At 69.0% G+C, this 44749-nt stretch carries 48 protein-coding genes and 1 pseudogene; 25 read left to right on the forward strand and 24 right to left on the reverse strand.

The window, feature by feature from the left end; all coding sequences use genetic code 11:
* Positions 1 to 56 precede the first annotated feature (56 nt).
* The 3 genes from VM306_RS13590 to VM306_RS13600 all read left to right on the forward strand — a co-directional run bounded on the left by VM306_RS13590 (position 57) and on the right by VM306_RS13600 (position 6168).
* On the forward strand, positions 57 to 644 hold the full coding sequence (locus VM306_RS13590) for a nitroreductase family protein (RefSeq protein ID WP_325514851.1): 588 nt from the start codon (positions 57 to 59) through the stop codon (positions 642 to 644).
* The gene (locus tag VM306_RS13595) at positions 641 to 3568 is read left to right on the forward strand and encodes an AfsR/SARP family transcriptional regulator (protein WP_325514853.1); all 2928 of its coding nucleotides are present in this window, start codon (positions 641 to 643) and stop codon (positions 3566 to 3568) included. Before VM306_RS13590 ends, VM306_RS13595 begins: the two co-directional genes overlap by 4 nt.
* A gap of 452 nt (positions 3569 to 4020) precedes the next feature.
* Complete coding sequence (locus VM306_RS13600) at positions 4021 to 6168, forward strand: terpene synthase family protein (protein ID WP_325514855.1); 2148 nt, start codon at positions 4021 to 4023, stop codon at positions 6166 to 6168.
* Here VM306_RS13600 and VM306_RS13605 read toward each other — a convergent pair.
* Positions 6146 to 7132 carry an alpha/beta hydrolase gene (locus VM306_RS13605; RefSeq protein ID WP_325514957.1) on the reverse strand — a complete coding sequence of 329 codons (987 nt, stop codon included), beginning with the start codon at positions 7130 to 7132 and terminating at the stop codon, positions 6146 to 6148. The two genes, VM306_RS13600 and VM306_RS13605, sit on opposite strands and share 23 nt — an antisense overlap.
* A gap of 32 nt (positions 7133 to 7164) precedes the next feature.
* A complete protein-coding gene (locus VM306_RS13610) occupies positions 7165 to 8496 on the reverse strand; it encodes a cytochrome P450 (protein ID WP_325514857.1) in 1332 nt (443 codons plus the stop codon).
* 122 nt (positions 8497 to 8618) lie between these two features.
* Between VM306_RS13610 and VM306_RS13615 the strand changes: the two genes are divergently transcribed.
* Entirely contained in the window at positions 8619 to 9437 is an 819-nt protein-coding gene (locus VM306_RS13615; protein WP_325514859.1) for an SAM-dependent methyltransferase, read from the forward strand.
* Positions 9438 to 9509: 72 nt separating this feature from the next.
* The gene (locus VM306_RS13620) at positions 9510 to 10598 is read left to right on the forward strand and encodes an FAD-dependent monooxygenase (protein WP_325514862.1); all 1089 of its coding nucleotides are present in this window, start codon (positions 9510 to 9512) and stop codon (positions 10596 to 10598) included.
* Here the strand turns inward: VM306_RS13620 and VM306_RS13625 are convergent.
* Entirely contained in the window at positions 10592 to 10843 is a 252-nt protein-coding gene (locus VM306_RS13625; protein ID WP_325514864.1) for a hypothetical protein, read from the reverse strand. The two genes, VM306_RS13620 and VM306_RS13625, sit on opposite strands and share 7 nt — an antisense overlap.
* Here VM306_RS13625 and VM306_RS41370 point away from each other — a divergent pair.
* The 7 genes and pseudogenes from VM306_RS41370 to surE form a co-directional block, all read left to right on the forward strand.
* Positions 10816 to 11076 (forward strand): annotated as a pseudogene (locus VM306_RS41370) (hypothetical protein); the annotation flags it as partial. The gene VM306_RS13625 and the pseudogene VM306_RS41370 overlap by 28 nt on opposite strands.
* Positions 11077 to 11079: 3 nt before the next feature.
* Positions 11080 to 11232, forward strand: a complete 153-nt coding sequence (locus tag VM306_RS13630; RefSeq protein ID WP_325514866.1) for a hypothetical protein — start codon at positions 11080 to 11082, stop codon at positions 11230 to 11232.
* A gap of 221 nt (positions 11233 to 11453) precedes the next feature.
* On the forward strand, positions 11454 to 11705 hold the full coding sequence (locus tag VM306_RS13635) for a hypothetical protein (protein ID WP_325514868.1): 252 nt from the start codon (positions 11454 to 11456) through the stop codon (positions 11703 to 11705).
* Positions 11706 to 11715: 10 nt separating this feature from the next.
* Positions 11716 to 13443, forward strand: coding sequence for a family 20 glycosylhydrolase (locus VM306_RS13640; protein ID WP_325514870.1), 1728 nt, complete (start codon positions 11716 to 11718; stop codon positions 13441 to 13443).
* Positions 13444 to 13468: 25 nt separating this feature from the next.
* Positions 13469 to 13654 (forward strand): hypothetical protein, encoded by a 186-nt coding sequence (locus VM306_RS13645; RefSeq protein WP_325514872.1) that lies wholly within the window; start codon positions 13469 to 13471, stop codon positions 13652 to 13654.
* Positions 13655 to 13751: 97 nt separating this feature from the next.
* A complete protein-coding gene (locus VM306_RS13650; protein WP_325514874.1) occupies positions 13752 to 14612 on the forward strand; it encodes a 1-phosphofructokinase family hexose kinase in 861 nt (286 codons plus the stop codon).
* A gap of 4 nt (positions 14613 to 14616) precedes the next feature.
* The gene (surE, locus tag VM306_RS13655) at positions 14617 to 15372 is read left to right on the forward strand and encodes a 5'/3'-nucleotidase SurE (RefSeq protein ID WP_325514876.1); all 756 of its coding nucleotides are present in this window, start codon (positions 14617 to 14619) and stop codon (positions 15370 to 15372) included.
* On the opposite strand, the gene VM306_RS13660 is transcribed toward surE, so the two are convergent.
* From VM306_RS13660 to VM306_RS13685, 6 genes are read right to left on the reverse strand one after another with little or no spacing between them, the layout of a single operon-like run.
* The gene (locus tag VM306_RS13660) at positions 15335 to 15655 is read right to left on the reverse strand and encodes a hypothetical protein (RefSeq protein ID WP_325514878.1); all 321 of its coding nucleotides are present in this window, start codon (positions 15653 to 15655) and stop codon (positions 15335 to 15337) included. The genes surE and VM306_RS13660 overlap by 38 nt on opposite strands.
* 16 nt (positions 15656 to 15671) lie before the next feature.
* Positions 15672 to 16067, reverse strand: a complete 396-nt coding sequence (locus VM306_RS13665) for a DUF5313 family protein (RefSeq protein WP_325514880.1) — start codon at positions 16065 to 16067, stop codon at positions 15672 to 15674.
* Positions 16064 to 16513, reverse strand: a complete 450-nt coding sequence (locus VM306_RS13670; protein ID WP_325514882.1) for a MarR family transcriptional regulator — start codon at positions 16511 to 16513, stop codon at positions 16064 to 16066. The genes VM306_RS13665 and VM306_RS13670 overlap by 4 nt, the downstream gene beginning before the upstream one ends.
* Positions 16514 to 16568: 55 nt before the next feature.
* Positions 16569 to 17387 carry an alpha/beta hydrolase gene (locus VM306_RS13675; protein WP_325514884.1) on the reverse strand — a complete coding sequence of 273 codons (819 nt, stop codon included), beginning with the start codon at positions 17385 to 17387 and terminating at the stop codon, positions 16569 to 16571.
* Between the two features lie 11 nt (positions 17388 to 17398).
* Positions 17399 to 18730, reverse strand: a complete 1332-nt coding sequence (locus VM306_RS13680) for an FAD-binding oxidoreductase (protein WP_325514887.1) — start codon at positions 18728 to 18730, stop codon at positions 17399 to 17401.
* Positions 18727 to 19305 carry a helix-turn-helix domain-containing protein gene (locus VM306_RS13685; RefSeq protein ID WP_325514890.1) on the reverse strand — a complete coding sequence of 193 codons (579 nt, stop codon included), beginning with the start codon at positions 19303 to 19305 and terminating at the stop codon, positions 18727 to 18729. Before VM306_RS13685 ends, VM306_RS13680 begins: the two co-directional genes overlap by 4 nt.
* A gap of 93 nt (positions 19306 to 19398) precedes the next feature.
* On the opposite strand from VM306_RS13685, the gene VM306_RS13690 reads away from it, so the two are divergent.
* Positions 19399 to 20226, forward strand: a complete 828-nt coding sequence (locus VM306_RS13690) for a glycosyltransferase family 2 protein (protein ID WP_325514893.1) — start codon at positions 19399 to 19401, stop codon at positions 20224 to 20226.
* On the opposite strand, the gene VM306_RS13695 is transcribed toward VM306_RS13690, so the two are convergent.
* Together VM306_RS13695 and VM306_RS13700 are read right to left on the reverse strand one after the other, a co-directional pair.
* Complete coding sequence (locus tag VM306_RS13695) at positions 20189 to 21268, reverse strand: PLP-dependent aminotransferase family protein (RefSeq protein ID WP_325514897.1); 1080 nt, start codon at positions 21266 to 21268, stop codon at positions 20189 to 20191. The two genes, VM306_RS13690 and VM306_RS13695, sit on opposite strands and share 38 nt — an antisense overlap.
* A 30-nt stretch (positions 21269 to 21298) precedes the next feature.
* On the reverse strand, positions 21299 to 22495 hold the full coding sequence (locus tag VM306_RS13700; protein ID WP_325514899.1) for a PI-PLC domain-containing protein: 1197 nt from the start codon (positions 22493 to 22495) through the stop codon (positions 21299 to 21301).
* A 390-nt stretch (positions 22496 to 22885) separates the two neighbouring features.
* Between VM306_RS13700 and VM306_RS13705 the strand changes: the two genes are divergently transcribed.
* Positions 22886 to 23674, forward strand: coding sequence for a hypothetical protein (locus VM306_RS13705; RefSeq protein WP_325514903.1), 789 nt, complete (start codon positions 22886 to 22888; stop codon positions 23672 to 23674).
* A 354-nt stretch (positions 23675 to 24028) separates the two neighbouring features.
* On the opposite strand, the gene VM306_RS13710 is transcribed toward VM306_RS13705, so the two are convergent.
* Positions 24029 to 24232 carry a cold-shock protein gene (locus tag VM306_RS13710; RefSeq protein ID WP_325514905.1) on the reverse strand — a complete coding sequence of 68 codons (204 nt, stop codon included), beginning with the start codon at positions 24230 to 24232 and terminating at the stop codon, positions 24029 to 24031.
* A gap of 142 nt (positions 24233 to 24374) precedes the next feature.
* Here VM306_RS13710 and VM306_RS13715 point away from each other — a divergent pair, with 142 nt between their 5' ends.
* The 11 genes from VM306_RS13715 (at position 24375) to VM306_RS13765 (ending at position 33009) form a co-directional block, all read left to right on the forward strand.
* Positions 24375 to 25478 carry an acyl-CoA dehydrogenase family protein gene (locus VM306_RS13715; RefSeq protein ID WP_325514907.1) on the forward strand — a complete coding sequence of 368 codons (1104 nt, stop codon included), beginning with the start codon at positions 24375 to 24377 and terminating at the stop codon, positions 25476 to 25478.
* Positions 25478 to 26479: a s-methyl-5-thioribose-1-phosphate isomerase gene (locus VM306_RS13720; protein ID WP_325514909.1), complete on the forward strand. Its 1002-nt coding sequence runs from the start codon at positions 25478 to 25480 to the stop codon at positions 26477 to 26479. The genes VM306_RS13715 and VM306_RS13720 overlap by 1 nt, the downstream gene beginning before the upstream one ends.
* Entirely contained in the window at positions 26476 to 27132 is a 657-nt protein-coding gene (gene mtnC, locus VM306_RS13725; protein WP_325514911.1) for an acireductone synthase, read from the forward strand. The genes VM306_RS13720 and mtnC overlap by 4 nt, the downstream gene beginning before the upstream one ends.
* Positions 27129 to 27725: a methylthioribulose 1-phosphate dehydratase gene (mtnB, locus tag VM306_RS13730; RefSeq protein WP_325514913.1), complete on the forward strand. Its 597-nt coding sequence runs from the start codon at positions 27129 to 27131 to the stop codon at positions 27723 to 27725. The genes mtnC and mtnB overlap by 4 nt, the downstream gene beginning before the upstream one ends.
* Complete coding sequence (locus VM306_RS13735) at positions 27722 to 28285, forward strand: cupin (protein WP_325514916.1); 564 nt, start codon at positions 27722 to 27724, stop codon at positions 28283 to 28285. The genes mtnB and VM306_RS13735 overlap by 4 nt, the downstream gene beginning before the upstream one ends.
* A gap of 65 nt (positions 28286 to 28350) precedes the next feature.
* Positions 28351 to 28914, forward strand: a complete 564-nt coding sequence (locus tag VM306_RS13740) for a dihydrofolate reductase family protein (RefSeq protein ID WP_325514918.1) — start codon at positions 28351 to 28353, stop codon at positions 28912 to 28914.
* A 140-nt stretch (positions 28915 to 29054) separates the two neighbouring features.
* A complete protein-coding gene (locus tag VM306_RS13745) occupies positions 29055 to 29732 on the forward strand; it encodes a polysaccharide lyase family 7 protein (RefSeq protein WP_325514920.1) in 678 nt (225 codons plus the stop codon).
* A gap of 15 nt (positions 29733 to 29747) precedes the next feature.
* On the forward strand, positions 29748 to 30683 hold the full coding sequence (locus VM306_RS13750) for an asparaginase (protein ID WP_325514922.1): 936 nt from the start codon (positions 29748 to 29750) through the stop codon (positions 30681 to 30683).
* 60 nt (positions 30684 to 30743) lie between these two features.
* On the forward strand, positions 30744 to 31595 hold the full coding sequence (locus VM306_RS13755) for a helix-turn-helix transcriptional regulator (protein ID WP_325514924.1): 852 nt from the start codon (positions 30744 to 30746) through the stop codon (positions 31593 to 31595).
* Positions 31570 to 31743: a DUF397 domain-containing protein gene (locus tag VM306_RS13760; RefSeq protein WP_325514926.1), complete on the forward strand. Its 174-nt coding sequence runs from the start codon at positions 31570 to 31572 to the stop codon at positions 31741 to 31743. Before VM306_RS13755 ends, VM306_RS13760 begins: the two co-directional genes overlap by 26 nt.
* Before the next feature lie 81 nt (positions 31744 to 31824).
* Positions 31825 to 33009, forward strand: a complete 1185-nt coding sequence (locus VM306_RS13765; RefSeq protein WP_325514928.1) for an MFS transporter — start codon at positions 31825 to 31827, stop codon at positions 33007 to 33009.
* On the opposite strand, the gene VM306_RS13770 is transcribed toward VM306_RS13765, so the two are convergent.
* The 12 genes from VM306_RS13770 to VM306_RS13825 all read right to left on the reverse strand — a co-directional run.
* A complete protein-coding gene (locus VM306_RS13770) occupies positions 32996 to 33541 on the reverse strand; it encodes a radical SAM protein (protein WP_325514931.1) in 546 nt (181 codons plus the stop codon). The two genes, VM306_RS13765 and VM306_RS13770, sit on opposite strands and share 14 nt — an antisense overlap.
* Before the next feature lie 73 nt (positions 33542 to 33614).
* Positions 33615 to 34259: a response regulator transcription factor gene (locus tag VM306_RS13775; RefSeq protein ID WP_325514933.1), complete on the reverse strand. Its 645-nt coding sequence runs from the start codon at positions 34257 to 34259 to the stop codon at positions 33615 to 33617.
* Positions 34256 to 36130: an ATP-binding protein gene (locus VM306_RS13780; RefSeq protein ID WP_325514935.1), complete on the reverse strand. Its 1875-nt coding sequence runs from the start codon at positions 36128 to 36130 to the stop codon at positions 34256 to 34258. The genes VM306_RS13775 and VM306_RS13780 overlap by 4 nt, the downstream gene beginning before the upstream one ends.
* Positions 36109 to 36333: a hypothetical protein gene (locus VM306_RS13785; RefSeq protein WP_325514937.1), complete on the reverse strand. Its 225-nt coding sequence runs from the start codon at positions 36331 to 36333 to the stop codon at positions 36109 to 36111. The genes VM306_RS13780 and VM306_RS13785 overlap by 22 nt, the downstream gene beginning before the upstream one ends.
* A gap of 109 nt (positions 36334 to 36442) precedes the next feature.
* Positions 36443 to 37432 (reverse strand): zinc-dependent alcohol dehydrogenase family protein, encoded by a 990-nt coding sequence (locus VM306_RS13790; RefSeq protein ID WP_325514940.1) that lies wholly within the window; start codon positions 37430 to 37432, stop codon positions 36443 to 36445.
* A complete protein-coding gene (locus VM306_RS13795; RefSeq protein ID WP_325514942.1) occupies positions 37429 to 38229 on the reverse strand; it encodes a carbohydrate ABC transporter permease in 801 nt (266 codons plus the stop codon). The genes VM306_RS13790 and VM306_RS13795 overlap by 4 nt, the downstream gene beginning before the upstream one ends.
* Complete coding sequence (locus VM306_RS13800; protein WP_325514945.1) at positions 38226 to 39155, reverse strand: sugar ABC transporter permease; 930 nt, start codon at positions 39153 to 39155, stop codon at positions 38226 to 38228. Before VM306_RS13800 ends, VM306_RS13795 begins: the two co-directional genes overlap by 4 nt.
* Position 39156: 1 nt before the next feature.
* The gene (locus tag VM306_RS13805) at positions 39157 to 40395 is read right to left on the reverse strand and encodes a sugar ABC transporter substrate-binding protein (RefSeq protein ID WP_325514947.1); all 1239 of its coding nucleotides are present in this window, start codon (positions 40393 to 40395) and stop codon (positions 39157 to 39159) included.
* A 176-nt stretch (positions 40396 to 40571) separates the two neighbouring features.
* Complete coding sequence (locus VM306_RS13810; protein WP_325514949.1) at positions 40572 to 41333, reverse strand: DeoR/GlpR family DNA-binding transcription regulator; 762 nt, start codon at positions 41331 to 41333, stop codon at positions 40572 to 40574.
* Between the two features lie 271 nt (positions 41334 to 41604).
* Positions 41605 to 43086 (reverse strand): glycoside hydrolase family 13 protein, encoded by a 1482-nt coding sequence (locus VM306_RS13815; protein WP_325514951.1) that lies wholly within the window; start codon positions 43084 to 43086, stop codon positions 41605 to 41607.
* An 11-nt stretch (positions 43087 to 43097) separates the two neighbouring features.
* Positions 43098 to 43931: a carbohydrate ABC transporter permease gene (locus VM306_RS13820; RefSeq protein WP_325514953.1), complete on the reverse strand. Its 834-nt coding sequence runs from the start codon at positions 43929 to 43931 to the stop codon at positions 43098 to 43100.
* Positions 43928 to 44749: sugar ABC transporter permease (locus VM306_RS13825; protein WP_325514955.1), on the reverse strand; the 822-nt coding region annotated here is incomplete at its 5' end. The genes VM306_RS13825 and VM306_RS13820, both read right to left, overlap by 4 nt.

The following is a 44749-nucleotide window of genomic DNA, read 5'->3' on the forward strand; positions in this document are numbered from 1 at the left end:
CCCGGTGGAAGGTCTTCGGCGCTGCTACGGTCGGGATCACATCTGGGGAGGTTGACGTGGAGTTCCAGGACGTCGTTCGCCGTCGGCGCATGGTGCGCAAGTTCACCGACGAGCCGGTCAGCGACGAGAGTGTTCAGCGGATCATGCGCAACGCTGTGCGGGGGCCGTCCGCCGGGTTTTCGCAGGGGCAGGGTTTTCTGGTGTTGCAGGGGGAGGCGTTGCGGCGGCTCACCGAGAAGTTCGAGTGGTGGGGCGGGGAGGACGCCAAGAAGGCGCCGGTCGTCGTCATCCCGTTCTCGGCCAAGGACGTGTACCTCGACCGGTACGCGCAGGCCGACAAGGGGTGGACGGATCGCAGTGAGGACCACTGGCCCGTGCCTTACTGGGACATCGACACCGGGATGGCCTCGTTGTTGATCCTGCAGACGGTGGTGGACGAGGGGCTCGGCGCGGTCTTCTTCGGGACCAACAGGGACGAGTGGCCCGCGTTGCGCGCGGAGTTCGGGGTGCCGGACATCTACTCGCCCATCGGGATCATCGCGATCGGGCATCCGGACGAGAGTGGCATCTCCGAAGGGGCGTCGCCGCGGACTCGCAAGCGGGTGCCGTTCGACGAGGTCGTGCACTGGAACCAGTGGGCGTGAGGTCGTTCGGCCTGCTCGGGCCGTTGGACGTGGTGCTCGACGGGCGCCGCGTCCACGTCCCGCCCGGCAAGCGGCGGGTGGTGCTCGCCGCGTTGTTGTTGCGGCCTGGGCAGGTGGTCGGAGTTGACGAGCTCGTCGAGTTGGCCGGTGGGTCGCGCAACGCGCTGCAGACCGCGGTCGGGCGGTTGCGGGAGGATCTCGGTCTGCCGGATCTGGTGCTGACCAAGCCTGGTGGGTACGTGTTGGACGTGCGGGCCGATGAGGTTGACGTCCACCGGTTCGACCAGTTGCCGCCGCGTGAGGCGTTGCGGTTGTGGCGTGGGCGGCCGTTCGCGGACATCGGGAGCGACGCGCTCGAACGGGATCACGTGCCCGCGTTGACCGAGAAGTACCTTGTCGCGCTGGAAGCGCGGATCGACGGTGATCTGCGGGAGGGCGGGCACGAGCAGCTCGTCCCGGAGCTGCGGTCGCTCACCCGCCGGCACCCCACCAGGGAACGGATGTGGGCGCAGCTGGTCGTGGCGCTGCACCGGTGCGACCGCCAGACCGAGGCGCTGCAGGCCTACGACGACATCCGCCGCAGGCTCGCCGACGAGCTCGGCCTCGACCCCGGCAAGGACCTGCAGAAGGCCCACCAGCAGGTGCTCACGGCCGACAACAGACCGAAGGCCCGCAACGACCTGCCCGGCGACATCGCCGACTTCGCCGGCCGCATCGAGGATCTGGACGAGATCCTCGCCGCCGTGCCGTCCGGGTGCGTGGCGATCACCGCGATCGACGGCATGGCGGGCATCGGCAAGACGACCCTCGCCGTCCGGGCCGCTCATCGGCTGGCCTCTCGCTTCCCGGACGCCCAGCTCTTCGTCGACCTGCACTCCTACACCGCCGGCGTCGAGCCGCGCACCCCGTCGGACGCCCTGCTGGCGTTGCTGACCGCGCTCGGCGTGCCGGCTCAGGACATCCCGGACGGCCTGGACGCCCGCGCCGCGCGGTGGCGGGCGGAGATGGCCCACCGCAAGGCGCTCGTGGTGCTCGACAACGCGGGCAGCGCCGCGCAGGTCCGGCCGTTGCTGCCCGGCACCGGTCTGGTGCTCGTCACGTCCCGGCGCAGGCTCGTGGATTTGGACGCCGCGCACACGGTGTCGCTCGACGTCCTGTCCGAAGAGGACTCGCTGGACCTGCTCGCGAGCATCGTCCGCCGCGACGAGGACGTCGAGGACCGCCGGGAGATCGTCCGGCTCTGCGGGTACCTGCCGCTGGCCGTGCGGATCGTCGGCGCCCGGTGGCGCACGAGACCGGCGTGGTCCGCGCAGGACGTCATCCGCCGGCTCACCGAACACCGGCTCACCGAGCTGATCGCGGGCGAACGCAGCGTCGTGGGGGCGTTCGCGTTGTCCTACCGGCAGCTCACGGCCGCCCAGCAGAAGCTGTTCCGGCGGCTCGGGCTGCACACCGGTGAGGACTGGGACGCCCACCTCGCCGCGGCGGTGATCGGCTCGACGCGTGCGGTGGCCGAACGCCTGCTGGACGAGCTGCTCGACGTGCACCTGGTGCAGCAGAAGGAGAACGGTCGCTACCGCTTCCACGACCTGCTGGCCGACCACGCGAAGGCCAGCGTCGAGCCGGAGGAGCGGGAGGAGGCGGTGCTGCGCATCCTCGACTTCTACCTGCACGTGGCGAGCACGGCGGAGTTCCGGATGGCGCCGGGAGGTCCGCGGCTCGTCTCGGCCGTGCGGTACCTGCCGTTCGACCCGCCGCCGCTCACGAACTCACGGCAGGCTTTGGCGTGGATGGACGCCGAACGCCTGAACCTCAAGGCGGCGGTCTACCTCGCCGCCTACAACCGCCACTACCAGCACGCCTGGCAACTACCGCACAGCATGTCCCACTTCCTGCGACAGCGCGGGCACGGTCGCGACCGGATCGAGCTGCAGAACGTCGCGCTCGCCGCCACTCACCAGCTCGGGGACCTGAAGGCGCGTGCGGAGGCGTTGAAGGGACTGGGATCGGCCTACATGTTCCGCTCCGACACGACGCCGGCCAAGCACCTGCACGAGGCGCTGGAGCTGATGCGGCAGATCCGGGACGTGCGCGGGGAGGCGTCCGTGCTCGGGCTGCTCGGCATCATCGCGCGCAAGCGCAACGAGATGGACAAGGCGGAGACCTACTTCCGGCGCGGCCTGACCCTGATGCGCAGCGCGGGGGCGGCGACGGGGGAGGCGGACGCCCTGCACCACCTCGGCGTCGTGCACGCGTTGCGGGGCGAGAACGACCAAGCCATGGCGCACATCGAGGAGGCCCTGTCCCTGTACGAGACCCACGACGACGTGGCGCGAGCGGCGGCGACGTTGCAGGACATCAGTTTCGTGCACTACAACCTGTTCGACGACGACGAATGCCTCGCCGACCTCGAACGGGCGATCCGGAACTACCACGAGTCGGGCGACTGGCGCGGGGAGTCGTTCGCGCGGACGGACTTCGCGCACACCGCACTCGAGCTCGGCATGCCGGACAAGGCCCTGGAGATGGCACGCACGGCGGTCGAGCTGTACCGGGCCGGTGCGGGTGCCGCCGACGACGACGAGATCCTCCAGACCATGAAAGCCGTCGAGGACGAGTACGGCGAGCTGGGCTTCTCGTCCGCGCTGGCCGTCCGCGCCGAGATCGAGGGCGATCTGGCCGAGGCCGTCCGGTACGGCGAGTGGTGCCTGGACTCGGTCACCCGCTGGCAGCGGCGGTGGGCGGGCGACCGGGTGCTGGGCATGCTGTGCCGCCTGTACTCGGCGCTCGGCGACCGCGGCACCGCCGTCCGCTACGGCGAGGAGGCGGTCGAGGCCGCCGAGCGCCTGCGTCAGCCCAGGGCGGTGGCCGTGGCGAAGCGGATCCTGGCTAGAGCCACAACGCCAGCAGCACCAGCGCCGTGAAGGCCGCCGCGACCAACGCGAAGGCCCCGAACTGGACGAGTCTGTCCCTGGTCGTGCGCATCCCCGGCTCCCCTCGGTGGTGGTGCCACCGAGGGTGGGACAGGCCGTCCCCACGTCGTCCCCACCGCGATCACACGGGGTGACGGAGAACTCGCCCGGCCACCGGTTCGGGGTGCTGGAACTCCTTTCGCGAGCCCGGTGCGAGCAGTGCGCGAAACAGGCGCTCGTGGGACCGCCCGCGCCGGCGGCGAGGAGATCGTCGAACCGCGGTTCCCGTTGCGGTGAAGCTGAGCGCGCGGCCACTCGTGCGCTGAGTGCTCGTCGGGCGGGACGGGACGGGCTGAACGGGTGACACTCGTCCACCCCCGTGTGGATCACGGTCCCACCCCTGGCGTCTCCGAGCGCCGGGCTGGTTGCGTTCACCGCGTCACGCCCAACGCTCGGAGGTCCCATTGCAGCCGTTCCAGCTGCCGGAGTTCTACACGCCCCACCCGGCCAGGCTGAACCCCAACCTCGAACGCGCACGCGTCCACACGCGGGCGTGGGCGCGTGAGATGGACATGGTGGACGTGCCGCAGCACGGGACCGTGATCTGGACGGGCGAGGACCTCGAGTCGCACGACTACGCGTTGCTCTGCGCCTACACCCACCCCGACTGCGACGGGGAGACGCTCGACCTGATCACCGACTGGTACGTCTGGGTCTTCTACTTCGACGACCACTTCGTCGAGCTCTACAAGCGCAGCCCCGACATCTCGGGCGCACAGGCCTACCTCGACCGGTTGCCGCTGTTCATGCCGGTCAACGGCGTCATCACCGCGACGCCGGAGAACCCCGTCGAGAAGGGCCTCGCCGACCTCTGGAGCCGCACGGTCGGGAGCCACTCGCGCGACTGGCGCGAACGGTTCGCCGCCAACACCGAGCACCTGCTCGAAGAGTCGATGTGGGAACTGCACAACATCAGCAGCAAGCGGCTCTCCAACCCGATCGAGTACGTCGAGATGCGGCGCAAGGTCGGTGGCGCGCCGTGGAGCGCGAACCTGGTCGAGCACGCCGTCGGGCTCGAGGTGCCCGCGCACATCGCCCACACGCGGCCCGTCAAGGTGCTGCGCGACACCTTCAGCGACGCCGTGCACCTGCGCAACGACCTGTTCTCCTACGAGCGGGAGGTCCTCGACGAGGGCGAGCTGTCCAACGGCGTGCTCGTGTTCGAGAAGTTCCTCGGCCTGCCCACCCAGGAGGCCGCCGAGGCCGTCAACGACCTGCTGACGTCCCGCCTGCACCAGTTCGAGCACACGGCCCTCACCGAGGTCCCGGTCCTGCTCGACGAGCACGCCGTCGACCTCGCGGGCCGCGCGGCCGTCCTGGGGTACGTGAAGGGCCTGCAGGACTGGCAGGCGGGCGGCCACGAGTGGCACCTGCGGTCGTCGCGGTACATGAACAAGGGCGTGCCGCTCGGCATGTCCGCCGCGAGCATCCTCGGCTCGTACGCCAGGACGATGCCGCAGCGGCTGAGCCAGTTCACCAGCACGCCGAAGGTCGTCCAGCCGTACGTGCTCCCGTCGTTCGACGTCCCGTTCCCGCTGGCGCTGAGCCCGCACCTCGACCAGGCCAGGGACGAGGTCGCCCACTGGGCCGTCGAGCAGGGGTTCACCGGCGAGGGCGTGTGGGACGAGCACAAGCTCCGCGGCTTCGACTTCCCGCTGTGCTCGGCGGGCATCGACCCGGACGCGACGTCGCAGGAGCTGTTCCTGTCCGGCTGCTGGCTCACCTGGGGCACGTACGGTGACGACGTCTACCCGCTCTTGTACGGCAGGACGCGCGACCTCGCCGGCGTGAAGGCCCAGACCGCGCGGCTCAAGGCCTGCATGCCGCTCGACCTCGTGCAGACCGTCGTCCCCGCCAACGCGACCGAGCGCTCGCTGGCCGACCTGTGGCAGCGGACCGCGGCGCCGATGACGCCCTCGTTCCGCTCGACGTTCCGGGAGACCGTCGACGCGATGCTCGACAGCTGGGTGTGGGAGGTGGTCAACATGCACCACAACCGCATTCCGGACCCGGTCGACTACGTGGAGATGCGCCGCAGCACGTTCGGTTCCGAGATGACGACGTCACTCAGCCGGCTTTCGCATTCCGCGACGGTGCCGCCCCAACTGTGGCAGACGCGGGTCGTGCAGAGCATGGAACGCTCGGCCATGGACTACTGCACGATGCTCAACGACGTCTTCTCATACCTGAAGGAGATCCAGTACGAAGGCGAAGTGCACAACATCGTGCGCGTCGTCGAGAACTTCCTCGGGGTGCCCCAGGCGCGCGCGTTCGAGATCGCCTACGCGTTGATGAACGCGCGCCTGGACCAGTTCGTCAGGTCGGTGGAGATCGACCTGCCGAGGATGTTCGACGACCTCTCGCTGAACGCCGGCGCCCGCGCGGGGCTGACGAGGTACGCCGACGAGCTGAAGGACTGGATCGCCGGGATCATCCACTGGCACGAGCAGACGAGCCGCTACGACGAGATCGGAGCGTTCCCGGTCTTCCACCGGGGCCCCTCCGGCCTCGGCACGTCCGCCTCCCGGCTCACATCCCGAGCTTCGAGCTGAGCCACGAGCGGGTGGCGTCGCGGTAGTCCTCCGCGTTGCGGTGCAGGGCGAGGGAGTGCCCTGCACCGGGCAGCACGTACGTCTGCAGCTGCGCTTCCGGCCGGTAGTACAGGGCTTCCTGGGCCCGCAGGCTCGAAGCGCTCGAACAGTCGCGCAACGCCAGCAGCCCGCAGAACAGCGCGTCCTGGGAGCCCACGGCCTGGAACACCGGCACGTCGATGCCGTACGTCGTGGGCAGCACGATGCCGAACACCGCCACGGTTCCCATGCCCGGCACGGAGACCTGGTCCTTGGTCAGCTCGTCGGCGTTCACCACGAGCTGCTCGGCGTCGTCCAGGGCGTAGAACAACCCGGCCCGCGCACCCGGCCGCGTCGTGAAGTAGAGCGGGTCGCTGCCGAGCTTCGCGAGCAGGTTGTCGAGGAACACCGGCTGAAGTCCCAGCGCCGCACCGAGTGCGAGCACCGGGACGGCCGGCATGTGCGTCATGCCGGACAGCACCACGCCGTCGACGTCGTGGTAGGTCGCGGCCTCGGCGGCCACGATGCCCGACCCGACGGAGTGCCCGACGATGACGACCTTCTCGTACGCGGTGCCGCCGACACGTCCGGCGCGCAGGTGCTGCACGACCTCGTGCATCGACCGGGCCTCGGCGGAGATCAGCAGCGGCAGGCTCGGCGGACGCGTCGAGGCGCCGGCGCCGAGCCTGTCGACGGCGAACGTGGCGCGGCCCTCGCGAGCCATGTTCCGCTGGTAGGAGTAGGACTCCGGCACGCCCGGCAGGTCCCAGTAGGCCCGGTTGTACGTGCCGCCGTGCACCAGCAGCTGGACCGACCGCGGGTTCGTGCCCGCCGGCTTGCAGAGCTGGCCGGAGATCGTCGCGGCACCGCTGGGGCCGGACACCGGCACCGTCGTGACCGAACAGTCGGCGCCGGCGGCGTGGGCAGCGGGCGTCAGGGACGTCATCGCCAGCACAGCGGCGAGAACGGGGAACAGTTTCACGCTGAGCGCTTTCTGCTCTGGGCGGTCATCGGCAGCTGGTTCGGCTGCATGGTCGCCTTCACCTGGGCGTGGACGCGTTGTCCCGCAACGGGGACGAGGTCCCACCGGGTGGCGATCGTCGCGGCGGCGATCGCGATCTCCGTGTGGGCGAGGAGGTGTCCCGGGCAGAACCGCGAACCGGCGCCGAACGGGATGAACGCGCCCTTGGGCAGGTCCGCCGCCTTCGAGGGCTCCCACCGGTCGGGGTCGAACCCGTCGGGATCGGGGAACCACCGCGGGTCGCGGTGCAGGGTGTGCTGGGACACCGCGATCTCGGAGCCCTTCTTCACGAGCACGCCGCCGATCTCGACGTCCTCGCGGGCCCGGCGCATCAGGATGATCGGCGGGGTGCGCCGCAGCACCTCGTTGATGACCCGGCCGGTGTACTCGAGCTTCGCCACGTCCCCGAACGTCGCGGGCCGGTCGCCCAGCACGGCGTCGACCTCGTCGTGGAACCGTTGGCGCACAGCGGGTCGTGTGCCGACTTCGTGGAAGAACCACGCCAGCGCCACCGCCGTCGTCTCGGCGCCGGTGGTGAGGATCGTGACCACCTCGTCGTGGACCTGCTCGTCGGTCATCGCCTCGCCGGTGTCCGCGTCACGCGCGGCGAGCAGTGCCGAGAGCAGGTCGCCGTGGTCGGCGCCCTCCTTGCGAGCCCCGACGACGACTTCCGGGATGATCGCGCGCAGCCGGGCGGCGGCCTCGTCGAACTCGCGGTTCGCCCTGAGCGGCAGCTTCTCCACGAACGACGGCGAGAACGCGCGCACCAGCACGCGCTCGAGCATGATCGGGACGGAGCGCTTGATCTCGGCCAGCACCTCGGGTCCGAGCTCGGCGGAGAACAGCGTGCGACCGGCGACGGTCATCACGAAGTCCTGCATCACCGCGTCGAACCGCAAGCGCCGGCCGTCGTGCCACGAGTCGCGCAGTTCGGTGGCGAGCGACGTGATCACGGCCTCCGCGTAGGCCGCGACCCTGGTGCGGTGGAAGGCGGGCAGCACCATCCGCCGTTGCCGCTGGTTGAACGCGCCGTTCGACGTGGCGAGCCCGTTGCCGAACAGCGGGCGCATCTTGTCGAACACGATGCCCTTGTCGAACTTGTCCGACGCCAGCAGCTTGAGCGCGAGCTCCGGTGTCGTGACCAGGTGCACCGGCAGAGGCCCGAGGAAGACCTTCACCACGTCACCCCTGGTGGACAACGACGACAGGAACTCGACAGGATTCCTGAGCATGGTCACGGTGTGTCCGATGAGAGGCCATCGGCCCGGCACCGTCGTGACGCTCGGCATCACATCACCCTCTCGTGCGACCCCGCACAACCTAGGACCTCGCGCCAGTGGTGGCGAGCAGATACACACGATCGGATGCTCGACCGTTCGGTCGGACTGGTGCACACGGATACGCTCAGCCGGTGAGCAGCGACCTCGGTTGGGTTCCGCCCGGTGTGGACACGACGGTGCCGTCACCGGCACGGGTGTACGACTACTGGCTCGGTGGCGGTCACAACTTCGCCTCCGACCGCGCGCTGGGCGAGAAGATCCTGCGGATCATGCCCGGCGTCCGCGACGCCGCGCGGCTGAACCGGTCGTTCCTGCGCAGGGCCGCGCTGCACATGGTCGAGCAGGGCGTGCGGCAGTTCCTCGACATCGGCTCCGGCATCCCGACGGTGGGCAACCTGCACGAGATCGTGCAGGCCGAGGTGCCCGGCTGCCGGGTCGTCTACGTCGACAAGGACGACGTGGCGGTCGCGCACAGCGAGATGATCCTCGCCGGCAACGGCGACACGGCCGTGGTGCAGGCGGACCTGCGCGACCTGGACGCGATCTTCAACGCCGGCCGGACGCGCGAGCTCCTCGATTTCGACCAGCCGGTCGGCCTGTTCATGTTGCTGGTGCTGCACTTCGTGCCGGACGAGTGGGACCCGGCCGCCATCGTCGGCCGGTACCGCGACCGCCTGGCACCGGGCAGCTTCCTGGCGCTGTCGCACGCGTCGGCCGAGGCCAAGCCCGAGGGCATGGACGAGGCCGTGCAGGCCTACAACGTCAAGAGCACCGCCAACCAGGCGTTCCCGCGCACGCACGACGAGGTGATGGCGTTCTTCGACGGGTTCGACCTGGTGGAGCCCGGTCTCGTCGGCTGCCCGTCGTGGCGGCCCGACGGCGAGGGCGACTTCGCGGCCAACCCGGAGATCAACGAGGTCCCGTTCGCGGGGGTCGCTGTCAGACCCTGACCGCCGACGGTCAGTGGACGGTCAGCGCCGGTCGGCACCTTGTGGGCAACACCGGCCCACAGGGGGAGCACCATGAAGAACGTCCTGATCTCCGGCGCCAGCATCGGCGGCCCCGCACTCGCGTACTGGCTGCGCCATTACGGTTTCGCCGTCACGGTGGTGGAGCGGGCACGCGGTCTGCGGCCCGGCGGCCAGGCCATCGACGTGCGCGGCCCGGCCCTGGAGGTCGTCGAGCGCATGGGCCTCGGCGAGAGGCTGAGGTCGTTCAGCACGAACATGCGCGGCATGAACGTGGTCGACGCCGACGGCAACGAGCTGTTCAGGTCCACCACGCACACCATCAGCGGCGGCGACCTGGCCAGCCCCGACGTGGAGCTGCTGCGCGACGACCTCGCCCAGATGCTCTTCGACGCCGCCGAGGGCGTGGAGTACCTGTTCGACGACACCATCACGTCGATCGACGGCACGCGGGTCACCTTCGAGAAGGCCGCGCCGCGCGACTTCGACGTGGTCGTCGGCGCGGACGGCCTGCACTCCAACGTCCGCAGGCTGGTGTTCGGGCCGGAGGAGGAGTTCATCCAGCACCTCGGCACGAACCTCGCCGTCTTCACCGCCCCGAACTTCCTGGGCCTGGACCACTGGCAGACGTTCCAGCAGGGCGAGGTCGTCGGCGGCGGCATCATGAGCGCCCGCGCGAACGCGGAATGCCGTGTGTACATGGGCTTCAACGGCGTGACCTCGTTCGACCACCGCGACGTCGAGGCGCAGCGCCGCCTGCTGGCCGAGAGGTTCGAGGGCGCCGGCTGGGTGTGGCCGACCGCGCTGAAGCACATGTGGGAGGCGCCGGACTTCCACTTCGACTCGATGAGCCAGATCCGCATGGACAGCTGGTCGCGCGGCAACGTCGTGCTGCTCGGCGACGCGGGCTACTGCGGATCCCCGTTGTCCGGCCAGGGAACCAGCATGGCGCTGGTCGGCGCGTACGTGCTCGCCGGCGAGCTGGCGAAGGACCCGACGACCGCGTTCGAGCGCTACGAGGAAGTCCTGCGGCCGTACGTGACGGCCAACCAGGACATGGCGCTGCGCAACCAGGAGAGCGGTGGCGCGCCGATCCCGGAGTTCGCCGAGATCGTGAACTCCCTGGAACTGCCCGTCTACTGACGCAGCTCCTCGATCGCGTCGAGGACGTCGTCCTCGGGGATCACGGCACCGGTGAACCGCGCCACCGCCGCGATCCCCTTGGCGTCGAGGTTGCGCCGATCGGTGAAGCTCAGTCCCTCCAGGGCTTCCGCGACCTCGGGGTCGTCGACGCCGTGCCACGCCCGAAGGCGAGCTGTGCCTGGTCGTCGGCCGTACCGGGTCCGGCAAGTCGACGTTCCTGCGCGGTCAACGGTCTCGTCCCGCACTTCAGCGGCGGCACGCTCGCCGGACGCGTGCTGGTCGACGGCCGCGACACGGCGGAGTTCCCGCCCCGCGAACTGGCCGACGTGGTGGGGTTCGTCGGCCAGGACCCGGTCGCGGGCTTCGTCGCCGACAACGTCGAGGACGAGCTCGAACGTGCCGGAAGCTGCTGGACGGCCTGGCGACCGTTCCCCAGGACGCGCACCCGCGTGACCTGGCCGAAGGGCAGCGGCTCGCGCTCGTGCTCGCGGTCATGCTCACCGGCGCCCCGGACGTGCTGCTGCTCGACGAGCCGACGCGCGAGGTCGTGACGTCGTCGCCGATCTTCGCGCCGCAGGTCGGCAAGGTCCTCGGCCCGTGGCTGACGGTCGCCGACGTCGAGGCGGCCCTGTGATCGCGATCCGGCGCAGGTCCGCGGTCGTCCTGGCGGTCTCCGGGGTGATCGGGCTGGCGACGCGCCGTGGACGTTCGCGTTGTTGTTGCCGCTGGTGCTGTCGGAGCTGAGCGACAAGGCATGGACTCCAAGGCGATCGCGATGCTCGGCGTGCTCTCCGCGCTCGGCGCCGCGATCCGGCCGGCCGGTCGGTCGGTCGGTCGGTCGGTGAGGGTACGTCGGTGAGCTTCGACCCGGACGCCTCGGCGGGCGCGAACCTCGTGAAGCTGGCAGCGTTCACCCTCGCGACGTCGCTCGGCTGGGACCTCGGACGCGCGGTGACCACGGCGCTCCTCGTCGCGGTGACCGGGCCCGTGCTGCTCAGGACGCTGCGCCGCGCCGCACGGAAAGCCGCGTTCGAATTGGCCCAGACCATTGACGGCACACGGGGAGGTGGCCACGCTGGTCCTCGGGTCGCCGCCCCCGACTCGTGAAGGAGGAGCCGTGAGAACTCGGGTTCTCGCCGTGGTCGTCTCCGTGACCGCCGCGCTCTCCGTGAGCGCGCAGTCGCAGGCCGCGGAACCGCTGCGGAGCCTGGTCCCGGTACCGGTCTCGGTCCAGGCCAGATCCGGCGTCACGCACACCCTGACGACCGGCACCAAGATCTACACCGCCCCGGCCGCACGGGACGTCGGGAACTTCCTGGCGGGCGTGCTGAGGCCGTCGACGGGGTACGCGCTGCCGGTGTCCGACGCCGGCGCGGCACCGGCCGACGGCATCTCGCTGCTGCTCTCGGGGGCGCCGGCCCAGGTCGGTCAGCAGGGTTACCAGCTCGACGTGGCCCCGAACGCCGTCGTGCTGCGCGCCACCACCTCGGAAGGCCTGTTCGCGGGCGTGCAGACGTTGCGGCAGCTGCTGCCCGCGGCCGTCGAGAGCACGACCGTGCAACCGGGCCCGTGGAAGGTGCCGGGCGCGGTGATCGTCGACCACCCGCGGTTCTCCTACCGCGCGTCGATGCTCGACGTGGCACGCCACTTCCACCCGGTCGCGTCGGTGAAGCGCTACATCGACCAGCTGGCGCTGTACAAGATCAACTACTTCCACCTGCACCTGAGCGACGACCAGGGGTGGCGGATCGCGGTCGACAGCTGGCCGCGCCTCACGACGTACGGCGGCAGCACGCAGGTCGGCGGCGGTCCCGGCGGCTACTTCACCAAGGCGCAGTACAGCGAGATCGTGCGGTACGCGGCCGCTCGCAAGATCACGGTGATCCCCGAGATCGACCTGCCCGGCCACACCAACGCCGCGCTCGCCTCGTACGCGGAGCTGAACTGCGACGGCCAGGCCCCGCCGCTGCGCACGGACATCGAGGTCGGCTACTCCTCGCTGTGCGTGAGCAAGGAGATCACCTACCAGTTCGTCGACGACGTGGTGCGCGAGATCGCGGCGCTCACGCCCGGCCCGTACTTCCACATCGGCGGCGACGAGGCGCACTCGACCTCCGAGGCCGACTACCAGACGTTCATGAGCCGCGTGCTGCCGATCGTGAAGAAGTACGGCAAGACGGCGCTCGGCTGGCACGAGTTCGTGAAGACCACGACCGACACCACGACCGTCCCGCAGTACTGGGGCACCACGACGTCGAACGCGGTGGTGCAGGCAGCGGCGGCGCGTGGCAACAAGGTCATCATGTCGCCCGCGAACAAGGCGTACCTCGACCAGAAGTACAACGCGAGCACCCCGCTGGGCCTGTCGTGGGCCGGTCTCATCGAGGTGCAGGACGCCTACGACTGGAACCCCGGCACGCACCTGAGCGGTGTCGCGGAGTCGTCGGTGCTCGGCGTCGAGGCTCCACTGTGGACGGAAACGCTGGTCACCTCGCGCGACGTCGAGTACATGGCGTTCCCGAGGCTCGCCGGGCACGCCGAGCTCGGCTGGTCGCCGTGGTCGACGCACAACTGGGACCAGTTCAAGGTGCGCCTGGGCAACCAGGCCCCGCGCTGGACGACCATGGGCATCAACTTCTACCGGTCCCCGCAGGTCCCGTGGGACACGGGCGGCCAGCAGCCGGTTCCGTGCGCGCAGCCGGCCTGGGAGCGCTCGAAGGTCTACAACGGCGGCACCGCGGTCTCGCACAACGGCCACAGGTGGACCGCGAAGTGGTGGACGCAGGGTGAGGAGCCCGGAACCACCGGTCAGTGGGGCGTCTGGCGCGACGACGGCGTCTGCTGAGCGTTTTCGCGGGTACTCGCCCGGCATGACTGATCCAGAGGTTGCCGAGGAGTTCGCAGAAGAGGCGGGCGTGGACCCCACGCCGCAGGAAGTGGACGAGTACCGCGACCTGACGGAACCGGGTGAGTGGCGTGCCGACGAGAAGATGGGTCCCGGCGACGCGCCACCACCGCAGGACGGGGAGGACCCGACCGGAGGTTCCGGCGCATGACCTCGGAGGAGGCGGGCGAATATCGCCCGCCCCCTTTGGGTACCAGGATGTCGTGGATGCCCGAGTTGCCGTATTTGCCCCGTCCCCCCAGCTGACCGTGACCGTCGAGGACCTCGATGGAGAACCCGACGTGCACCTGCACGCCGGAGGCCAGGGTTTCTGGCAGTCCAGGATGATCGCCGCGTTGGGCGTCGAAGCCGTTGTGTGCGCGACGTTCGGCGGCGAGACAGGCCATGTGCTCAAGACGCTGTTAGGAGGCGAAAACGTCGACCTGCGCGCACGGGATGTCGCCGCGCGCAACGGCGCCTACGTGCACGATCGCCGTGACGGCAGCCGTTCCGAGATGGTCGAGATGCTGCCGGACGCGTTGTCCCGGCACGAGCTCGACGACGTGTACGAATCGGCGTTGCTGGAAGGCATCCGCGCGGGCACGGCCGTGCTCAGCGGTCCTTCCGACGACCGCGTGCTGCCGCACGACACGTACTTCCGCCTCACGTCGGACCTGACCAACAACGGCTGCCGCGTGATCGTGGACCTGGCCGGCGAGCGTCTCGCCGAGGCCGTGCGCGGCGGTCCGCACGTCGTGAAGGTCTCGCACGAGGAACTGGGCGAGGAAGACCTGTCCAAGCTCATCCAGAAGGCCAGGGAACTCGCCGAGTCGTGCGTGCACGGCGTGGTCGTGTCACGCGCCGATGATCCGGCGTTGGCGCTGCTGGAAGACCAGCTCTACCTCGTGCGGATGCCCAGGCTGGAGCCCGTCGACACGCGTGGCGCCGGCGACTCCATGACCGCGGGGATTTCAGCGGGCCTCGCGCTGGGTATGTCGTTGGAGGACGCGGTGAAGCTCGGCGCGGCGGCGGGCGCGGTGAACGTGACGCGGCACGGCCTCGGCAGTGGTGGAGGAGAAGCCGTGCGCGAGCTGAGCACACGCGTGGAACTGGAGCCGATCGAGGAATGAGCGGATGCGCGCGCTGATCACGAACGACGACGGAATCGACTCTCCCGGCCTGCTGACCCTGGCCATGGCCGCCGTGGACCACGGACTCGACGTGGTCGTCGCGGCGCCTTCGGTGCAGGCCAGCGGCACGAGCGCGTCGGTGGCGGCGGTCGGCGACACCGGTCGCGTGGTCAGCGAACGCCGCTCGTTGCCCGGCCTGGACGCCGAGGCCTACGCCGTCGCGGCACATCCGGGCCTGATCTCGCTGATCGCCTGCCGCGGAGGCTTCGGCGGCAAGCCGGACCTCGTGCTGTCCGGGGTGAACCTGGGCGCGAACGTGGGCCGCGCTGTCCTGCACTCCGGCACCGTCGGCGCGGCGCTGACGGCCCACCTCAACGACGTCACGTCGATGGCGGTGTCGCTCGACGTGGGCCTCGACGAGCCCGAACCGGTGTGGGACAAGGCAGGCGAGGCCGTGCGCGCCGTCCTGCCGATGCTGCTCGACATGCCCGCCGCGACCGTGCTCTCGTTGAACGTGCCGAACACCGCCGACGTGCGAGGCCTGCGCTGGGCGGAGCTGGCGCGGTTCGGCGCGGTGCAGAGCCGCGTGGACGACGTGGGCGAGAACGAGGTCGAGCTGGTCCACGTCTACTCGGAGGACAAGCCGGCCCCCGGCACCGACGCGGCGTTGCTGGGGGAGGGCTACGCGACGCTGACCTCGCTGCTCTCGGTCGCCGCCGCGCCTACTTCCGATCTGCCTTTGCCGCCTTGGCCAGCGTGATGACGAGCCCGATCAACGCCGTGCGGACCTCGAGGAAACCCTCGGTGGTGATGTCGTCGATCGTCAGGGCCAGCGTGCCGAACGCCAGGAACAGGAACAGCCCGTACATCCGCGCGTGACGGAGCTGCCACGCCATCACGATGCCCAGCACCCCGATGGTGATCTGGATGACGCGGTAGTTCGGATCCAGCCCGAACAGGTCGAGCCACCCGAACGCGAGCTGCAGCACGCCTGCCGTGAGGGTGAGCACCTGCGGCCTCGTGAACTGGAACTGCCTGCTCACCAAGGCCATGAGATGCCTACCCTTCGGGCTGCCGCCAGACGGAGTCGTACTTCGCTTGTCGTTCGCGGTCCCGCACGGCGTTTCGTTCGCGGCGACCTTCCGTCGCGGAACCTCTTGGATACCCGTATTTCGTCAGTCGATAGTCCACACTTTCGGGTGCGTAGGACAGCGCGAAGTACAGCCCCACGATAAAACCGAGCCCACCGCACGCGATCGCCAGCGGCCACGGCGATCCGAGCCCGAACACGAGAGCCAGCGTGATGGCGGTGGTGAGCGGCGTGACCTGCACCAGACTGCGGACGGTGAACCGCAGCAACCACTTCGGCCCGGTCACGTCGGCGTAGACGAACTCCCCGTACTTCTGCGGGAGCCGGCCGCCCGCGTAGTACCAGACCTTCAGCGCGGGGTTCACCGCGTCGCCTTCGCGATCACCTTGTGCAGCACCTGGTTCAGCTGTGCGAGTTCCTCGAACGTCATGTCCAGCTGCTCCACGACCTTGAAGGGGATCTTCAACGCTTCCCGCCTGAGCTCCTGACCCTTCTCGGTCAGCGTCAGCGCCAACGCGCGTTCGTCCGCCTTGTCCCGCTGACGCTCGACGTACCCGACCGCCTCCAGCCGCTTGAGCAGCGGGCTGAGCGTGCCGGGGTCGAGCTGCAGGACGGCGCTCAGGTCCTTCACCGTGCGCGGCGACCGTTCCCAGAGAGCCAGCATCACCAGGTACTGCGGGTGGGTGAGGTTGAGCGGCTCCAGGATGGGCCGGTAGACCGCGATGACCGTGCGGGAGGCCACGGCCAGGGCGAAGCAGACCTGCCGCTCGAGTTCGAGCGGGTTCTCCGGAATGCTTGGTGTACTAATCATTGGTGTACACATTATCTCGCGGGTGCGCTGAGGTCCACGAGGTGTGGTGCAGTGCTCAGGCCTCGGCCAGCACCTCCGCCGTCACGGCCGCGCCCGCCGCGGTCATCACGGTGCCGCCGTGGTCGACCCCGTTGATCAGCACCGGCTCGTGCAGCACGGGGAGCTCCGCCGCGAAGGCCCGCGCCTGGCCGGCCGTGTAGGCGGGAGGCGAGTCGGGGCCGGTGCTCCACTCGGCGTGCAGGAACCACGTCGGCACGGTCAGCTCCTGCCAGCGCGAGGTGCCGAAGATGACGTCACGGGTGTCGGCCACCAGGGTCTCGGCCGGCAGTCTCAGGTGGCCGTCCGGCGTCAGGTCGTGGGCGTAGTACTCGCGGGTCAGCGGGTCCGTGATGTCGACCAGCGGGTTCAGTGTGGCGTGCACGGTGAGGTACTCGTCGACGGTCCACGTGCGTTGGCGGGCCGCCAGCTGCGGGGCGATCGCTGCTGTGAGGGTTTCCTCGGACAGTTGAGCGTGGGCGGGCATGGGGAGGCCGCCGTCCACCAGTACGAGCGCGCGCACTCGGTCCGGATAGCGCACGGCCAGGTCCACGGCTACGTAACCGCCCATGGACATGCCGGTCACCGTCGCCGAAGGCAGTTCGAGCGCGTCCAGTACGCGCAGCATGTCGTCGGCGTGTTGCCTGATGGAGCCGCCGGGCAGCTCGTGGCTGTCGCCGCGGCCGCGCAGGTCCGGCGTGACGAGGGTGATGTCGTGCGCCGCCACCCAGTTCCACAGCTTGCGGCTGCCGCTGACGCCGTGGATGGCCAGCACGGGTGCGGTGCCGCCTTCGTGGACCTCGACGGCCAGGTCGCCGCCGTCTACCGGTACGCGCATGCGCGGACTCCTTAAGCCTTGCCCGGGTTGAACAGGTTGAGGGGGTCGAGGGTGTGCTTGATCGACTGCTGCACGGCGTGCGCGTCGGGGCCGAGTTCGCGGATCATGCCGTCCTGCTTGAGCAGGCCCACGCCGTGTTCGCCGGTGACGGTGCCGCCCAGCTCCAGGGCCTGGTCGATGATGTCGTCGAACGCCGCCTGGGCGGCGATGCGCGCGTTGTCGTCGCCGGGCGGGGTGATCAGCAACGGGTGCAAGTTGCCGTCGCCCGCGTGGGCGATGGTGGCAATTTGCACTCCGTGACGTGCACCGGTCTCCTCGATGCGGGCGAGCATCGCGGGGACGGCGGAGCGCGGGACGCACACGTCCTCGGTGAGCAGCGGGCCCAGGCGTTCCAGGGCGGGGTAGGTCAGGCGGCGGGCCGCGAAGAGGGCTTCGGCCTCGGTCGAGTCCGTCGAGCGTTCGGTCCAGGCGGCGCCCGCGTCGGTGAAGGCCGCGGCCAGGCCGTCGGCGTCCTCGGACGTCTCGGCGCGGGCCAGCAGCATCGCCTCGGTGTCCGGCTCGATTCCCAGGTGCTTCCAGTCCTCGACGGCCTGCAGGCACGCGCGGTCGATCAGCTCCAGCGCGGCGGGCTGCAGACCGCGGCTGGTGCTCAGCGCGACGGCCTGACCTGCGGCGACGAGGCTGGAGAAGGCGCCGACGACGGTGGTGGAGGGACGCGGGGCCGGCCGCAGGCGCAGGGTGATCTCCGTGACGACGCCGAGCGTGCCCTCGGACCCGACGAGCAGGCTCGTCAGGTCGTAGCCCGCGACGCCCTTGGTGGTGCGCCTGCCGAGCCTGACCGCGGTGCCGTACTCGACGGGACCGCCCATCACGACTTCCAGGCCCAGCACGTAGTCGCGCGTCACCCCGTACTTGAGGCAGCAGAGGCCGCCCGCGTTCGTGGAGACGTTGCCGCCGATCGTCGACCACGGCGAGCTCGCGGGATCCGGCGGGTACCACAGCCCAAGCGCGGCAACGGCTTTCTTCAGGTCGTCGTTCACGACGCCCGGCTGCACGACGGCGAGCAGGTTCTCCTCGTCGATCTCGATGATCCGGTTCATCCTGCTGAGGTCGAGGACCAGGCAGCCGTCGACGGCGTTCGCGCCGCCGGACAGCCCGGTGCCCGCGCCCCTCGGCACGATCGGGACGTTGTTCTCGGCACAGACCTTCACGGCCCGCTGAACGTCCTCGGTGGACTGCGGGCGGAACGCGGCGAACGGCGTGCCCGCCGGCGCCCACTCCGCCTCGTCGTGGCTGAGCCCCGCCAGCGTGTTCGGGTCGGTGATCAGGTTCGGGAGCTTCATGACCGTTCCAACGCGCCGTGGGCGGCTTTGTGCACCACCCGTTCCAGTTGTGCACCCCAGTCGGCGGGGGTGGTGTCCGCGTGGATCGGGACGACGCCGAAGCCCGCCACCGCGAACCGCGCGAAGAGCACCAGGTCGAAGGCCTGCGCGGGGGAGGCGAGCGGTGGCGTGAGGATCGCGGCGATCCGTGCCGCGCCGGTGTTCAGCTCCTGGGTGCCGGTGGCGATGAGGTCCGGCTCCCGGACGATCACGGCACGACGGCCCAGCTCCAGCGCCCACTGCTCCGGCGTGATCGTGTCGATGGCCGTGCGGACGGCTTTCACCAGCGCCGCGACGGGGTCCGGGTCCGGGGCGAGTGCGCGGACGATCCGGCTGAGGAACGCGTCGTACCAGAAGATCGCGGCCTTGGTCCCGAACGTGCGGAAGAGCGTGCGTTCGGAGACGCCCGCGCGGTCGGCGATCGCCTTCGTCGACGTGGCGGCGAAGCCCTGGTCCAGGCACAGCGCGATGGCCGCCTCCTGGATGGCGAGGCGGGTGCGCAGGTCCTTCGCGGCACGTGTGGTGAGTGTTTCCACGTCGTCAACGTACCGCACGATGACAGTTACTGCCAGATTTTTCGTCATCTACTGACAGAGTGTCGATGGCTCAGGGCGGGGTAGACGACTGACATGGCCCGGACCACCGTCGTCATCGCCACGCAGAACCGCGCGGACAGCCTGATGCGCACGCTGACGCACCTCAGCGAGCTCGCGGTGCCCGTGATCCTGGTCGACAACGCGTCCACTGACGACACGGTTTCCCGTGTGCGCAAGGAGTTCCCGTACGTCTTGCTGCTGGAGTCGGCGGTGAACCGAGGTGCGGTGGGACGCAACCTCGGCGTGCAGGCGGCGCGGACACCGTTCGTGGCCTTCAGCGACGACGACTCGTGGTGGGCGCCCGACGCGCTCGAACGAGCGGAGCCGATCTTCGACGAACACCCGGACCTGGCGCTGATCGCCGCACGCACGCTGGTGGGGCCGTCGGAGACACCGGATCCGATCACGCCGCTGCTGCGCCACAGCCCGTTGGGCGAGGGAGTCGCCGGGCCGGCGGTGCTCGGGTTCATGGCCTGCTCGGCGATCGCGCGGCGGCAGGCGTTCCTGGAGGTGGGCGGGTTCAGCCCGGTGCTGTTCTTCCGCGGCGAGGAGACGTTGCTGTCGTGGGACCTCGCGGCGGCGGGGTGGGCGCTCTGCTACGTCGAGGACGTGGTGGCGCACCACCACCCGGCGGCCTCGCGGGCACCGGACGGGGAGATCGTCGAGCGGCGCAACGCCGTGCTGGCGTCGTGGATGCGACGGCCGGTGGGCAGCGCCCTGGCGGCGTCGCTGAAGGACCCGCGGGCGTTCCGCGCGGCGCTACCCCGGCTGCGCCAAGCGCTCCGGCAGCGTCGTGAGCTGCCGGAACACCTGGAAGCGCAGATCAGGAAAGTGAGCGGACGGCCGCCGCGAGGCGGGTGACGCCCTCGTCGATCTGCTCCGGCGTGACGCCCGAGAACGCGAGGCGCAGCTCGTTGTCGCCGCCCTCCAGCAGGAAGTCGGAGCCCTTCACGAACTCGACGCCGTGCTCCTTGGCGGCCGGGGCGAGCTTCTCGATCGACACGCCCGGCAGCTCGACCCACATGAAGTAGCCGCCCTGCGGCGCCGTGAAGACGGCCTCGGGCAGTTCACGCTGCAACGCCGCGACGAGAGCGTCCCTGCGCGCGCGCAACGCCTTCTGGACGTTCACGACCGACTCGTCGATACGGCCCGAACGGCAGTACGAGTTCACGATCGACTGCGCCACCATGTTCGGCGAGATGTACGTGGTGGTCGCGATGTCCTGGATCTTCTTGATGATCGCCTTCGGACCGACCAGGTAGCCGCAGCGGATGCCGGGCGCCATGGTCTTCGAGAACGACGACGCGTAGACGACCTTCTCGTTCGAGTCCTGCGAGAGCATCGTCGGCAGCGCCTCGCCCTCGAAGCGCACCTTGATGTACGGGTCGTCCTCGAAGAGCACGAAGTCGGACTTGGCCGCGAGGTCGAGCAGCCGCGCGCGCTTCGCCTCGGACAGCGTGTAGCCGGCCGGGTTCTGGAAGTTCGGGATGATGTGCGCGAGCGACGGCCGCACACCGCTCTCCAGCAGTTCCTCCAGCGCGTCGACGTTGATGCCGTCGGTCTCCAGCTCGATCGCGTGGATCTTCGCGCCGCGCTGGCGCAGGTTCAGCAGCGTGCGGTCGTAGGTCGGCGCCTCGACCACCACGTCGTCGCCCGGCTGCACGAGCAGTTCGAACAGGAACGCGTCGGCCTGCATCGACCCGTTGGTGACGAGCACCTGCTCCGGCTCGACGCCGTGCTGTTCCGCGATCCACGCGCGCAACGGCACGTAACCGACGCTCGTGCCGTACGCGAACGTGCCGCCGGGGTCGTCCGTGAAGGCTTTCTGCGCCGCTTCGCGCAGACCCTCCTGGTCGATGATGTCGAGAGAGGGCGCTCCGCGCGTGAACAGGATCGAGGCCATGCGCGGAGCGTACAACTCCCACCATTTGGGCTACGGCCTATATACGTACGAGTTCAGCTGACCGACTGCTTGCGCGGCGTTGCCCAAGTGGTAGAGATCAACCGCCAGGAAGTTCGGCTTCTTCCTCGCCGCGGGCTGGCAGAACTGCTGGGCCCTGTTCGCGAGCTTGCCGTTGTCCGACGTGGCCGTGCCGGTGATCGGGACGTCCCGGAAGTGGTTCATGACGAACAAAGGCTGGAAGCTGCCCGTCGCCGTGAGTGGTTTTTCATCCCATCGGCTGTAGCAGGACCAGTCCGAACTGCCCAGGCCCGATCCCATCGACCAGTAGTTCTCGACGGTCCAGTCCTTCTGGTGCAGCACGCCGCTGTCCTCGCGCCCGTCCTTGCCGTGGTCGGTGAAGATGATCAGACGCTTGTTGCCGCTCTGCAACTGGCTGCGCGTCGGCCACCCATTCTGCTGCACGCCCTCTGCGCGGTAGAGCACGTCGTTCAGGCCTCGCACCTTGCGCAACTCGGCGCGCAGTGTGTTCGCGTCGACGTAGTCCTCCAGGAACACCGTGACGATCTCGCCGCGGTTGTTCGCGAGGAAGTCCACGATCCGCTGGACGTCGACGTTGAGCGCCACGGGCTTGCTCACGAGCGTGCAGCTGTTGTGGCAGAGGATCGCGCCGTCCGCGGTCTGGTGGATGTCCAGCATGAACCCGCGCACGCCATCGTTCAGCTGCTGCACGATGCCGCGCGTCTGGTTCTTGGCGAGGTTGACGAACGGCGGCGCGAACCCGCCGTCCACCCCGTTCGCATAGGCGTTGTGGGCGGTCAGGAACGTCATCTGGTCGAGCCGGGGATCGGCCGGCATCGGCTCGGTCCGGTTGACGACCGGCGTCAGGTACCAGCGCGTCTCACCGCCGAGGCTGAAGAACTCCCACTGATCACCGAACTGGACGGGACTGTGAACCGCATCCCCTTGTGAGCACGAACCCATGGTGAGCTGGCGGGTGATGCACTGGCCCGGCGAGTCGGTGTTCTCGAACTTCCCGTCGCTCAGCCGCCATTGCTGGTGGTCCTCGTTGCCTTGGGGTCGGTGCAGCGCCAGTCCGCCGCCGCTCTGGGCGACGTTGAGGCCGGTGCCGGCACCGGTGATGTAGTACGTGCCCGACGGAGCCGCGTTCGCGGTGGCGGGCACCAGGGGAAGGAGCAGCAGGGCTGCGAGGGCAGGGAGACGTCGCATGTGACCAGCGTCATCCATCCGAGTGAAACATGACACAGTTTCAAGCGAGTGGTCGTTTAACAGTGCTGGTATCCCGCGTGTCGCGAGCCGCTCCATCTGGGTAGACGGGAAAACTCCACGGCAGCCGTCGCCCAGCCGAAGGGTTCGGGCCGGTTCTGAGCGCCGCCTTCACAAGCCGCGCAGGGTTCGACTCCCTCGGTTGCCACTCACTCCAGCCGTCGTTCCTGCGGGCCCCTCTGAGCTCGTCTGCGAATGCTGTTGTTCGGCCTTGCGGGTGAAGTTCACGGCTCCGTGCCGAGGTGCGATAACGCTCTCCTTCCCTTTCACGACTGCTCAGTACCGAACGACGGACATGTCCGGTCGCTTGCACATGTCGATCGAGGAGGACAAGTGGCCGGCAGGGGAAGCAGGCCTCGGTGGTTCGGCTACGTCATCTCCAGCGCTGCGATCGCCGCGGCGACCGTGCACGTTGCATGGCCGTCCGCCAAGATCGACTCCACCACCGTTCTGTTGCTGGGGCTTGCGCTGGTGCCGTGGTTGGGCAGCCTGTTGGAAAGCCTCGAACTACCCGGCGGGCTCAAGTTGAAGTACCGCGAGCTTGAGGAGCGGGTGGAGCAGGTCGCGACGGAAGGCAAGGCGGGCGTCGACGACGCCTCCAGCGTCGCTCAAGCCGCTCTGGGCGCCGCCCAGTCGAGCAGTTCGGTGCACGATGGCCAGCCGACCGGACATGCTCCAGATTTGGACGAACTGGTTCGTGAAATGCGACGTCTGCGACAGTTGCCGCGCTCGGACAGTCGAACGGACTTCATGGATCAGCTGTTCGGCTCGATGATCGTCGCTGTCGGGCGAGCACCGGCGTTCGACGTGGGCATCGCGTTGCGGGACGAGGATCCTGACCGCCGGCTGACCGGCTACGCGGGACTCCACAGGAAGCCCGATGCCGGACAGGTCGACACCGTGATCGACGTGCTCGCTCGTGAACAAAGCGCGTTCAACCAGTACTGGGCGATCAAGACCTTGCGAGTGCTGACGGCTTTCACCGGCCCCTCGGAGGTCACGCCGAAGCTCGAAGCGAGCCTGAGCAGGCTCCGCGAGGTGGTGCCGACGCGAAGCTCCCGCGCTCATGAGATCGACCTGTTGCTCAGGTCACTCGGCTTCCCTCGTGGAGCAGGCAGCTGAGTGAACGCGGTCGCATTCGAGGCGGCTCCTTCGGTTGCCACTCACTCCGGGAAGATCTCTCCCGGACGGCGCGCGGCCTGGCTCCGGCGAGGACGCCGGTCCGGCGGGGTGCTCCGGACCTCACCACCTGTCGTGGGCATCACGGCGCGAACAGAGCGACCCGAGCGTTCAACGCCGAACGATGCGACAACGCGCACGGCAGTCCCAGCCTTTCGATCATCGTGGTCTCCGGTGGAGCGATGTGATCACGATGGCAGACGGGTCTGACAATTTCGGGAAGCCCAGCTCAGAGCCGGTCTTGGACATGAGAAGAGCCCGTCCGGGACGACACCGGACGGGCTCGTGGAAGATCAATCAGATGGCGCGAACGGCCTGCGCCTGCGGTCCCTTCTGACCCTGGCCGATCTCGAACTCCACTCGCTGCTGCTCCTCGAGCGACTTGAAGCCGTTGCCCTGGATCTGCGAGTAGTGCACGAAGACGTCCGGGCCACCGCCGTCCTGCGCGATGAATCCGAAGCCCTTCTCGCCGTTGAACCACTTGACGATGCCTTGCGCCATACCGATTGCTCCCTAGATGTCGCTCCCCCGCCAGAGCGGGGCACGCGGGAAAGTCTGCCAGCGGACGGTCTCTCCCACATCGTGGTTAGCCCGGTGGTGTGACGAAGTAAGTTGGACCGGGTACCGCTGAGAGGAGCAGGGGATGACGAACTGGCTGGACGTCGCGCACGACGTGGCGGCGACGCTCAGGTCCGACGCGGCCGACAGGGACCGGGCCAACCAGCCGCCCGTCAAAGAGGTGGAACTGCTCCGGCAGAGCGGTCTGCTCAACGTCGACGACTGGGCGGCCCAGCAGCGCGTGGGCCGGATCGTCGGTGCCGCCGACGCCAACGCCGGGCACCTCCTCGGGTACCACTACCTGCAGATCTGGCGCAGCGGCCTGTTCGACGTCCCGTTCGGCAGGGCGCGCGACCAGTTCTGGGCCGGCGTGAGCAACCCCCTCGACGCCGCGCTCGAGCTCAGCCCCACCGGCAGCGGCGGCTACGTGCTCAACGGCCGCAAGACCTTCGCCACCGGCGCCGCCGTGGCCGACCGGCTCGTCGTCAGCGCCACGCGCACGGACGACGGCGAGAAGCTCACGTTCCTGCTCGACGGCAAGGCCCCGGGAATCACCTACCTGGACGACTGGGACAACATCGGTCAGCGCCTCACGGCGTCCGGTGGCGTCAGCTTCGAGAACGTCGAGGTGTCCGAGATCCTCGGCGTGCAGCCCGCCAACGAGGACCCGCGCCTCAGCCTCGCCGCGATCGGCTTCCAGCTCGTGCTCGCCCAGCTCTACGTGGCCATCGCCGAAGGCGCGCTCGCGGAAGCCGCCGACTACACCCGCACCAAGACCCGGCCGTGGTTCGTCAGCGGCGTCGAAGCGGCCACCGACGATCCGTACATCGTCGTCGCGTACGGCGAGATGGTGTCGCAGACCAGGGCCGCCGGGCTGCTCGCGGACGAGGCCGCCCGGCAGCTCCACGAGGCCACCGAGCTCGGCCGCCAGCTGACCCCCGCCCAGCGCGCCGAGGTCGCGGTCACCATCTCCGAGGCCAAGGTCGTGAGCACCAAGCTCGTCAACGAGGTCACCAGCCGCATCTTCGAGCAGGTCGGTGCGCGCGGAACGGCCGCCAAGTACGGCGTGGACCGCTTCTGGCGCAACGCCCGCACGCTCACGTTGCACGACCCGGTCGTCTACAAGGCGCGCGAGGTCGGCGAGAACTTCCTGACCGGCGCCCGCCCCGCCCACACCGGGTACAGCTGATGCAGCCGGTCCTCGCCGACTCGGTCAGGCTCACCGACGACGGAGTGCTGATCCTCGACCGCCGCCGGTTCCCGTTCGAACGCGACTGGGTGCTGTGCCGGACGGCCGAGGACGTCGCGCGGGCCATCGAGGACATGGTCACCCAGTCCTCCGGCCCGTACTTCGCGGTGCTGTACGGCATGGTGCTCAAGGCCCGCACCCTCGAACACCTCCCGTTCGAGGAGGCCCGCGCGGAACTGGCGGGAACCGCCAGGCTGCTCGAGAACACCAGGCGCACCAACAACGCCCTGCGCAAGGCCACCGAGGTCGTCCTCGACCACGTGGACGCGGCGCGGGACGTCACGCACGCCCTGAACGGCGCCGAAGAGGGCGACCGCCGCTACCGCGCCAAGAGCCGGGCGCTGGGCGAGCACACGGCGAGCCTGCTCGACGACAACGCCACGATCATGACCCACTGCTGGGCCGACCTCTACCTGACCGAGACGGTCAGGGCGGCCCAGCGCCAGAACAAGACGCTGAAGTTCTTCTGCACCGAGACCCGCCCCTACCTGCAGGGAGCCCGGCTCACCGCCGAGACGTTGATCGAGATGGGCATCGACACCACGCTCATCACCGACGGCATGGGCGCGGCAGTGCTGCAAAGCGGGGCGGTGGACGCGTTGGTCACGGCGGCCGATCGCGTCACCATGGACGGGCACGTCATCAACAAGGTCGGCACACTGGGACTGGCCGTGGCCGCGCACGCGTTCGGCGTACCGTTCCACGCCCAGGTGCAGGCACCCGACCACGCGGCGCCCACGACGGACCACGTGGAGATCGAGTACCGCGACGGCGCCGAGGTGCTGCAGGTCCTCGGCACGCCCAGTGCCACGCCGAGGGTGAAAGGGCTGTACCCGGCGTTCGACGTGACGCCACCGAGGTTCGTCACGGACGTCGTGACGGACCGAGGGGTGTTCCGCGCCGGGGAGCTGGACAAGTACTACGAGGGAGAACAGCGGTGAGCAAGTGGGTCGTGCTCGACATCGAGGGCACGCTGAGCGCGACGGACCAGGTGCTGGTCGTCCTCTACGACTACGCCCGCCCGCGGCTCGGGCCGTGGATCGAGCAGCACGGTGACGACCCGGTGGTCGCCGACGCCGTGAGGCAGATCAAGGAGCTGTCGGGCCACGACGACGTCGTCAAAGCACTGCACGACTGGATGGACGCCGACCAGAAGGTCACGCCCCTCAAGACGTTGCAGGGCCTCATCTGGCAGCAGGGCTACGCGCAGGGCGACCTGGTGGCGGAGTTCTTCCCGGACGTCGTCTCCGCGCTGCGCAAGTGGCACGACGACGGCGTGAGGCTCGCGATCTTCTCCAGCGGTTCGGTCGCGGGTCAGATCGCGTTCTTCCGGCACACCACCGACGGAGACCTGACCCCGTTGCTGGAGCACCACTTCGACACGGTCAACGCGGGCCCGAAGCGCGAGGCCGCGTCGTACCACAAGATCGCCTCGGTGCTGCAGGGCGACGACATCACGTTCTACAGCGACGTTCCCGCCGAGCTGCACGCGGCGCAGGAGGCGGGCTGGAAGACGGTCGGCGTCGCGCGCCCCGGTGAGCCGTACGCCAACGCCGACTTCACGCCCCACCCGACGGTCTGGGAGCTCTCGTGACGGCGGAGCTCGCCCGCGAGTGCGTCCGCTACGCGCAGATGGGCTGGATGCGCGGCACGAGCGGTAATCTCTCCGTTGTCCTGCAACGGGATCCGCTCCGCCTCGCGGTCACGGTCAGCGGAGTCGACAAGGGCGAGATCACCGCTGAGGACAGCGTCGTCATCGACGCCGACGGCAACGCCGTGGACAGCGACAAGGTCCCGTCCGCCGAAGCCGGTCTGCACGCCAGGATCGCGCGCGTCGCCGGAGCAGGCGCCGTCGTGCACGTCCACGCGCTGGCACCGGTCGTGGCGGCCGAGCACTGGCCGAACGGCGTGGTGTTGCAGGACCTCGAAATGCTCAAGGGGTTCGGCCGCTACGACCACGAAGAGGTCGTCGTCCCGGTCGTGCGCAACTCGCAGGACATGGTCGAGCTGGGCGACGCCTTCGAGAAGGGCTTCGATCCCCGGACGCCCGCGCTGATCGTGGCGCGGCACGGCGTGTACGTGTGGGGCGACGACCTGGTGCAGGCGAGGCACCGCCTGGAATGCCTGGAGTGGCTGCTGCGCTTCAAGGTGGAGACGCGAGACATCTTTACGGGGAGGCACGCATGACGCTGCTGACGGTGTGGCCGGACTCCGGCCCCGACGAGGTCCTCGTCCGCACGACGGACCCGGACGAGATCGCCACCGAGCTCAAGGAGCACGGCGTGCGCTTCCACCGGTGGTCCGTCGTGGACGGTGTGACCGCCGAGAACGCCTTGCAGGTCTACGAGAAGGACGTCGCCCGCGTCAGCGAGACGGAGGGCTACACCTACGTCGACGCGATGGAGATGGCCCCGGCCGACACCGACGAGTACCGCGCGAAGGCCGTCGAGTTCCGCACCAAGTTCCTCGCCGAGCACACGCACGACGACGACGAGGACCGCTACTTCGCCCGTGGCGCGGGCGTTTTCTACCTGCACATCGGCGACAAGGTCTACGCGGTGTTCTGCACGGCGGGCGACCTGCTGAGCGTCCCGGCGAACACCACGCACTGGTTCGACATGGGCACCGAACCCGACTACGTGTCGATCCGGTTCTTCCACGACGACGACGGCTGGATCGGCAACTTCACCGGCAGCGACATCGCCACGAAGTTCCCGACCTTCGACGAGCTGCGTGCCGGAATCTGACCGATGATTTTCCCGTGCCGCGCCGGTCTTCACGCCGAACACCGACTACACGGGAGGCTGACGCGATGCGGACACTGTCCTACGCCATGAACACGAGCTTGGACGGCTACGTCGCCGCGCCGGGCGACGACCTCGGCTGGAGCGTGCCGAGCGACGAGCTGTTCCAGTGGTGGTCCGACCGGGTCGGGGCGACGAGCCTCGCGCTGTACGGCCGCAGGGTGTGGGAGGGCATGAGCTCCCACTGGCCGACCGCCGACCAGCGGCCCGGTGTCACACCGGCGCACGCCGAGTACGCCCGCCGCTGGCGTGAGATGCCGAAGGTGGTGTTCTCGTCGACGACCAGGACGGTCGACTGGAACACCCGCCTGGTCACCGGAGACGCGGTCACCGAGATCGCCCGGCTCAAAGCCGGGGACGGCGGCCCCATGGACGTCGTCGGCGCCACGCTCGCCGCGGCGGCCATGCGGGCCGGGTTGATCGACGAGTACGTGCTGGTCACCGCCCCCGTCCTGGTGGGCGGCGGCAAGCCGTTCTTCACGGCCCTGGACAACTGGGTGAACCTGGACCTGGTGGAGACCAGGACGTTTTCCGGTGGAATCGTCCTGACCAGGTACCAGACGAGGCGTTGAGCCGTTGTCGAAGGGGTTCAAGAATGTGAAAAGTTCGCCCTTCTGAACATCGTCCCGGTATTTCCGGAAAGTGTTGATCCCTCCGCCTCCGTGCCCCCAAAGTGGTACAGACCACTAATCGAAGGTCGGAGGGATTCACCGTGGAAACCCCTGCTCTCCACACACGACGCTCCGTGCTCGCCCTCGCGCTGACCGCACCCCTGATCGTGGCCCCGGCGGCTCATGCCCTCGCTCAGCCGCCGTCCGCGCAGTGGACGTCAGCGCCGTACACCTACACCGTCCAGAAGCCGTACAACCTCGCCCTCAGCAGCCGCTACAAGTTCGAGGGCGGCGTGCACACGATGTGGGTCTACGACTACGACCAGCCCCACACCGAAGGCAGCCCGACGGATCCGCGCACCGAAATGCGCTTCAACCACGAGTACTCGAGCGGCCAGCGCGCCTGGGAGGGCGAGATCTACATCCCGTCCGGCGTGAGCGGTCCGACGGTCGTGCAGATCCTGCGCGGCAGCCGCCCGGACGGCACCCGAGCCACCGACGTCATGCTCAACGTCGCCAACGTCAACGGCGGCTCGTTGCGCAAGGACAGCAACCAGGTCATCGCGACCGGCATTTACAACAAATGGTTCAAGATCCGCGTCGAACACACCGCCGTAGCGGGCGGCACGGGCACCGTCAAGGTCTACTACAACGGCGCCCTGAAACTCACCCACCCCGACGAGGGCCCGGCGACGCGCTATTTCAAGAACGGCGTCTACCACCACGGCAGCGGCCGCGCGGAGGCCCGTTTTCGCAACATCACCTACTGGCGCCAGTGACCCTAAGGTGAGGGCATGAGCTCACAGGTGGCGGTGGCATCGCTCGGCGGCACGATCACGATGACGGGCTCCGGTGCGGTGTCACCGACCCTGGGCGCGCGAGACCTCGTCCAGGGCCTGGAGGTGGGAGAGATCGCCACCCTGGCCACGATCCCCGGCGCCTCGCTGACGTTCACCACCCTGCTGGAGACCTTCGACTGGGCCGACAAGCAGGTCTCGCAGGGCGCGGCCGGCGTCGTGGTCATCCAAGGCACCGACACCCTGGAAGAAACCGCCTACTTCTTCGACTGCCTGTGGCCGCACGAGGAACCCCTCGTCGTCACCGGCGCGATGCGGCACCCAGGACTCCCCGGCGCGGACGGCCCGGCCAACCTCGCCGCCGCCGTCGCGGTGGCCGGCGCCCCGAACTCACGCGGCCGAGGCGCGCTGCTGGTGCTCAACGACTCGATCCACGCCGCCCGCTGGGTCCGCAAGGCGCACAGCAGCCTCCCGAACGCCTTCGAGTCGTTCCCCGGCCCGCTCGGACTCGTCATCGAGGGCGCGCCCCACTACTTCCACCCCGCGCACCAGCTTCCCGCGCTGCCGCGACCCCTCGGCACGCCAACGGTCCCGCTCATCGAGACCACTGTGGACGATGACGGCTCCCTGCTCGACTGGCTCAACACCGGGGGAGTGGTGGTCGCGGCCTCCGGTGTCGGGCACGTGTCGACGGGCATGGCCGAGGCGATCTCGCGCGCCCGGTTCCCGGTGGTGGTCGCGTCGCGGACCGGGGCCGGGACGACGTTCCGCAGCACCTACGGCTTCCCCGGCTCCGAGTCGGACCTGATCGCACGCGGCGCGGTGATGGCCGGGTGGTTGTGCCCGCGCAAGGCGCGGGTGCTGCTGCGGCTCGCCCTCGGCGCCGCGCAGCCCATCGAGGACGTTTTCGCAGCTCGGGGCGGTGTCTTTTAGCGCCGTTTTCACCCGAACGAGCCGGTGCGTGGGGCGTCCCCAAGCCCTAGCTTCGCAGGAATGACCACGATCGCATCCACCGCGTACAGCCGGGATCTAGGTGACGAACTGCGCCGGTTGAGGGAATCGTCGACGTCGTTCACCGGTCGGGCGATGGCGGCTCACCTCGGCTGGGACCCGAGCAAGGTGTCGAACATCGAACACGGCAAGGTGCGCGCGACCGAGGTCGACCTCGTGCAGTACGTGGCGACGTGCGGCAAGAACCTCGAGTACCTGGAGGAGTTCCGCAGTCGCTACCACCACGCCTTCGACGCCTACTGTGTGCAGCTGCCGGACAACCTGCGCACCCTGGCGATGACCGAGGCGACGGCGCACACGATCACCTCGTACGAGGTCGTCGTCCTGCCGGGCCTCCTCCAGACGCGAAGCTATGCCCGAGCCCTGCTCGCCGCGGGTGGGATCGAGGCGCCGGAGGACGTCGATGCGTTCGTCGAGGCCCGCATCGAGCGGCAGTCGATCCTGCAGCGGGTGTACCGCCCGGAGTGCCTGTTCTACGTGCACGAGCTCGCCTTGCAGATGCTGGTGGGAGATGCCCGAGTCATGCAAGACCAGTACCTGCGACTGCTCTTCAGGACCCACACCCTCCGCATCGTGCCCGCGTACGTCAGAAGTGCTGTTCCGCAGTCGAAGTTCACGTTGTACGAGTTCGACAAGGCCCGGCCGGTGGTGTTCACGGAGACCGACATGGCGCAGGTGTTCGCTCAGGACGACGCGGCGGTGAAGCGGGCCAGGAGGATGTTCGAGCGCTTGGATGCCGTGGCCTTGGATGCGGAACAATCTCGGAGCAAGCTGGCGGAGTACGTCAGCGGACTGCGAGAGGACTTCCATGGCCCCCGAACGGATCTGGCGTAAGAGCAGCTACAGCACGGCCAATGGATCGGGCGACTGCGTCGAGGTGTCGCTGGCCCAGGACGCCCTCGTCCGGGACACGAAGAACGCGAGCCCTGAGGTGCTCGCGTTCTCCGCCACTGCCTGGCGCGCCCTGATCAACTGGCTCTGACCAACTCGTTCTGACGACCGTGGCCGGTGAGGTCGGAATCCCGCCAGCACTGAGGGCCGGTGCTTCCCGACACTGGTCGGCGTGAACGCTGATCAAGCCGAGCAGGCGCTGACCGCGAACCAGCTTCGTGGACCCGTCGTGTTCTTCATGGCACTCGCGGCAGCGCTGGGAACGGCCACCCTGTACTCGTTGCAGCCCGCGATGGCGGACGTGGCCGAGTCGTTGAGCTCGCAGATCACCGCTGTCGGGGTGGCACTCGCGGCCGGACCTGCCGGGTACATGGCGGGCCTGGGTCTTCTGGTGCCGCTGGTCGACCGGTTCCCTCCGGCACGTGTGCTGGCCGTGCAGTTCGCAGCCCTGGCGGTGGTGCTCGCGGGGAGTGCCGTTGCCGGCAGTGTGGTGGTGCTGAGCGCCATGACGGGTCTGGTCGGAGCGTGCTCGGCGGTGGGCGCCGGTCTCAGTTCGGTGGCGGGCCGGCTCGCTCCCGCGGCCCGGCGCGCGACGGTCCTGGGCATCGTGACGGCCGGGATCTCGGCGGGCATCCTGGCCGGGCGGATCGCCGGTGGCTGGCTGGCCGACGAGATCGGCTGGCGCGCGATGCTCCTGGTGTTCGCGGCGGGCTGCGCGCTCGTGGCGGCGGGGTGCCTGGTGCTGGTGCCGACGACGCGGAGCGGGACCGGTCTCCGGTACGGCGAGACCCTTCGTTCCCTTCCCGGCCTGTTCGTCCGGCACGCCGTGCTCCGGGGCGCGGCCACTCGCGGCGCGTTGTGGTTCTTCGCGTTCTGCGCCATGTGGTCCGGGCTCGCGGTGGTCCTCTCCCAGCCGCCGTACTCGTACTCCGCCGAGCGGATCGGGCTGTACGCGCTGGCCGGTGTCTCCGGCATCTTCGCCACCCAGGTCGCCGGTGCCTGGACCGACCGCGTCGGCGCCCGGCGGGTCGTCCTGCTGGGCCTGGTCATGGCGGGCACTGCCGCGGTCGTCATCGGCTGGTCGCTCACGAGCACTGTCGCCACCCTCGGGTGTCTGGTGCTCTTCGATGCCGGGCTGTTCGCCGCCCAGGTCGCGAACCAGAGCACCGTCCTCGCCATCGACCCGGCGGCACCGGCGCGGTTCAACAGCGCGTACATGCTCGTCTACTTCGTCGGCGGAAGCCTGGGTACGGGTTTCGGCGCGGCGGCGGCCGGCTCGCTCGGGTGGCCGGCCACGGCCGCGATCACCGCGGCGGCCGTCGGGGCCGCCGCGCTCGGCACCCTCAAATGGCTCTGACCACCGACGTGTTCGCCGTCTCCACCGTCACCCGCACCGTCTGGGGCGCCAGCGACTGCAGGTACTGCGCGTGGTCCGAGCCGAGCGTGTCGCTGAACGCGATGAAGCCGAGCCGCGACAGCTCGAAGGCCGTGGTCGCGCAGAACTCCTCCAGCCGGTCGAACCCGCGCCGGATGCCGGTGGCGTCGAGCCCGAACTGGGCGTGCCGGTCGAGCTTCGCGGAGCCGATGTCGAGCAGGCGCAGCGCGTGCATGGCGTGGGTGAACGCCATCGCGCACACCTCGATGCGCGCGCACGACTCCAGGAGCGTGCGCACCATCGACGGGTGCAGCGACTTGCCGGACGTGCGCAGGACGATGTCGATGCCGGCGTCGCGGAACAGGTCGACGATCTCGAACAGGCCGGGCACGCCCAGCGGCTCCCCACCGCCGAGCGTGACGGCGTCCGGTCGCATCGAGATGAGCGCTCGGGCGATGTGCAGCATGCGGTCGTGGCTGAGCCGCGCGTGCGCAACGTCCCAGGTGATGTCCATCGGGCCCCCTTCGGCGGATACCGCCGATCCAAGTGGGGGACCTGTCCCGCGCACAGGTGACCGCTGTCCCGAATCAGCGGGGACTTCCCAGGCCTGCCTCGCGCGCCCGCACTATGGCCTGCGCGCGGTCGGCCACCTGGAGCTTCGAGAAGATCGCGGACACCCTGTTTCGCACGGTCTTGCCCGACAGGCTCAACCTCGAAGCGATCGAGGCGTTGTCGATGCCGGTCGCCATCAGCTCCAGCACGTCCCGCTCGCGGTCGGTGAGCTGCGGGAACACCACGGCCTTCGACGACGAGATCGCGGTGAAGTAGCCCATCATGCGTTGCGCGATGGTGGCGCTGAAGATCGCCTCGCCGGCTCCTATCGCCTGCACGGCGCGCACGATCTCGTCGTCGTCGGTCGTCTTGACCAGGTAGCCGCGGGCGCCGGCCTTCATCGCCGCGAACACCAGCTCGTCGTCCTCGTGCATGGTCAGCACGAGGACTCCCACCGACGGCAGCACTTCCAGGATCCGCTTGGCCGCCTCGACGCCGCCCAGGCCCGGCATGTGCAGGTCCATCACGACGACGTCCGGCTCCAGGTCTGAAGCGACAGCCACGGCGGACAGCCCGTCCGCCGCCTCGCCGACGACCACCAGGCCGTCCTCGCCGTCCAGCAACGCCTTCAGGCCGCGCCGGAACACCGGGTGGTCGTCCGCGATCACAACCCGCGTCATTGGGCCTCCAACGGGATTCGCGCCACCACTCGTGTGCCGCGCGGTTCCGCGGGTCCCACTGTGCACGATCCACCGAGCTCCGCGCAGCGTTCTCGCATGGAGTCGAGCCCGACGCCCGGCTTCGAGTCCGCCGCCACGCCGCAGCCGTCGTCGACGATCTCCACGACCAGGTCGCCGTCGGTACGGACGGTGATCACGCATGTCGACGCGCCCGAGTGCCGTGCGGTGTTGGTCAACGCCTCCGCGACGATCCGGTAGGCCGCGACCTCGACGGCGGCGGACAGGCCGTCGAGCTGCTCGGCCTCCACCTCGACCCGCAGCTCGCCGTTGAACCGCGCCGCCTCGTCGCGCACGGCCAGTGCCAGGCCCTGGTCGAGGATCGGCGGTCGTAGACCGTCCACGAGCCGACGTACCTCGACGGCCGTGGTGTCGACGTCGCCCAGTACGGGGTCCAGCACGTCACCCAACTGCCGGCGCAACGCCCTGAGCTGCAACCGGATGCCGACCAACGCCGGTCCGACGCCGTCGTGCAGGTCGCGCCGCAACCGCAGCCGTTCTTCTTCGCGCGCACGCACGAGCCGTTCACGCGCGAGCTGCAGATCGGCGGTCAGCTTGATCGACTGCGCGGCCGGGGCGGTGGACCGGGCGAGGTCCACGAGCAGGCTCAGCTCGCGGTCGCTCAACCGCTCGTCGGGCGCTCGCGGCTCGACGACGAGGTCGCCGACCGAGGAACCCCGGTACGTCATGGGAAAGCGCAGCTGCGGCCATCCGCGGCTGCGCCCGTGCTCGGCGAGCACCGCCCCGCCGCGAATCGCCACGTACGGCAGCTTCAACGACTCGGCGACGGTCTGGGCCACCGTCGGCAGCACGTCCTGCGACCGCTCGAGCTTCTCGCTCAAAGTCGACAAAGCGGCATGGGGATCGGCGCGCTCACCGAACAGCCACCGGTCGAGCTTGCGCTGCACCCAGCTGCGGATCGGCGCGAACACCAGGCCCGCCGCGACAACGCCGACGACCTCGGCGTCGTTGGTCAGCAACTCGCCCGCGCCGACCATCACACCGAGGTAGACGAGCAGCAGCACGACGGTCAACGAGCCGTAGAGCAACGACCGGTGGATCAGCAGGCTGATGTCGTACAACCCGTACCGCACGATGGCGATCACCGCGGCAGCGGGGAACGCGAGCACGCCGATGATCCACGCGACGTGCCCGTCCGTCGTCTCCACCACGGTCGCCACGACGGCCAGTGCCAGCAACGCGAACGCCCACACGAGCAACCGGCGTTCGTCCCCTTCGGCTCGTCGCCAGCGGAGGAACAACGACACGACGGCCGCGATCACCGAGACCCCGGCCGCGAGCACGGCGACCAGGGTCAGGGTCTTGGCCAGTCCGCCACCGCTCGACTGCCAGTAGTCGGCGGGGTCGTCCCACGACGCCCACGCGATCCCCACGGCCCCGAGCACGGCGCTGGACAACGACGCGCCGATGGCGATCCACCAGCGGTTGCTCAACGGCCTGCCGTTCGGGAAGACCAGTGCCACGGCGGGCAACAGCGCGTAGGTGGGCCACCAGACCCACGCCTCGACCCAGCGGGCCGGGTGATCGGCCGCCTGGCCGGCGACCGCGATGGCGATGCCGCCGAACACGCCCATGACCAGCAGCAACCACCCAACGGCCGACCTGCGGACGTGGCCGATCACCCGCACCCCGAGCAGGGTGCAGGCGAAGGCGACCAGCCAGTTCCGCGGATGCGAGACGGCGCCGGTGGCCGCTGTGTGCACGACGGCGAAGAGCACACAGGCGGCCACCACCGCGCCGATGACCCGGGCGAGGAGTACCTCGCCCCGGATCAGTCGCTGAGCCAGTGCCACAGGTTGTGGAACGGCGAACCGTCGTCGAGGGTGGAGATGCCACCCGGCCAGCCCTGGAAGGTCATGATCCGGTGACGCAGGTCCTTGACGGACACCGGTTGCGCCGGCTTGTGGACGTGGTCGAAATCGACGTCCCCAGGCTGCGGGTTCATCGCCCGCGCCTGAAGCTCCGCGTACCACGCGAGGAGCTCTTCGTCGGACATGTGCGAAAAGTACGGCGGTACCACTTTCTGCCCGGACTTCGACATGTCTGGAAGGAGTCGCGGGCACTCGCCTGGATACACGAATGCCCGTGACTCCTACCGGGTCAGCTCACGGCAGGACCTGGATCTTGCGGCCCTTACCGGCCTTGAACTGGTCCAACGCCGCCGCGTAGTCGTCCAGCGGCAGCCTGTCGCTGATGAAGATCTCCGGGTCGAGCACTCCGGTCGCGAAGAGGTCCGCCGCCCGTTCGAACGAGTGCAGCACCGCCATCGAGCCGGTGATGGTGATCTCCTGGTTGTAGATCTTGTACGGCTCGATGGTGACCCGCGCCGAGTAGTCCGAGACGCCGAACTGGAGGAACGTGCCGCCCTTCGCGACCCGGCCGAGCCCGTCCTGGATGGCCTTCTCGTTGCCGGTGGCGTCGATGACGACGTCCCAGCCCTGTGGCCGGTCCAGCTCGTCCGGCGACGCCGCCACGGCCGTGACGCCGAGCCGGCGGGCCGTCTCCAGCCGGTCGGGGTTGAGGTCCACGACCTCGATCGACGACGCGCCGGTCAGCTTGCCCAGCTGCAGCATCATCAGACCCATCGTGCCCGAGCCGTAGATCAGCACTCGCGACGCCATCTGCGACCGCAGCACGTCGTACCCGCGGACCGCGCACGACAGCGGCTCGATGAGCGCCGCGTCCTCGGTCCGCACGTGGTCGGGCAGCTTCACGCAGTTGGCCACGGGCGCCACCGCGTACTCCGCCGCGCCACCGGACGTCGTGACGCCGATGGCCGCCCAGCGCTCGCAGAGGTTGTTCTTGCCGGAGCGGCACATCCGGCACTCGTGGCAGTAGAGCGACGGGTCGACGGCCACGCGGTCGCCGACCTCGACCTCGTTGACCTGCGAACCGATCTCGACGATCGTGCCGGCGAACTCGTGGCCGGGCACGACCGGCAGCGTGGGCGCGAACTCGCCCTGCAGGATGTGCAGGTCGGTGCCGCACAGGCCGCAGGCCGCCACGTCGACGACCACCTGGCGCGGACCGCACTTGGGATCGTCCACAGTGGTCACTTCGACGGAACCGACGCCGGTGATCACTGCTGCTTTCACTTGACTGCTCCCAACGAGAGGCCCTGGACCAGCTTGTCCTGGGCGGCGAACCCGGCGATCAGCACCGGTAGGGAGACCACGACCGCCGCAGCGCAGACCTTGGCCAGGAAGAGGCCCTGCGACGTGACGAACCCGGTCAGGTACACGGGGGCGGTGCCGGCGACGACACCGGTGAGCACCCGTGCGAAGAGCAGCTCGTTCCAGCTGAAGATGAAGCAGATCAACGCCGTCGCCGCGATGCCCGGCATCGCGATGGGCGCCACCACCCGGCGCAGGATCGTGACCAGCCCCGCTCCGTCGATCGAGGCCGCCTCGAGGATCTCCTTGGGGACCTCGGACAGGAACGACCGCATGAGCCACACCGCGATCGGCAGGTTCATCGAGCAGTACAGCAGCGTGAGGAACGAGATGTTGTCGAGCATCCCGGAGAACTGCGCGATCAGGTAGATCGGCAGCAGCGCCGCGACCACCGGCATCATCTTGGTGGACAGGAAGAAGAACAGGACGTCCGTCCACTTCTCCACCGGCTTGATCGACAACGCGTACGCTGCCGGGATCGCCAGCAGCAGCACGATGATCGTCGACCCGATCGAGGCGCTGAACGAGTTGATCAACGGAGGCCACGCGCCCGCGTCGAAGAACTCCGCGTAGCCGTCGAGCGTCAGCGGCGCCAGGAGGGACGGCGGGTTGGTCGCCGCGTCCGACTCGCTGTGCAGCGACGTCAGGAACATCCAGGCCACCGGCGCGAAGAACACGATGCCGGCGAACCAGGCGAGCACACCCCAGATCCGGCTCATCGCTTCTCCTCCTTGAACAACGAGGACACCGTGCGCAGCGCGAACGTGGCGATGACCATCGAGCCCGCCACCACGATCACACCGGCCGCGGACGCCTCGCCGTACTCGTGCGCCTGGTAGAAGGTCTGGTAGATCATGTACGGCAGGTTCGCCGTGCCCAGGCCACCGGACGTGATCGTGAAGACCGCGTCGAAGTTCTGCACGACGTAGATCGAGCCGAGCAGGCCGCCGAGCTCCAGGTACTGCCGCAGGTGCGGGAACGTCAGGTACCGGAAGATCTGGAACGACGACGCGCCGTCGATCGTGGCCGCCTCGACCGGTTCGATCGGCTTGCTCTGCAACCCCGCCAGCAGGATCAGCATCATGAACGGCGTCCACTGCCACACCAGCGACAGCACGACGGCGCTCATCGGCATGGAGCTGATCCAGTCCGGCTGGGCGTCGAAGCCCAGCCAGTTCAGGATCCCGTTGAACAGGCCGTACTCCGGGTTGTAGAGCACGTGCTTCCAGATCAGCGCCGCCGCGACCGGGACGACGAGGAACGGCGCGATCAGCAGCGTGCGCACGAACCCGCGGCCCGCGAACTTCTTGTCCAGCAGCAACGCGAGCCCCAGCCCGAGGATCAGGCTGATGATCACGACCGACGCCGTGAGCACGATCGTGTTGACGACCGAGGAGCGCAGGTCGGGGTCGGTGAACACGCTGACGTAGTTGTCGAACCCGGCGAACCCGCGGTTGGCGGGGTCCAGCGAGTTCCACCTCATGAACGAGATGACCAGCGTCGCCACGAACGGCAGCTGCGTCACGATGATCAGGAAGATCAGCGCGGGCAGCAACGGGCCCCGCCTCGCCCACTTCGAGTAGTTCTTCTTCGGGACGGGCGGCGGCCGGTCCACGACCGGCCGCTCCGCCGTGATCACCGCCATGTCACTGCCCCTTGTACTTCGCGGCGACCTTCTCGGCGAGTCCCTGACCGTTGTTCAGCGCGTCGTCCACCGTCACCGCGCCCGCGATCGCCGAGCTGATCTGCTGCGAGACCTGGGTGCCCAGGTCGGTGAACTCGGGGATGCCGACGAACTGGATGCCGGGCGCCGGGCGCTCCTGCACACCGGGGTTCAGCGGCTTCGCGCCCTTGATCGCGGCCTCGGCCGTCGCGGAGAACGTGCCGGAGGACTGCTTGTACTCGGCGCGCTGGTAGGTCGACGAGCGCTTGCCGTCCGGGACCTTCGACCAGCCGAGGGTCTTGCCGGCCAGCTCCTCGTAGCCCTTGCCGGACGCCCACGAGATGAACTTCCAGGCGTTGTCCTGCTTCTTCGAGGCCTTCTGGATGCCGAACGCCCACGTGTAGAGCCAGCCGGAGCTGTCGGTCTTCACGACCGGCGCCTGGGTGAAGCCGAGCTTGCCCTTGACCGGGGAGTCGTTGGCCTCCAGCAGACCGGCGGCGACCGTGGCGTCGTACCACATCGCGACCTTGCCCTGCGTCATGTTGTTCAGGCACTCGGCGAACCCGGCCTGCGGGGCGCCCGCCTCGCCGTAGTTGCGGACGAGGTCGACGTAGAACTTGGTGGCCTCCTTGAACTCCGGCGCGTTGACCTGCGCCTGCCAGTCCTTGGTGAACCACGTGCCGCCGAAGGTGTTCACGACCGTCGTGAGCGGCGCCATGACCTGGCCCCAGCCCGGCTGGCCGCGCAGGCAGATGCCGCGGACCTCGGGCGTCGCGACCTTCTGGGCGGCCTCGGCGACCTGCTGCCAGGTCGGCTTGTCGGGCAGCGAGACGCCCTTGGCCTCGAAGATGTCCTTGCGGTACATGAGGAACGACGACTCGCCGTAGAACGGCTGCGCGTACACCTTGCCGTCGGCGGCGGTCAGCGACTGCTTGATGGGCTCCAGGATGTCGGCCTGGTCGAACCCGCTGTCCTTGGCGACGAAGTCGTCCATCGGCGCGAGCCAGCCGTTCTTGGCGTACATCGGCGTCTCGTAGTTCGAGATCGTCGCCACGTCGTACTGCCCGGCCTGGCTGGAGAAGTCCTGGCTGATCTTGTCGCGGACGTCGTTCTCCGGCAGCACGGTGAAGTTCACCTTGATGCCCGTGTCCTTCGTGAAGTTGTCCGCGGTGAGCTTCTGCAGGTCCTGCATCTGCGGGTTGTTCACCATCAGGACGTTCACCGAGTTCTCACCACCACCCCCGCCGCCGGCGCCCGAACAAGCGGATGCGAGCAGCAACACGGCGGTGGCGGCCCCGAATGCGCGGAGAGGTGTGCGAATCGACGGCATCGTCGGTTCCTTTCAAGGGTTTTCGGGCGCGGTGAAGAAGGGGGATCACGCCCGAATGGTGAGGGATCTCAGGCTCGGATGACCTTGGGGCCCAGAAGGGTGTAGCGGTGGGCCTCGTGGGCGGAGAGGCCGCTGTCGGTGACTACCGCCTCCAGATCGGAGACCTCGGCGAACCGGTGGAAGCTGGAGACGCCGAACTTGGTGTGCGTACCGACGAAGATCTTTCGCCGGGACGCGCTGAGCGCCCGGGACTTCACCGCGCCGACCGCCGGGTCGGGTGTGGTCAGCCCGTGCTCGCGGGAGATGCCGTTGGCTCCGATGTAGGCGAGGTCGATGACCATCTCGCCGAGCATCCTCGTCGTCCAGTGGTCCACAGTGGCCAGTGTGTGCCCGCGAACCCGGCCGCCCAGCAGCAGGACGGTGCACGACGGGTGCTCGGACATCGCCGCCGCGGTCGGCAGCGACGCGGTGATGATCGTGAGCGGGTTGGTCGTGGGCAGCGCCTCCGCGACGAGCTGCGGCGTGTAGCCCTCGTCGATGAACACGGTCTCGGCGTCGTCGAGCCGTTCGGCCGCGGCCTTCGCGATGCGGCGCTTCTCCGGCACGTGCGACCCCGCCCGGAACCTCAGGCCCGTCTCGAACCCGGCGCTCTCGACCGGGATCGCACCGCCGTGCGTGCGGCGCACCAGGCCGTGCTCGTCGAGGACGCGCAGGTCCCGCCTGACCGTTTCGGGCGCGACGCGCAGTTCGTGCGACATCTCCACCACGTCGACGCGGCCATCGGCGCGGGCCCTGGCCAGGATGCGGCGTTTGCGCTCTTCGGCTCGCATGTCACCTGCCCACTCGGCTCTCGGGTTGCCCGTTCGGGCCGTGCATAGATGAAACACCCTGGAAACATTGTGGTCGGCACCACAACAGAGTGAAATCTTGCCCGATTTTTGCCCGGTTCGCGCCCCGTGACGGCGCGTTCACGCAGTTCGGTCAGAGCGGGCATGCCCGAGTTCCGGTGCTGTTCTGCCCGTATTGCCCCCATGTGGGCAGAAACGACTGAGCGGTTGTGGCCACCGTGCGACCACAACCGCTCAGTACCCCGGGCGCGTGCTAGCTCAACCAGGCGGCAGCGTCGCTGGGCAGCCTGCCGTCCTCCAGCGGGACGCTTGACAACGTTGGCACGCCCGGCAGGTCGACCGGCCCGCCGGACAGGTTCACCACGCAGGTGAGGTCGCCGCGCTTGAACGCCAGCACGTCCTCACCGAGGTCGAGCCACTCCAGGTCGCCCTCGATCCCGCGCCGCTGCGCGAACACCTGGCGGTAGAGCGTGAGCATCGAGGTGGGGTCGTCCGTCTGGGCCTCGACCGAGAACTGCTGCCAGCTCTCCGGCTGGGGCAGCCAGCTCGGACCGTCCTCGGCGGACCAGGGCAGCGGCACGCGGCAGCCGTCACGTCCCCGGTCGGTGAAGCCGGAGCGGTGCCACACCGGGTCCTCGCGCAGCTCGTCCGGCAGGTCCTCGACCTCCCAGAGCCCCAGCTCCTCGCCCTGGTACACGTACACGCCACCGGGCAGCGCCGCCGTCAGCATGATCGCCGCGCGGGCCCTGCGCGTGCCGAGCTCGAAGTCGGTCGGGGCGCCGTGCTGCCTGTCGGCGAACGAGAACCCCGTCTTCTCGCGGCCGTAGCGCGTCACGTGCCTCGTGACGTCGTGGTTGGACAGCACCCAGGTCGGTGGCGCGCCGACGGGTTCGTGCGCCGCCAGCGTGCTGTCGACGACACCGCGCAGCTCCTGGGCGTTCCAGGGGCAGCAGAGGAAGTCGAAGTTGAACGCGCTGTGCATCTCGTCCTGGCGCAGGTACCGGGCGAACCGGACCGGGTCCGGCAGCCACATCTCACCGACGAGGATGCGGTCGCCGTCGTAGGAGTCGACGATCTGCCGCCACCTGCGGTAGATGTCGTGCACGCCGTCCTGGTCGGAGTAGGGCAGGTCCACGTCGGGCTTGCCGAAGTCCTTGACCAGCCCGTCCGCCACGTCGATGCGGAACCCGTCGACGCCGCGGTCGAGCCAGAACCGCAGGATGTCCTCGAACTCCTCGTGGACGACCGGGTTCTCCCAGTTGAAGTCCGGCTGCTCGGCGGCGTAGAGGTGCAGGTACCAGCGGCCGTCCGGGAGCTTGCTCCACGCGGGGCCGCCGAACCGCGACTGCCAGTCGTTCGGGATCTCCTCGGTGTCGCGGATGTGGAAGCGGTCCCACAGACCGTCCTTGAACCACGGGTGCTGGTCGCTGCAGTGGTTCGGGACGAGGTCGATGATGATCCGGATGCCCAGGCCGTGCGCGTCCGCGATGAGCTTCTCGGCGTCGGCGAGCGCCCCGAACACGGGCTCGATGTCGCGGTAGTCGGCCACGTCGTAGCCGCCGTCGGCGAGCGGGCTCGGGTACCACGGGTTCAGCCAGATCGCGTCGAAGCCGAGGTTCGCGATGTGCTGGAGCTTGGCGCGGAGGCCGGCCAGGTCGCCGATGCCGTCACCGTTGCCGTCAGCGAAGCTGCGCAGGTAGACCTGGTAAATGGATGCGTTGCGCCACCAACTCATCTGAAGTCCTTTCAGCCTTTTACGCCGCCCGCGGTGAGCCCCGCGAGGATGTGCCGCTGGAACGCCAGGAACAGCGCCACCATCGGCAGGCTCGCCAGCACGAGGCCCGCGAGCAGGAGGTTGATCGGGGTGTCCGGGGCGAAGCGTTGCAGCGCGACGCTGAGCGTCTGCTTCGCCGGGTCGGGGAACACGAGCAGCGGCCAGATGAAGTCCTTCCAGGCCGCCACGACCGCGAAGATCGAGACGACGGCGAGGATGGGCCGCGAGATGGGCAGGACGATCCGCGTGAGCGTCGTCCAGGTGTTCGCGCCGTCGATCCTGGCCGCCTCCAGCAGCTCTTCGGGGATCTGGTCGAAGAACCGCTTGAGCAGGTAGACGTTCAGCGCGTTCGCCGCGGCGGGAAGCCAGATGCCCGCCGGGTTGTTGAGCAGGCCGAGGTCGGTCAGCGTCAGGTAGACCGGCACCAGCACGGCCGTTGACGGCAGCATCAGCGTGGCCAGCATCAGGCCCATGACGACGTTGCCGCCCCAGGGCCGCAGCTTGGACAGCGCGTACGCCGCGGGCACGATCACGGCCATCTGCACGGCCCACGCGCCGATGGCGACGACGAACGTGTTGAGGAAGAACCGGCCGAGGTCCATGTAGTTCCAGGCGTCGACGTACGCGCCCGGTTCCCACGTCCGCGGCAGGATCGTCGGCGGTTGCTGGGCCAGTTCCGCCGGCGGCTTGAACGCGCCGAGCAGCACCCAGACCAGCGGGAGCAGGAACGCCGCCGTGAACAGGACCAGCGTGACCGTGAGGACGACCCAGTAGGCCGGGCCGCTGCCCTTCGTGAGAGTCCTCATGCGTCGGCCTTCCGGGTGAGCTTGAGGTACAGGAAGGAGAAGACGCCCAGCACCGCGAAGAGGATGAGGCTCAGCGCGCTCGCGGTGCCGAAGTCGTTGTAGTAGAAGGCGTACCGGTAGAGCAGGAGCAGCACGGTGACCGTGGACTCCTCCGGTCCGCCGCCGGTCATGATGAACGGCTCGGTGAAGACCTGCATGGTCGCGACGACCTGCAGCAGCAGGAGCATCAGGATCACGAACTTGGTCTGCGGGATCGTGACGTGCCAGACCTTCCTGAGGATCCCGGCGCCGTCCAGGTCCGCGGCCTCGTACAGCTCACCGGGGATGGTCTGCAGCGCGGCCAGGTAGATGAGCGTGGCCGCGCCCATGTTCGCCCAGGTGATGACGAGGACCAGGCTGATCATGCTGGTGCTGCTGGAGTCGAGCCACTGCGACGTCGGCAGCCCGAGTCCTCGCAGGACCGAGTTGAACAGGCCGGGTCCCGGGTCGTAGAACCACTTCCACAGCAGGGCAGTGACGACCGGCGGCAGCATCACCGGCAGGTAGACCAGCAGCCGGAAGTAGCCCTTGGCGTGCCGGATCTCGTTGAGCACCACGGCTGTCAGGAACGGGACGCCGAACCCGATGAGCATCGCCAGTACCGTGAAGTAGAACGTGTTGCGCCACGCCACCCCGAACAGCGGGTCCGCGAAGAGCCGCTCGAAGTTCTCCCAGCCCACCCAGTCGGGGCTCGTGACGAAGTTGACCTGCTGGAAGCTCAGGACCACCCCGCGCACGATGGGGTACCAGGAGAACACCGCGAAGACGACCAGTGCGGC

Origin of the sequence: Lentzea sp., assembly GCF_035525475.1 — a bacterium.
Taxonomy (GTDB): domain Bacteria; phylum Actinomycetota; class Actinomycetes; order Mycobacteriales; family Pseudonocardiaceae; genus Lentzea.

Coding starts and splice junctions, on each gene's coding strand:
- VM306_RS13740 (WP_325514918.1), top strand. CDS start 28,351: ATGCGGACACTGTCCTACGCCATGAACACGAGCTTGGACGGCTACGTC.
- VM306_RS13605 (WP_325514957.1), bottom strand. CDS start 7,132: ATGACGTCCCTGACGCCCGCTGCCCACGCCGCCGGCGCCGACTGTTCG.
- VM306_RS13760 (WP_325514926.1), top strand. CDS start 31,570: ATGGCCCCCGAACGGATCTGGCGTAAGAGCAGCTACAGCACGGCCAAT.
- VM306_RS13755 (WP_325514924.1), top strand. CDS start 30,744: ATGACCACGATCGCATCCACCGCGTACAGCCGGGATCTAGGTGACGAA.
- VM306_RS13670 (WP_325514882.1), bottom strand. CDS start 16,513: ATGATTAGTACACCAAGCATTCCGGAGAACCCGCTCGAACTCGAGCGG.
- VM306_RS13750 (WP_325514922.1), top strand. CDS start 29,748: ATGAGCTCACAGGTGGCGGTGGCATCGCTCGGCGGCACGATCACGATG.
- VM306_RS13810 (WP_325514949.1), bottom strand. CDS start 41,333: ATGCGAGCCGAAGAGCGCAAACGCCGCATCCTGGCCAGGGCCCGCGCC.
- VM306_RS13800 (WP_325514945.1), bottom strand. CDS start 39,155: ATGGCGGTGATCACGGCGGAGCGGCCGGTCGTGGACCGGCCGCCGCCC.
- VM306_RS13680 (WP_325514887.1), bottom strand. CDS start 18,730: ATGAAGCTCCCGAACCTGATCACCGACCCGAACACGCTGGCGGGGCTC.
- VM306_RS13720 (WP_325514909.1), top strand. CDS start 25,478: ATGCAGCCGGTCCTCGCCGACTCGGTCAGGCTCACCGACGACGGAGTG.
- VM306_RS13795 (WP_325514942.1), bottom strand. CDS start 38,229: ATGAGCCGGATCTGGGGTGTGCTCGCCTGGTTCGCCGGCATCGTGTTC.
- surE (WP_325514876.1), top strand. CDS start 14,617: ATGCGCGCGCTGATCACGAACGACGACGGAATCGACTCTCCCGGCCTG.
- VM306_RS13610 (WP_325514857.1), bottom strand. CDS start 8,496: ATGCCGAGCGTCACGACGGTGCCGGGCCGATGGCCTCTCATCGGACAC.
- VM306_RS13645 (WP_325514872.1), top strand. CDS start 13,469: ATGACTGATCCAGAGGTTGCCGAGGAGTTCGCAGAAGAGGCGGGCGTG.
- VM306_RS13700 (WP_325514899.1), bottom strand. CDS start 22,495: ATGCGACGTCTCCCTGCCCTCGCAGCCCTGCTGCTCCTTCCCCTGGTG.
- VM306_RS13770 (WP_325514931.1), bottom strand. CDS start 33,541: ATGGACATCACCTGGGACGTTGCGCACGCGCGGCTCAGCCACGACCGC.
- VM306_RS13690 (WP_325514893.1), top strand. CDS start 19,399: ATGGCCCGGACCACCGTCGTCATCGCCACGCAGAACCGCGCGGACAGC.
- VM306_RS13775 (WP_325514933.1), bottom strand. CDS start 34,259: ATGACGCGGGTTGTGATCGCGGACGACCACCCGGTGTTCCGGCGCGGC.
- VM306_RS13715 (WP_325514907.1), top strand. CDS start 24,375: ATGACGAACTGGCTGGACGTCGCGCACGACGTGGCGGCGACGCTCAGG.
- VM306_RS13735 (WP_325514916.1), top strand. CDS start 27,722: ATGACGCTGCTGACGGTGTGGCCGGACTCCGGCCCCGACGAGGTCCTC.
- VM306_RS13710 (WP_325514905.1), bottom strand. CDS start 24,232: ATGGCGCAAGGCATCGTCAAGTGGTTCAACGGCGAGAAGGGCTTCGGA.
- VM306_RS13820 (WP_325514953.1), bottom strand. CDS start 43,931: ATGAGGACTCTCACGAAGGGCAGCGGCCCGGCCTACTGGGTCGTCCTC.
- VM306_RS13695 (WP_325514897.1), bottom strand. CDS start 21,268: ATGGCCTCGATCCTGTTCACGCGCGGAGCGCCCTCTCTCGACATCATC.
- VM306_RS13815 (WP_325514951.1), bottom strand. CDS start 43,086: ATGAGTTGGTGGCGCAACGCATCCATTTACCAGGTCTACCTGCGCAGC.
- VM306_RS13675 (WP_325514884.1), bottom strand. CDS start 17,387: ATGCGCGTACCGGTAGACGGCGGCGACCTGGCCGTCGAGGTCCACGAA.
- VM306_RS13620 (WP_325514862.1), top strand. CDS start 9,510: ATGAAGAACGTCCTGATCTCCGGCGCCAGCATCGGCGGCCCCGCACTC.
- VM306_RS13785 (WP_325514937.1), bottom strand. CDS start 36,333: ATGTCCGACGAAGAGCTCCTCGCGTGGTACGCGGAGCTTCAGGCGCGG.